A 57,453-nucleotide genomic window follows, 5' to 3' on the forward strand; every position below is an offset into this window, starting at 1 on the left:
AGGCACAGCCGTCACCCCGAAGGCAGACCACCCGTGGAAGAAACCCTACAAAGGAGACTCCCGACCCCAACGGCAGTAGGACATTTCTACTTTGCACAAAACCGGACATTTCTACTTTGCGTTGACAGTTCCGCCCCCTGATCTTGCCTTCGGACCGCTTTGCATCTATACTCCGGTACACGATTCTTCTCCGGAGCATTGGTGACGTCGGCCGTGGGACCACTGACCACCCCTTGCAACCAACGCATCAGGTGACGCCCGGGCATCCGAAAGGACCCGGGCATCGGTGCGTGCCTCGTTGAGACCAGAATCCATATGCCAAAGAGGCGATGAAAATGGCCGAAAAGTGCGTGCTTGCCTATTCCGGTGGACTGGACACATCCGTCGCGATTCGCTGGATCGCCGAGAAGTATAACGTTGACGTGATCGCCGTTGCCGTGGACGTGGGCGAGGAGAAGGACTATGAGGGCATCCGGGCAAAGGGCGAGCAGGTCGGCGCCGTCAAGTCGGTGGTCTGCGACCGGAAAGAAGCCTTCTTCAACGACTACATCACCCGCGCCATCGCCGCGAATCTCATGTACGAGCACAAGTACCCTGCATTCACCGCGCTGGCGCGGCCGTTGCTTGCCCAGACCCAGGTGGAAGTCGCCAAGGCTGAGGGCGCCACGCTGCTGGCCCACGGCTGCACCGGCAAGGGCAATGACCAGGTGCGCTTCGAAGTCACCTATCAGGCGCTCGCGCCGGAGATGCGCGTGATCGCCCCGGCTCGCGAGTGGGGCATGACCCGGGAGGAAGAGATCGACTACGCCGCCAAGTTCGGTATCCCGGTCCCGGTGGGCAAAGGCAGCCCGTATTCCACCGACACCAATATGTGGGGCCGCTCCATCGAGTGCGGGCTCATCGAGGACCCGTCCAAAGAAGCCCCCGAAGATGCCTGGCAGTGGACCGTCAGCCCCATGGATGCCCCCGACCAGCCCACGTACGTGACCATCACCTTCGAATCCGGAGTGCCCGTTGCCCTGGATGGCGTGAAGATGGGCGGCGTCGAACTGGTCGCGAAGCTCAACAAACTCGGCGGGGCCAATGGCGTGGGTCGCGTGAACATGCTGGAGAACCGCCTGGTGGGGATCAAGTCCCGCGAGCTTTACGAGACGCCGGCGGCCACGATCCTCCTGGCCGCTCACCGCGACCTTGAGAGCATGACACTGGACCGCGAGACCGCGCATTTCAAGCCCTATCTCGAACTGCGTTACGCGGAACTCGTGTATTACGGCCTGTGGTTCACCCCGCTGCGCCAGTCCATCGACGCCTTCATGGCCGAAACCCAGAAGCGCGTGAACGGGAACGTCACGGTGAAACTTTACAAAGGAACCTGCGAGGCGGTTGCGCGGGAATCAGAGAACTCCCTGTACGACTACTCACTCGCGACCTACGACGCGGCGGACAAGTTCGACCACACAGCGTCGGTGGGGTTCATCAAGGTCTTCGGCATGGGTGCGAAAGTCAGCGCCGCCGTGGACCGGAAGAATGGGTTGTAGAGCGCGAAGGCAAGACATCGCATGATCGGTCTGGTGGCGTCCCGGATGGAGCAGGTACGAGCCCTCTGCCGCGAGTTCCACGTGCGGCGGCTGGAGCTCTTCGGCTCGGCGGTTGGCGACCAGTTCGATCCGGAGACGAGCGACCTCGACTTCCTGGTGGAGTTCCTGCCGCTCAGAGAGGGCCACAGGGCGGACGCGTACTTCGGGCTGCTCGAAGGCCTTCAGGCCCTCTTCGGACGCCCCGTGGATCTGGTGATGGTGCGGGCGGTGCAGAACCGGTACTTCCTTGAAGCCATCGAGGAGCAGCGCGAGGTGCTCTATGCGGCGTGAGGCCAGAAAGCTCCTGGAGGACATCCGCCAGGCTGCGGGGTTCATCCGCGGCTTCGTGTCGGGCCGGACCTTCGAGGACTATGATGATGACATTCTGCTCAGGTCGGCAGTGGAACGGCAACTGGAGATCATTGGCGAAGCCCTCAACCAGCTCACTCGAACCGACCCGGCTGCAGCCGGCAGCATCACCGCGTCGCCGCGCATCATTGCCTTCCGGAACATTCTGATACACGGCTATAGCATCGTGGAGAACGAGGTGGTCTGGGACGTGGTGCAGACGCACCTGCCCGCGCTCAACCAGCAAGTGGCCGCACTGATCGCCGAGGAGACGTCTGACCCGCCGCACGGAGAGTGAGACCGCCCACCATGCCCACAGAGCCCATCCACCGCCCTTGGCGCGGGGTTATCGAAGAGTACCGACAGTTCCTCCCGGTCAGCGACAAGACCCCCGTGGTCACGCTGCTCGAGGGTGGCACGCCGCTCATCGAGAGCCTGCATATCGCGGAGCGTCTGCCCGGGAAGATCCGCCTGTTCTTCAAGTATGAGGGCGTCAACCCTACCGGGTCCTTCAAAGATCGCGGGATGACCATGGCCGTGACCAAAGCCCTCGAGGAGGGCATGAAGGTCACCATGTGCGCCTCCACGGGTAATACATCCGCTTCCGCAGCGGCGTATTCGGCCCGGGCCGGGATGAAGTGCGTGGTGCTCATCCCCGACGGGAAGATCGCCATGGGCAAGCTGGCCCAGGCCCTGGCATACGGCGCGCGGACCATCCAGCTTGCGGGCAATTTCGACGAGGCCCTGGAACTGGTGCGCGAAGTCACCAGCCAGTACCCGATCCAGCTGCTAAACTCCCTGAACCCGTACCGCATGGAGGGCCAGAAGACCGGGGCCTTCGAGATCTGCGACGCTCTCGGGGGGCCGCCGGATTTCCACGCACTGCCGGTGGGCAACGCGGGCAATATCTCGGCCTACTGGTGGGGTTACGAAGAGTACTACAAGGCGGGCATCGTGGACCGCAAGCCGGTGATGCTGGGCTTCCAGGCGGCTGGGGCTTGCCCTCTCGTGACCGGCGAGCCCTGCGCGAAGCCCGAGACCCTCGCCACCGCGATCCGTATCGGCAACCCGGCACGCTGGACCGACGCCGAAAACGCCGTGAACAACTCCGGCGGCCTGTTCCGTGCGGTCACCGACGAGGAGATCATCGCGGCCTACCGGGACCTTGCGGCGGAAGAGGGCATTTTCGTGGAGCCCGCCTCGGCGGCATCGCTGGCAGGGGTCTACAAGCTGGTTGGCGAAGGGTATTTCGGGAATAATCCGGCGACGGTGGTCTGCACCCTGACCGGGCACGGTCTGAAGGACCCCGACAGCGCGGTGGAGTACACCAGCAAGCCGGAGAAGTGCCCGAAGGACATGAAGGCCCTGGTGGCAATGCTGGGGTTGTGAGGGGAATGGGCTGACACAACTGGCCCGGTGACAGATGAAGAGACTCCTGCTGGTCACTCTCGCCTTCGCTCTAGTCCTCCCCGCCCTGGCGGAGGATGAGTACGTCGCCCTGCTCAAGAGCAAGGTGCCCGGGTGGGAGCGGTTCACCAACGGCCGGTTCGCGCCGATGTACGAGCCCCTTGCGCAGCAGATGGTCCAAGATTACGGGCTCAAGGATGGCGTCGCAGTCGAGATCGGCAGCAGTTGCAGCCCCTTTCTGCTCCATCTCGCCCGCAGGACGAAGATGATCTGCTACGCCCTGGATGTCGACCCCTGGGCCATGCGTCTGCTCGGGGTCTTCGCGGACCAGGCCGGGCTCACAGAGCGTGTCGTCCCTGTCTGGGGGGACGTGCAGAGCATGCCTTTCCGGGACAACTTCGCGGACTTCATCTTCAGCCGCGGGTCCATCCCCTTCTGGCCCGACCAGGTGAAGGGCCTGCGCGAGTGCTACCGGGTGCTCAAGCCCGGCGGCGTGGGATACATCGGCCACGGCGGCTTCGGGCGACTGCTCAGCCCGGAGGACCGCCAGAAGTTGGTGGAATGGCGCCTGGGCTGGGGCCCCGAGGAAGAGAATCGGCCTCAGGGCTGGCGCGGCCCCAAAGACCGGATGCTCACCATGGCCGCGGAGATTGGCATGCGAGAAGCGAGACTGGTTACTGAGCCGGATGTGGGCTGGTGGCTGGAGTTTCGGAAGTAGCTACGTGTGAACCTTGCAATACAGGCCGCTGACCCTATCTCGTGAGGTTAACCTGCCAATGTCATCAGCCGAAATGACCGTCCTCAAGACCGACCTGCCCGGCGCTGTCGCGTCCCGTTCCGGCAAGGTGCGCGACGTGTATGACTACGGCGACGGCATGCTCATCGTCGCCAGCGACCGCATCTCGGCCTTCGACGTCATCATGGCCAACGGGATCCCCGAAAAGGGGAAGATCCTCACCCAGCTTTCGCTGATGTGGTTCGACCTGCTCAAACCCGTCACACCGAACCACCTGATCAGCGCCAGTGTGAGCGACTTTCCCGAAGCAGCGCAGCCTTTCGCGGATATCCTCGAGGGCCGCACCATGTGGTGCAAGAAGGCCCAGGTGATCCCGGTGGAGGCCATCGTCCGCGGGTACCTCGCGGGCAGCGGCTGGAAGTCTTACCAGAAGACCGGCGAGGTCTGCGGGCACAAGCTGCCACCCGGACTCGTGCAGTCCCAGAAGCTGCCGGAGCCCATCTTCACCCCCACTGCCAAGGCGGAAAGCGGGCACGACTGGGACATGACCCGAGACGAAGTCGCTGACCAACTGGGGGCCGAGCTTGCCGCGAAACTGGAGACCAAGGCCATTGAGATTTACCTGACGGCTTCGGAGTATGCCGCCGAGCATGGATTCATCATTGCCGACACCAAGTTCGAGTTCGGCCTGGTGGATGGCGAGATGATCCTGATCGACGAAGTGCTGACACCGGACTCATCGCGTTATTGGGACATCAACAAGTATGAGCCGGGCAAGGCGCAGGAATCCTATGACAAGCAGTATGTGCGGGATTACCTGGAGACACTGGACTGGAACAAGGAGCCCCCAGGGCCCGAACTGCCGGCGGACGTGGTAACCCGGACGCGAGATATCTACCGGGAGACCCTCCGTCGCCTGACAAGCTGAGGCGCGACGTGACTGGAGCGCGGGGTATCCTCGAGACCAAGCTGATCGCGGCCGTCGAGCGACACGGAATGCTGTCGCCCGGTGACCGCGTTTTGCTTGCGCTTTCCGGAGGGCAGGACTCGCTGGCGCTACTGCACTGCCTGCATCGTCTTGGCCCGGAACTGAGTATCGACCTCGAGGCCGCGCATCTGAACCACGGAATCCGCGGCGAAGAGGCCGATGAGGACCAGCGGTTCGTCGAGGCACTCTGCGAAAAGTGGGGCGTGCCGCTGGCCGTGGCCCGCGTCGATGTGCCTGCGGTAGCGAAGCGCGACGGGATTTCCCTGGAGCAGGCGGGCCGTGCTGAACGATATGCCTTCCTGCGTCGGGTAGCCGCCGAGCGAGACTGCAGACGGATTGCCTTGGCCCACACGGCCACCGACCGCGCAGAGACCGTGCTGATGAACATTCTGCGCGGCGCGGGACTGGGAGGGTTGCGGGGCATCGCCGCGGTGAACGGCGAGGTCATCCGCCCTCTCATCGAGGTAACCCGCGAGGAGACGGCGGAGTACTGCGCCGAACATGGGCTTCAGCCGCGGCATGACCGGACCAATGAGGATACAGGGGCCCACTTGCGCAACCGGGTCCGGCTAGAATTGATGCCCCTCCTGGCGCGGAATTATGCGCCGGGAATCGAGGACTGCCTGCTGCGCCTGGCGAAGGTAGTTGAGGGTGAACTGGAATGGACGCGCGAGGCCGAGAATGCAGCTTACTCCGACCTGGCTCACTGGGAGGAGCGCGGCCTGGGCCTGCTTCTTGCGCCGCTCCAGGAGATGCCCCAAGGGCTTGCGCGACGGATGGTCCGGCGGGCGATTGGGGACGTTGTCGGATCATTGGAGGGCTTCACGCTGCAGCACGTGGATGCGGTGCTCGGTCTGGCAGCTCAAGGCCGCACCGGCGCCCGTGTCCAGCTTCCCGGCGGCTACCGGGCCGAGCGCGGCTACGAACGGCTCCTAATGTCCACCGGGTGTGCGATGGATGAGGAACCCGGCCCATGGGAAGTCACGTTACAGATACCGGGAGCGGTTGCATTGCCTCCCGGCGGCAAGGTCTGCGCCAGGACCGTCCCGGTGCCTGGTGATCCACGAGCCTGCGGAGCTTGCGAGGCGTATCTGGATTTCGCAGCGATCGGCTCCACTGTGTGCGTGCGCAGCCGCCGGCCGGGGGACCGCATGCAGCTTGTGGGCATGTCCGGATCGCGCAAACTGCAGGACTTGATGGTGGACCGGAAGATCCCTCGGCAGGAACGGGACCGAGTGCCGGTTGTTCTAAACAGCAGGGGAGAGATCGTGTGGGTCGGTGGATGTGGGGTGTCCCGGACCGGAGCGATCCATGAACGTTCCGCGGCGGCAGTGCACATCCGTTGGCTCGGCTGTTGAGCGCGACGCCTCTTCCCTGTAGATTGTGAGGAGGCCGGGACAACCCGGCATGACGAATGAACAAACAGAATCCTGTGGTACTCATACTGGTAGCCGTGGCCTGCGCTTACGCCATCTGGATGGTGCCCAAGCTGTCAGGCCAGGTCCAGGTCAAGAAGTTCGACAATCTCGCCGAGTTCTACGACGGGCTCAAAGCCGGGCATTTCTCGGAGCTGACCATCGTCGGCGAGCGACAGGTCCGCGGCAAGTTTGCGACACAGGCCAAAGGCCGGTACGACGCCAGCTACGATGAGTTTATTGTTGACGTCGTCCTCGACGCCGAGACAATTCGTGAGATCACCGAGATTGCGCCGTCGACCACCAAGGTCTCCATCAGCCACGGCTTGTGGGCGGACCGCCTGCTCCAACTGGCAGGCAATGTCATCATACCTCTGGCGATACTGATTTTTCTGTGGGTCTTTTTCACCAGGCAGATGCGCATGGGCGGTGGGCAGGCTCTGTCTTTCGGCCGCAGCCAGGCCAAGCTCCTGGGTGATAATTTCGAGAAGGTTACCTTCGACGACGTGGCGGGCATGAGGGAGGTCAAAGAGGAACTACAGGAGGTCGTGGAGTTTCTCAAGTACCCTGAGAAGTTCCGCGCCCTGGGAGCGAAGATCCCCCGCGGCGTTCTGCTTGTTGGCCCGCCCGGTTGTGGAAAGACCCTTCTGGCCCGTGCCGTGGCCGGTGAGGCGAACTGCGCGTTCTTCTATATCAGCGGCTCGGACTTCGTGGAGATGTTCGTGGGTGTCGGAGCCTCCCGGGTCCGCGACCTGTTCGACCAGGCCAAGCAACACTTGCCGGCGATCATATTCATCGATGAGCTTGACGCGGTGGGGCGTCTGCGGGGCGCGGGTCTCGGAGGCGGGCACGATGAGCGCGAGCAGACACTCAACGCCCTCCTGGTTGAGATGGACGGGTTCGACCCCAACGCCGATATCATCATCCTGGCTGCCACAAACCGGCCGGACATCCTCGATCCGGCCCTGCTTCGCCCGGGACGCTTCGACCGACGTGTGGTTGTGGACAACCCGGATGTGGGAGAGCGCGAGGCGATCCTGAACATCTATGCGAAGGACAAGCCGATCGGCGAGGATGTGGAAATTCGCACCCTCGCCCGCCGCACCCCGGGCTTTTCTGGCGCGGACATTGAAAACCTCGTCAATGAGGCGGCGCTGCTTGCGGCACGGCGAGACAAGAAGACTATCAACATGCCGGAGTTCGATGAGGCTATCGAGCGCGTGATCGCCGGCCCTGAACGACGAAGTCGGGTGATTCGCGAGAACGAACGCCGGATTCTGGCCTACCATGAAGCCGGTCACGCGCTTGTAGGATGCATGCTGCCGGACTTCGACCGCACCTACAAAGTGACAATCCTGCCCCGCGGCATGGCGCTGGGATATACTATTAGCCTGCCTGAAGATGACCGGTATCTGGTCACGCGGCGCGAACTCATCTCCCGGGCGACCCAGGCTCTCGGCGGCCGTGCTGCGGAGTCTCTGGTGTTCGATGACATCACCACCGGCGCGGCCAACGACATCGAGAAGGTCACCGAAATGGCTCGGCAGATGGTGACCGAGTTCGGAATGAGCGAGGCTCTGGGCCCCCTTGCTTACGGCAAGCGCCACGGCCCTATCTTCCTGGCGCGCGATCTCGCGGAAGAGCGCAATTACAGCGAAAACATCGCGCAACAGATTGACCTCGAGATCCGCCGCATTGTGGATCAGGCCTATGATGCTGCGAAAGCGATCCTCGTGGAGAACCGCGACAAGCTGGATGCGCTGGTAGAGGTTCTGCTTGAGAAGGAATCGCTGGACCAGGAGGAAGTTCAGGCCATCGTCAAGACAGGCCGCCTTCCGGAGCCTGAACCGTCGGAGCAGCCGGTGCGCAGGGCTCAGTCTCCGACCGAGCCCGCGGCGCCTCCCGTCACACCACCGGGCAGGCCCGCGGGAGCGCCTAAGCCGATATCACCCGAGTGACCACGCTTCCAAAGGACGCAGTCCTCCCGACCGTGCGTTTCGCGCCACCGGGGGCCTGCGCGTGCGTCAGGAGTCTTCCGATACGAGACCCGTCTGCGCCCCCAGAATCTTGCGGCGGCGCCAGACTGGACAGGAACCGCTTCACCGCCATGCAACGTCGAGACCCAACAACCGGAATGGGAACGTTGAGATCTTTCAGGCACCTTGCTGACGCCGTGGAAGCGCAGATCGCGGGAGGTCATTACGACCGCGCTGCCAGACTGTGCGAGCGGGAATTGGAGGCCAGCCCCACGGCGGTCTCGGTGCTGGAACTGCTGACCAGCGTCTGGGAGCGCGGCGGCCGAATGGAGCGCGCTCGTGAAGCCGCCGTCCGCTGGGCTACCGTAGCGCCCCTCGATCCCCGGGCCCACTATCGCCTGGCCCTCATCGAGCAGCGATTGCAGAGCTACGACTGGGCCGTCTATCGATTCAAACTCGCCATGGTCCACGCCGGCGCTGACCACGCCCTCCGGGTGGCCGCTCAGGATGCCCTTCATTCGCTGGACGCTTTCCAGTCCCGGCAGGTCCTAGCCATGCGCGACGTTGATCCCACCTTCCGGGCCAGGCTCCTTGTCGACCCTGAGCGCGCGTTGACCGAACGCGGCTTCGCGCTGTCCGAGGAGGCGCACCGGGCATTGCTCTCCGGCCTGCGCCGGCTTCCTCGAGGACCCCGGCCACCAAGGCTTTCCTGACCCATGCCTCCGTCCCTCGCGCCGGAACTTGTCTACCTCGGCCTCGGCGGAAACCTCGGGCGCCGCGCCCGCAATCTCTCCCGTGCTCTCCTGCGACTGTCTCTCACTCCCGGCATCCATCTGTCGGCCCTGTCGCGGGTCTACGAGACAGCTGCCTGGGGCGTGGAGGACCAGCCGCATTTCCTCAACATGGCGGCCGCGGCGAGGGTCGAGCTCGCACCTGAAGCCCTCCTGTCATCGCTCAAGGCGATTGAGCGGGAACTGGGGCGCGTCCCCGGTGAGCGCTGGGGACCTCGCCCGGTGGACATAGACATCCTGCTGTTCGGCGACCGCTCTGTGCGAACTCCCGAGCTGACCCTTCCGCACCCGTATCTTGCAGAGCGCCAGTTTGTGCTGGTCCCTCTGTATGACGTGGCGCCGGGACTTACGCTGCCCGATGGTCGAAGCGTGGCTACTTTGGCGAAGCCGTCCGACCAGTCACTGCGCCTCGTTGGCAGCCTGTCGGAAGCCCTGCATGTCGAAGCCGATCAGGCCAAGTGATTCCTCGCCTGTGTTTTCTCCTCCAGATTGTCCGCTGATTTCTTGACAATAGCCTTGACAAGCCCGGTTTATTCAGTAATATAAGCATATTATTATTGTCTGAAACGGAGTGATTCACCTATGCGCACCCGCCTCCTGCTCGCTCTGCCACTGCTCCTTACTTTCGCTCTGCCGTCTCAAGCGATGGACTCGCTCAACATGCCCACCGGCAATGCCATGAAACCCGGTACTTCCGAACTCAACTTCATCTATGTCACCCAACCGCTGAAGGTCAACAGGGCCGGCCAGGTGAAGGTCGATGACATGCGCTATGTGAAGCTCTTCACCGGCGTCACCGACCGTCTGCAGGTTGACGTGGATTACCTGGACATTGCCCATGCCGACAGCTACGGCATCCTGAACGCCTACTACACTGTGTTCAAGGAGACTCCGGAGCATCCGTCGCTGGTCGTGGGCGGCACGAACCTCACAGGCTCCGACTGGCTTGGGGGAACCGACTTCGGCGGCAATCCGGACTATGACGACCCGTCCTTCTTTGCCCTCGGGGCCTACAATCTGGCCAAGCCCGCAAAGCCGAGTTGGAAGACCCCGCTGGTGCGCCTGCATCTCGGTTGGGGCAACAACTTCCACGACGAAGAGCTTTTCGGGATGCTCCAGCTCAAGTTCGACCCGCGTTTCACTGCGGTCGTGCAGAACTACAAGTCGATGCCCACGTACATCGGCACCTACCAGGTGACCGACGACATGCAGGTGAGCATCGGGACCATGGACAGCAATTTCTTCTGGCGCGTCGGCGGGGTGCTCAAGTGGTAGGCTGCAGACAGTCTGATGCCCGCTAACACGCGAGCCGGCCCACACGGGGCCGGCTCGCTTATTCGTCTCGGGCGAGGCGATCTTCAGTCAACGCCAAGGCGCTTGCGCACCAGGTTTTTCAGCCCACCGGCCTCAACCAGCGTCTGCGCCATACCCACCAGCGGCGGGAAGGTGGTCTCGGTGCCCCGAGTCAGATTGCGCACGACACCTCCGGACAGGTCCACCTCAATCTCGTCGCCGCTCTCGATGCCGAGACGGGCCACATCACATTCCACGATGGGCAGGCCGATATTCAACGCATTCCGGTAGAAGATGCGCGCGAAGGTCTCGGCGATGACACAGCTTACCCCGGCGCCCTTGATGGCGATAGGCGCGTGTTCGCGGGAGCTGCCGCAGCCGAAGTTCTTCCCAGCAACGATGATATCGCCAGGCTTCACCCGCTTGATGAAGTCCTTGTCGATGTCTTCCATGCAATGGGCGGCCAGTTCCTCGGCCGTGTTCATGTTCAGGTAACGCGCCGGGATGATGACGTCCGTATCCACGTGGTCGCCGTACTTGTGGGCATTTCCCTTGATGATCATGGGCGGGTCTCCAGTATTCAGGTGAACGCGGGTCAGATCTCTTCGGGCCCGCTGATCTTGCCGGTAATTGCGCTGGCCGCGGCGACGTACGGGCTGGCCAGGTAGACTTCGCTTTCGGTGTGCCCCATGCGGCCCACGAAATTGCGGTTGGTGGTGGCGACGGCGCGCTCACCTGCCGCGAGGATCCCCATATGGCCGCCGAGACACGGTCCGCAAGTAGGCGTGCTCACGAGACAGCCCGCCTCCAGGAAGAGCTCCACCAGGCCCTTGCGAGTCGCCTCCAGGTGGATCTCATGGCTGCCCGGGATGATCAGGCAGCGAATGCCCTCGGCGACCTTATGCCCGCGCAAGATTTCCGCAGCAGCTTCCAAGTCTTCCATGCGGCCGTTGGTGCAGGCGCCGATGACCACCTGGTCAATGGCGATGTCCCCGACTTCAGAGATCCCGCGAGTATTCTCCGGCAGATGCGGGAAGCTCACCTGCGGCTCGATATCCGCCGCATCCCAGTCGAAAACCTCGGCGTAGTCTGCGTCGGCGTCGCTGGTGAAGAGCGAGAACTCCCGCTTCGCCCGGGGGGTCACCCAGTCGACTGTGGTCTGGTCGGGGGCGATCAGACCCGCCTTGCCACCGGCCTCGATGGCCATGTTGCAGATGGTGAAGCGGTCGGCCATGGGCAGGGCTTCGATGACCGGGCCCGCGAACTCCATCGCCCGGTAGCGCGCGCCGTCCACTCCGATCTTGCCGATGGTGAACAGGATCAGGTCCTTCCCCGTGACCCACTTGCGGCGCTGGCCGGAGAAGATGAACTTCATGCTTTCGGGCACCCGGAACCAGCTCTCACCCAGGGCCATGCCCGCGCCGGCATCGGTGGAGCCGACACCTGTCGCGAAGGCGCCCAGCGCACCGTAAGTGCAGGTGTGCGAGTCCGCGCCGATCACCACGTCACCCGGCAGTACAATGCCCTTATCCGGCAGGATGATATGCTCGATCCCGCCGCCGCAGGCCTCGTAGAAATGCCGGATGCCCTGCTCACGCGCGAAGTCTCGCATGAGCTTGGTGTTCATCGCGGACTTGATGTCCTTGTTCGGCGTGGAGTGGTCGGCCACGAGAGCGATGCGCTCGGGGTCGAACACCTTCGTCGCGCCCATTTCCGCGAAGGCCTCCAGGGCCAGCGGAGCGGTAATGTCATTGGCGAGCACGCAGCTCAGCTTGCAGTTCACGAACTGCCCGGGCTTGACGTTGTCCTCGCCGGCGGCATTTGCCAGCAACTTTTCAGCTATGTTCATGGGGGTTTCCTCACTGCACCCGGATCCCCGGTGCAAGGGGTCGCAAAACGCCCCGCGACACATGCGCGGGGCGCGTCACATCGTGGTAAGTGTAGAATTGGGTTGGGTTTCTGTCAAGGAAGGGCACACAGCGCCCGCAACACAAGACCCCGCGGATATGATACAGTAGACGAGCCGGCCAATGCCGGCATACATCGCTTCTGCCATGGAGGGTCCCCCATGCTGCGCGAGCTTGAGTACAAGGCGGATGTCCGTGAGGCCGCTGAACGCATGGCCGCGTTCTGGGAGAAGCGCGATCTCGACCGCCCGGCCATCTGGATCACTGCCAATCGCGAAGAACCCTTGCCCGGACCAGAGCCGCCTGCGCCTCCTTCGGATCCCGTTGCCATCTGGGCCGACCAGGATTACCGACTCGCAGCCGGCGAAAGCGCCATGCGGCGCGTCTGGTTTCTCGCCGAGGCCTTCCCGGTGATGCAGACCCAGCTCGGGCCCGGCTCCCTGGCCATACATCTCGGATCTGAGCCTGTATTCCAGCCAGGCACCGTCTGGTACGAGCCCTGCTTCGACGGCCTGCGCGGCTCGCCCGACCTGTCGCTCAACCCGGATGAGCCGTGGTGGCGCTGGACTTTGGAGTTCACGCGCCGGGCCTGCGCCGAGGGTGCCGGCAAGTGGGTCGTTGCCTTCCCCGACCTCATCGAGAACCTGGACATTCTCGCAAGCCTGCGTGGGTCCCTGGAACTTCTCACGGACCTTATCGACTGCCCGGATGAGGTACACCGCTACCAGCGCCAGATTCTAGACCTGTACATGGCGGCCTACGACGAACTGGCGACACTGCAAAACATCCCGGCGCAGGGCTCGGTTTTCGTGAGTTTCCCCGGCTGGGGTCCCGGCCGCGTCTGCAAGCTGCAGTGCGACATGTCCTGCATGATCTCTCCCGAGGCCTTCCGTGAGTTCGTCCAGCCGTACCTGCGGTCACAGTGCCGGCGCATTGACCACTGCTTCTACCATCTCGACGGACCGGGAGCGGTCTGCCATCTGCCCGCGCTCCTGGAGATCGAAGAACTGCACGGAATCCAGTGGACGCCCGGCGCGGGTGTCGAGGGTGTGGATGATGAGCGCTGGTGGCCGTTGTATGATGAAATCCAGGCAGCCGGCAAGAGCACCTTCATCCTGGGTGTTGCGCCCGGGAATGTGAAGCGCCTGCTGGACCGTTTCGATCCGCAACTGACCTTCGTGAGCACTCACTGCGCGAGCCGTGAGGAAGCCGAGAGCATCCTGTTGTCCATCTCCTGATCTGCCGCGACCCGGAGCACCGAATATGAAACCGTTCCTCCAGCCTGTGAACATCCCAACTGCACAATACGAGACCCTCGCGCGCCTTGCCGCCGAGACACTGGACGGTTGCCGGACCGTGGCTGATGACGGCACACCCATCTACCGACCCGATGCTTCGGGACACTACAACGCTCTGTGGACCCGTGACTTCTGCTACATGCTCGAGGGCGCCGGCAACCTGATGGACCCAACAGAGGCCCTCGCGGGGATTGACTTCATCCTCGCCCGGCAGCGCGAAGACGGCACGATCCCGGACCGCGTTACGGCCTCGGGAGAGCCGATCTACCTGGCCGGGCCCGTAGACCGACCCCTTGGGCGCTCTGCTCCCACCGACAACGGGCCTTTCATGGTCAAACTGGTGGCGGCCTATGTAAGACTCACCGGCGATCTGGATGCATTCCTTGCCCGGCGGGATAGCTTGTACCGAGCGGTGGAAGCCGTGCCTCTTTCCGCGGATCTTCTGGTGTTCGTGGACCCGAACCGCCCCCACCCCGACTATGGGTTCACCGACTGCATTGCCAAGACAGGCAATGTGTGGTTCGGGACCATCCTGTACTGGGAGGCCTGCCAGACCCTTGCAAAGCTCTGTGCGCGGTGCGAATACCACGACGAGGCCCACAGCTGGTACGAGCGGGCGGAGCACACATCCCGGCGCATGGGTGATTTCTGGGACGACCGCATCGGTTTGTACCGGGCGGCCAGCGAGGACTGCAATCAGCTTGATCTGTGGGGCAGCGTCTATGCCTGCGTGATCCGTGCGGCATCGAAATCCCACACGGCGCGCATTGCCGAGTACATCGCGGCACACTGGGACCGCTGCGTTCTGCACGGGCAATTGCGCCACCTGCCCGGCAACGAGCACTGGCGGCGGCTTATCATCGACGTTCCCAGGGGCGCCTACCAGAACGGGGGCTTCTGGGCCACGCCCACCGGATGGCTCGCCAAGACCATGCGCAGCCTCGACGAGGCCTGGGCGCGGCGAGTCATCGATGAGGTGGCTGCCGACTTCGAAGCCAATGGTGTGTATGAGTGGATTGGCCCACAGGAGCGCTGCCTGCCGGGATACGGGGCGAGCATCGCCAACGTGCTCGGGGCTGTCCAGCCCAGCAAGAAGCTGGACCCTCCGGATGAAAGACAAAACGCTGACACGCAGTCGTCCGGCCCCGAGGACGAGGAGACCGACGCCTGAGGTCTACCCTAGTCGGGCGAGTGCTCGCTGCAAGGAGGCAATGCGGTCCTTCAACTGCAGGGCTTCGCGCAGAGCGGCATCATTTGCCACAAGTCGCCAGTCATCCTGCACCGACACCGGCTCCATGACATAGCGCAGTCCGGCGGGTTCCGGGGGCCGAGTGGCGACCCATTCCTTGACCCGGATGTCGCGGCAGGAGATGTCCGAGTCGTCGAACTGCACACGCGCCGCATGTTCGGCACTCTGCACCTGGGTGAGTGTCGAGTACCGCCGCGACATGCGGTCTCCAGCGATCTGACGCATCCGTTGCCAGTGTCGGATCGCCGCCTCTACATCGTGCTCGCGGTTGCGCAGCATGTAGCCGAGACCGATGTTCGCATGCAGCGTGGGGTTCTGCTCGTTCTTCAGGAGCGCCTGCCGGAAGTACTGCACAGCGGCGTCCATGTACTGATTGCCCCGCCGGGTGAGAGCTTCTTTGCGGCCCTCGGACATCAGGGAGGTCGTGCGCACCGCGTTGAGGCATTCCCGCGCTTCCTTCCCTGCAACCAGCGCTGCCAGGTGGTTCATCTCCTCGCTGTCTTCCAGCCGCAGACCTTTGCGGAGATACTCCAGGGACTTCTCGTAATCTCCGGTGGCGTACAACACTCGCCCAAGATTGTAAAACGCATCCGCGGGAGCGTCGCGGCTCTCGCAAAGAATAGTGAGATGCGGGATCGCTTTCTTGGCGAGTGCGACGCCCTCGGGCTCGAGGATTCGTGTGCCGTCGATCAGGGTCGTGCGCAGCCGGTCGGACGCCCGCCCGTAGGCTGTTCCCGCAAGGTATCGTAGTTCCAGGTTATGCGGTGCGCTCTCAATGGCGCGCTCAAACCGTTCAGCGGCCTGCACGTAGTCCTCTCTCAGATACAGATACAGGCCGAGGTTGACTTGGGCTTCGATGGGGTGGGTGGCGCGGGTCGGATCGGATGTCGCGGCCTCCAGACCTGCATAGCTGCGGTGCAGTTCCGAGAAGAAATCCCGGCGCTCATTGGGATTCATGTCCGGCCGGTACTGCTCTGCTGCCAGGGCGAGAATCGCAGTAGCCAGGTCCAGCGCCAGATCCGCGTCGCTGCGCCACTGTTCCCTGCCCTCCTCAAGCACGGTGGCGGCGTCATGGATCCGGCCTTCGAGGAGCAGGACGCGCCCCAGGTTGCTGTAGGCTCTCGGGCCGGCTCCCGGCGCCTGCCGCGCCGACTGGAAGTGGGAGAGCGCCTCTGCGGTGCGGCCAAGGCTCCAGAGCGCCACGGCGAGGTTGGTCAGTGCGTCCGCGCTGCGATCCCCGGCTTCAATGCCCTCCGCCGCCGCTTTCGCGGCTTCGTCATATTCGCCACTGGCTAGCTGCAGAACGCCGAGATTGTAGAGCGCGTCGGCGCGGTGATATGGCGCGTTGGCCAGGCTCCGCAGTCCACGAATGGCGAGCTCCGTGTGTCCCTCCACCGCATGAACATTGAGGGTGTTCAATCTGATCCCGATGTTCGCCGGTTCGAGGGTCTGCGCCGCGGCCAGCATCTGGTGCGCCCATCTGGTCTTGCCGACGGTGGCGAAGACCACCGCCAGGTTGTTGACAATCCGCGGGTCTTCGGGGCTGAAGCGTGCGGCGCGGATCATGTGCCCGGCCGCCTCGCGCACACGGTCACGTTGGAAGGATATCAAGCCGAGATTGGCCCAAGCGTGCCCGTGCCTGGGGTTCTGCCGGGTTGCTCTGAGGAACCACTCCCGCGCCTGATCCAGGTCGCCCAGCTTCATGAGCAGACAGCCCATGTTGTTCATCGCCAGGGCCTGGTCGGGGACGCCAATGGATAGATCCACAACACGCAGTGGGGTGGGGTCCTGGACAAGCGGCGCGACCAGTGCGATGTTCAGGCTGGTCTCAGGCATTGGATTGCGCAGCTGTGCCCGGGCAAGCAGACGCGCCGCTTCATCACAGCGCCCTTCCGCCGCCATTACCGCTCCCAGATTGTTGAGCAGTGCGGGATCTTCGGGGGCCGCTTCGAGAGCCTCCGCAAGGTCTCGCCGGGCCGCATCTTCCGCACCGAGAAGGTGAGCGGTGACGGCGAGATCATTGAGCAGTTCAGGGCTGGACTGCCCTTTCTCGCACTGGGCCCGCAGTCGATGACCTATCGCCTCCAGCCGCCGCCGCAGGCGCCCGCGAGCGATGGCCACGCGCAGGCCAAGAGCAGTCTTGCGCAGCAGGCGGAGTGTCTGCACCGGGATAACGAAGATGAGGAAGGCAGCACTAGCGCCACCGGCGGCAGTGATGACAACCAGCGCATAGGTCACGGGCTGAAACAGGCGCGTTGCAGCATAGCCCGCGCCAACCGCGGCGAAGAACATGAGCCCGGAAAGGAGGATCGGGCTGCGATCTACCGGCAGGTCCACCTTCTGAGCCGGCTTCGCGGCGTGCCCAAGAGGCGGCGCTACCGTACTGCGTATGAGCCTCACGCTGCGTCCTCCAGCCGGTCGGGCAGATTGGGCGCCAGAATCGGCGTCTGTCTTCTGGTCCCCCCCGGAGTACGGGACGGCGGCTGATCCATCCGGCGAGGCAGCTCGCGAGATCAGCGACGCGATGCTCTGGACATTCGTGCCCGAAGCGTCCGGTCGTACAGCGCCTGAACAGTTTCGGCCACGCGGTGTGTATCGAAAGATCGCTTGGCTCGCTCGAGTCCGGCCTGCCCCATGCGCGCGGCCATCTGTGTGTCGCCAAGCAACTGGCAGATCGCCTGAGCGAGTTGAGTCTTCGACCGGGGTTCGACCAGCAACCCCGTCTCGCCATCAACCACGATTTCGGGCACGCCGCCTGAGCGTGTTGCCACCACCGGCTTGCCTGCGGCCATCGCCTCAATGATCGCCCGGCCGAAAGGTTCGTTCTCCGAAGGCAGGGCGAACACGTCCGTCAGCGCGAGGATTTCTGCAACGTCGTCGCGGAACCCCAGCCAACGCACGGCCTGAGCTACGCCCAATTCCTGCGCATAGCCCTGAAGTTCGCCGAGATAGTCGGTCTCCCAGAAGGCCACCTCACCCACCACAATCAGCACCGCGTCCGGGTATTCAGGCAGGATCAGATTCAGCGCTTCGAGCAGGACCCGATGTCCCTTCCAGGGCGTCAACCGCCCGACTACGGTGATGACGCGTGCTCCGGAAGTTATGCCAAACTCGTCGCGCAGGGCCTCGTCCGCCGGTCCTGGTGCAAACCGGTCCAGCGGGATCCCGTTGTAAATCACTTCAACGTCGATATTGCAGCCTTCAAACTGGTCGCGCACGGCGTTTGAGATCGCGATGACCCTGGGTTTGGACCACCGTCCCGCCCGAATGAGCCAGGTGAGGGCACCGCCCGGTTCCAGGATGTCGCGCACGTGCCACACCAAGGGCAGGCCCAACAGCTTCGCGGCCGCCGAACCAAGCATGTGTGCCTTCAGGGTGTTCGTGTGAACCAGGTCCGGCCGCACCTGGCGCAGGGCGCTGATGAGATTGCTCACCGGCCCCAGAGCCCTTGAGACCACCCCGACAGACTGGATCCAGGAGTTTGCCAGCCGATCCCGGCGCCACCCCAGCACTTCGGATGACTCAAACACCCGCACCTTCTCCACGCCATTCAGGTCGGCACGCTCCAGCCAGTCCGCTTTCTTCGCGCAGAGCAGCACAGGCTCGTAACGCGCCCGATCCAGGTTCCCCAACAGCTCGATCAGGCTCTTCTGTGCGCCCCCGAGTTGCTCGGCGTGGTCAACGAAAGCAATGCGTTTGGCTGGCATGCAGTGCAGTCATCCTGTTCGGGCCCGCGACGGTTCAGTCCGGCGGAGGCACGAGTTTGCGTGCCACAGCCATCGCCGCGGCATGTGCCTTGTCCTTGGCGCCGAGCTTGGTCAGGATGCTGCCCGCCAACTGCTTTACCTGACTCACGCTTACCAGCAGTTCCCCGGCGATCTCGCTGTACGTCATGCCCTGCACCACGCGCCTGAGCACATCCATTTCGCGCGGCGTGAGGCTGTATGTCTCGGGCGTCACAGCGGGTTGTTCGTCCGGCCCATCGAGAGGCACTCGCGCGATTTCCATCATCGCGCGACCCATCATCTGCGGGGACAGGTAACCCTTGCCCTCGGCCGCGAGTCGGATTGCAGTCACCAGGTCCTCGACCTCGGCGTCCTTGAGAACGTAGCCCTTGGCGCCGGCGCGCGCTACCCGGATCAGCACCTCCCTTTCGTCGTGCATGGTGAGCATGAGAACAGGAATGTGAGGGTAACGCTCCAGAACCCAGCGCGTGGCCGATACGCCATTGGGTTCATCGTCGCCGAGGTGGTAATCCATCAGGATCACCTGAAGATCACCGGCGATGTGGGGCAGCAACTGCCGCATGTCCTCGTGACTCGCGACCTCGCCCAATACATGCACCCGTGCGTCCTGTTCAAGCAGGGAGCACAGGCTCTTGCGGAACAGCGTGTGATCATCCACTACAAGTACATTGATTGGATCCATCGATCTCCCCCGTTCATAGCCTTCGCCTGCCGGTGGCTTACAGGCTACCCCCACAGCCTTGCTGCTGAGCCCGTCATCCTGTACTCACGGAACAATGTATCCGCCGAAACTCGTCGGACACGAGCAGACGATCATCGAAGACTCTCCAGGGTGTTCTTTTGGACAGTATACCTTGCTTATCCTGCTGCTACACCCATCTTTTTTTTGAAAACAGGGATAAATGGGCGACCAACCCCCCGGGAACCCATTGACCGGGTAGCGATCCTGGCTGCTCTTGCGGGCACTTGCTGGAGATCGGAGGGGGTACGCTCGCAAAGCGGCGCCGCCTAATCTGGCCGCGGAGCCGATGCAGCACGGAGTTCACTGCGCAACGCCCAAAGTTCCTTGAACATCCGCAGGATCACGGACAGCCGCGCGCCGGACTGTTCGCCCGCCAGTCTGGGATAGTGGTGGACGCCTGTCTCGGCTACCTTGAAACCCGCGTGGCGCGCCTTGATGAGCAATTCCGCACTAATGAGCGCTCCGTCGCTATGCAGTTCAACGCTTTCCAGGACCCTGCGTGGCAGCAACTTGAACGCGCAGTCGATGTCGCGGACCTTCAGCCCGAACAACAGGCGGATCATTGTGCAGTAAGCTTTCGCGTTGACCAGTCGGATGAACGGGTCAGCGCGCTTGATGCGCCAGCCCACTCCAATGTCCGCCCGTTCGAGCAGGGCGATGAGGAGCGTGATCTCACCCAGATCAAACTGACCATCACCGTCGGTGAAAAAGATGAACTCGTATCTCGATGCTGCGAAACCCGACTTCAGCGCCCCGCCATAGCCTCGGTTGACGTCGTGGTGGACCGCCCGCACTGCCGCATGTTCGGATGCCAGGCGGTCCGCCAGCTCCCGGGTCCCGTCACGGCTGCCATCATTGACGATGATGATTTCGAACTCATCCGCGACCTGAGGCAGCACTTCAAGAGCCCGCAGAACCAGTCGCTCGATATTGTCCACTTCGTTATGGCAGGGGAAGAAGACCGAGAGGGATGGGAGCCTTTCAACGACGGGACGGGTCTCGCAGGACATTGAGCGCCTCGGGAACACCCGGGGTGGCCCCAGGTGTGATGCGGTCACGGCGCGAACGCGCGAAAGCATACAAGACTGGGCCGGACACGGCAACCGCGGTTTCGCACGCGGAGAGCGCTCTACCCATGCACGACGCGCCACACGGCCCTCGCTACATCGGCCGGGTCCGCATCGCCTGGATACAGGACATTCCGCCCGACCAGCGCCCCGCGCACATTGGCGGCAGCTTCCAGACAACGCTGAAAGTCGGCAATCAGGGCGGAAGGATCCCCGGTGGACGGCCCCCCAAGCAATAGAATCGGGCAAGATGTGGCGGCTGCGACCTGTGAGAAATCCACAGAAACAGGCAGTTTCATCCAGGTTTTCCACGAACTTTTCCCCAGCCCGCTGGCAACCCCACAGATTTTCACCATCGCTTCCACAGAGTTATCCACAACATACTTGCCGTCATGATAGGCAACCATGAGCGGCTCCAGAAACACCGGCAGTCCCGCGTCTACACAGTTGTTGATCGCCATGGCGCAGGCCGTGATGGTCCGTCCGCTGGCGGATTCCAGAGGCTCTAAACGCAGCATCATCTTCGCGGCGTCCACTCGAGTGCGCACCATCTGGTCCACCGTATAGGCGGTGAAAGTGTCCTCCATTTCAAAGACGGTGCCCGCAAGACCGCCGCGGTTCATGCAGCCCACCAGGAGCCTGCCCGCCAGCAGGCTCGGAAGGCCCTGGTCCACCCGCAGGGAATCCAGGATCATCATCTCTTCGAGGATATCCGGGGTGCCCATGAGTCCGTCCACAGCCCCACTCTCCAGCACCCGAATGATTCGGCCGAGGTATTCCGCCCGTCTGCCCATGCGATAGGGTTCATCGCCGACGGCGGTGATCATACGCGCGGGATGGTCGGCAGCAAGGATCACCAGGCGGCCGTCTTCGGTCAGTGTATCGCGTCGAGGACGCCACTGGATATACTGTTCGAGACGGTCCGGCCCGGCAACGCGCTGGTCGGTGATTGCCTCCATGGTCTCGGCGCTGAGTTCGTACATGGAATTGCCTGTCCGGCCTATCCGGCCAGGTCTGCCTCCTGGAGAAGCTCCACGAATCGGCCCGCATTCTGGACCGCCTGGGCATTGTAGTGGTTGTTGAAAAAGACAAAGGTGTGCTCGGCCTGTGCGGCGATTTTCGCGGTTTTGTCCAGCCACTCGCGCATTTCGTCATCAGAATACAGGTAATCGTACCGCTCCCAGGCGTGCTCGTGCTCAAACCACTTCGCCGTGTTACGCCCGTGAAATCGGACATAGCCCACCGGCGATGTGGCACCCGCAACCGGCGGCATGAGTCCTTTCAGCCGGGGCTCATCAACGCAGCAGAAGCCCAGACCGAGGGTGCGCAGGTCGTTGATCGTCCCGGGGCTAACCCATTCGGTATTGCGGAACTCCACCACCACCGGCACGTCCGAGAGATGTTCGCGGAACCAGACCAGGTATTTGCGCGTCTTCTCAGAGGGCCGGAATGAGAAGGGAAACTGGGCCAGAATGCAGCCGAGCTTGCCATCATCCACCAGGGGCTGCACGGCGGCGCGGAACTGGGCGAAGAGCGCCGGGTCATCGGTGCGCTGGTGGGTGAGGTCCCCCGGGGCCTTTACGGTGAAGCGGAAGTCCGGGCCGGTCTTGCGCGACATCGCGGCGAGAGTCTGCGCTGTGGGCATCCGGTAGTAGGTGTAGTTCACTTCCACCGCACGGAACTTGCGCGCGTAATACTCCAGGAATCGGCTCTTGTCCAGCCCTTCTGGGTAGAATGGCCCGACCCAGTCGTCATAGGAGTACCCTGAGGTGCCCACGTAGATCATGGCCCACCCTCATTTACACTCTCCGGCGGCCTGCAGGTACGGATTGTAAGCGGATGACCTGCCGGGTGCAAGGACGTGGGCTCAGCCGGTAGCGTCGGGAAGGCCGGAGGCACCTCGGCGGGGAATGACGCAGCGCGGAATGGGCAAATCAGGGCACGTCCCGAAGCATGTGTGCTGATCGGTTCCTGCAGGGCCGAATGCAGGTACGGGGTCAGCGGGGATTTCGATAGACTCAAGACCACTGCCCGCGCGTACTTCCTGCACGAGGCGGATGGGGCGGCCCAGGAGGTCAACCATGTCGAGTGATATCACTCCGGAAACACCCGGCCAGACGATCTCGAACGAACTCTGCACCCGCTGCGGATTGTGCGTGACCGTTTGCCCTGCGTGGGTCTACCGCCGCACCGACGGGTTGGTGGAAGTCGATCGGCAGATGAGCGGCCGATGCGTCCAGTGCGGTCACTGCATGGCAATCTGCCCGACGGGAGCGGTGACGGTGAGTGGCCTGGATCCCGCGCAGTTCGGCGAACTGGGCGGGAAGCCTGCCGAAGTCGAGGCTCTCGAAACCCTCTTTCGCGGACGCAGGTCGGTACGCAAGTACCGGAACCAGCCGGTGCCCCGCGAACTGCTACAGCGGATCATCGACGCGGCCGCCATGGCGCCCATGGGGTTCCCGCCCAGCGAAGTTGAGATCACCGTCCTCCCCACGCGCGATGTTGTGGAGAAACTGGTGGCCCCCACCATTTCGCAATGCGAGCAACTCAGGAAGATGCTATCCAATCCCGTCGGTCGTTTCATCTTCCACCGCATGGCGTCGACAAAGGCGGCGGTCGTTGTCGAGCAGAAACTGGCGCCTCTGCTAGAGCCGTGGCTGAAGCTGTACCACGAACAGGGGATCGACTTTGTGACCTGGGGCGCTCCCGCCATGCTGCTGTTCCATGTCGCGAAGTCTGCTGCCGCGGGCGAGACGGACTGCGTGATCGCGTCGACGTACGCCATGCTGGAGGCGGAGGCAATGGGTCTGGGCTCTATCATGCTGGGCCTGGCGAACAGCACACTGGCGCGCGATGCGGCATTACGCACGGAGCTTTCGATACCTGCCGACAACCAGGTGCTTAGCGTACTCGCCCTGGGCTACCCGACCCACAGCTTCCGCAGGAGCATCCCGCGGCGTTTCCGGTCGGTGCACTGGGCCGACCAGGCGACGAGCGAGCACTCCTGACTGCCGGGTCGCCGGATTGCCGCTAAAGAGGGGCGTGTTGCCGTTTGGGATGCTCGGAGACGCTTGTAGGTATGATCCTCGGCAACGAGCAACTCCGCAGGGAGGTAGCGGATGCTCTTGCCACGAACGGCTTGAAGCCATACCACATCGGTGCCCCGGGGCAGCGGTTGCACGCCCTCGTGGTCATCGCTGACGCTCCAGATCGGCTCGACAACCTGCCGATTCCCGGGGGCGACTGCAGCCCGTCGCCGAGTCCTTCGGTGATGCTGCTGGCATCCCGGACGCCCTGCTACAGCCGGGCACAGGCCATCGACGCCGGCGCGGAAGACCTGTTCGTGTGGCCCGACGACTCCGCTGAGCTTATTGCCAGAGCGCGGGCGGTCATCCGGCGACGATCGGCGGACCTTGACCTGCACCCGCTCACCGGCCTGCCTGGGGGCGCCGCGCTGCAGCGGCGACTGGAAGAGGGCCTGAAGCATCGGGGCAAGCTGGCAGTCCTCGGGCTGGACCTGTGCCACTTCAAGGCCTTCAACGATTGCTACGGCTTTCAGCGCGGCGACCAGGTGCTCCTGGAAACCGCAGAAATGCTCCAGATGGTAGCAGGGGAAGACGGAATCGTTTATCATATTGGTGGCGACGATTACTTCATCATCACCAGCCCGGGCAAGGCGGATGACGTGGCGACCCGGGCCGTGGAAGCTTTCGCGGATCGCAGCCGGAGCTTCTACGATGCGGATGATGCGTCGCGGGGATTCTTGACCGCGCTCGACCGGGCAACCGGTGAGCCCGTTCGTTTTCCGCTCATGACACTCACGGTGGCGTGCGCCACCAATGAAGCGGAAGATGTCGCCCACGTGGGCCAGCTGTCGCGCATCCTTGCTGAACTGAAGGAATACGCACGTGCCGCAGGGCGGCAGTACGCGCGGGATCGCAGAGCCGTCCATGACGTGGGTCGTGCGCTGCGGATCAAGCACGTGAGAGAGCACGAGGCTGATACAGGAGGCTAGAAGGCGATTGCCAGGGCGCCGTGGGGGGAAGGCCATGGTGCGTGCGAGCCCCTCACCCACCGGGACGATCTCGCCGCATGGCCAGTCAGAGCGCGGCGTCCGCAGCGCCCGGCAATACCATGCCGGCGTACATACTGGTGGTAGAAGACGACGAGGGCATGCGCCACGCGCTCCGAACGTACCTTGACTCCCTCGGGTATGAGGTGCGCACGGCTGTGAATGGCACCGAAGCTCTGCGGCTCATCGCGCGCCGCAAGCCGGACCTGATGATCCTCGATTTGCTCATGGAGGAAATGTCCGGCTGGGAAGTGCTGGAGACCCTGCGCAGTAGCGACGCGACCTGGGACATCCGCGTACTCGTGCTCACGGGCCTGTCATCCGATTCCCACGAGGCCAAGGGGTGGTTCCTGGGTTGCGACTGGTACGAGATCAAGAAAAAGCCTCTCCAATTTGACGACATCGGGCTTGTGGTGGAGCGGCTGCTTGCAATCGACCCGCACGAGGAGCGCCGCATCATGCCGCAGACGTGACGTGCTCTTGCGCTGCACTCGGGGCGCCAAGCACAAGACTGGGGGACAGCGAGCCATGACGACCGGGGACCAGACGCGCGCGACCATACTGCTGGTGGATGATTTCCGCGACATGGTAATGGCGACCCGGATATTCCTCGAGGGCGAAGGGTACCGGGTACTGGAGGCGTACGACGGGGTCCAATGTCTGGAGATCCTCGAGAGGGTCACGCCGGACCTTATCATCCTCGACGTGATGATGCCCCGGCTGGACGGTTGGGCCACTCTCACGCGGATCCAGGCGGATGAGCGCTGGAAGTGCGTACCGGTGCTCATGCTGACGGCGCTGAACGATCCGGTGAACGTCAAGATCGGCGGCGAACTGGGTTGCACGTGGTACTACACGAAGCCGGTCACAGACTACTGTGACTTCGCCCGGGTGATCGAACGCATCCTTAGTGGAAGCGACGTCCCCGAAGCGCGCTTCAGCAGTTGCTGAAACCCCGCCAGGCGTGATGGTCTGTGTCCTGCACTGCTTCGGAGAGCAGTGGCATTTTCCTGCGCCGGAAAGCCGTGGCGCCGGCCCCCCGTTCCCCCATCCGCGAGACTCTCCCCACAAAAGAAAAACCGCCAGATATCCTCGGGTGGTCTTCCCTTCCGCCCGGGTCCCTGACGGGTGCCCCCTCCCTGGCTCAGGCTTGCTAAGAGCGCCGAGGGCGGAGCAACGGGTTCACTCTGATTGAGTGACTGCAGTATAAACGGCACTGATGAAGGTACGGTTACGTGTCCGGCAAGAAATGGGAAAGAAAACGCCGGGGCGATCCACGGGTCTAAGGCCGGCTCCGGTCTCCGATGCAGCCCACAAGGTGGTCGGCTACTCGGGGCATTCCCCTCGCAGGGAGCTCCACCGCGACGAGATCGATCCGCCACGGGAGCGCCATCATTCCGTGTTCCCGGCGGAACAGTTCCGCGCAGCCTGCCAGACGCTGTTGCTTGGCCACAGTGAGAGTGTCGCGGGCCGATACAGGGCTATTGGTGCGCCGTGACCGGACCTCGACCAGCACAAGGGTGCGTCCCTTACGGGCCACGATGTCCAGTTCGCCCAGAGCGTTCGCCCGGCGCCGGCACAGGATCCGGTAACCGCGCAGCACGAGATAGATGGCGGCCAGGTCTTCAGCGGTCGTACCGTCGCGCGACCGGGATTCAGCGGAGGGCTCCCGGCGCCGTTCACCGGGGACCAGGGGCAGTTCGGGCGAGCTCACCGCAGTGGCCAGCAGTCTGAGGGCAGATCGGTACACGAGACGCTCCCCCCGCGGCGGATCACTTCCGCGCCGAGACATACCCTTCCACCAGGATGTCCGGTCCGATCCGCTCGACGTTGAACACATCCACGACGCGCGCGTCCGCCACCGCCGTTACACCCACACCGCCCAGCATCCCGGGCGCGGAGGCTCCGCCAATGAGGCGCGGCGCGTAGAAGAAGGCGATCTTGTCCACGAGGCCGGCCTGAACCGCTGCACCGGCCAGTTCGTTCCCGCCCTCAAGCAGCACGCTCATGATGTTCAGTGATCCCAGTTGGGCCATGAGCGCCTGGAGGTTGACGCGGCCATCCGTGCCCAGAGGCAGGCGTAGCACATCGGCCCCGGCCTGAGCGAGCGCGCTCACTCGCGACTCGTCGGCGCCCTGCCCCACCGCGATGATGCACTTTGTTTCCGGGGCCCTCTGCGTGATGACTCTCGCGTCCGCAGGTGTCCGCGCCTGAGTGTCAACCACCACCCGCACGGCATCGCGGGAATCCGGTGTGATCAGGCGGGTCGAGAGTTGGGGATTGTCGGCCAGAATCGTGCCCACGCCGACCATGACCGCGTCCGTGGTGTTACGCCACTGATGCACGCGCTGGCGGGATTCTGGACTGGTGATCCAGCGCGAGTTCCCGGTATGGGTTGCGGTGCGACCGTCCAGCGAGGCCGCGAGTTTGAGGGTGACGAAGGGCAGACCGGTGCACTTGTGTTTGTTGTACGACTCTAACAGGCGCAGGGCCTCCCCGGCCAGGACGCCAGGGGTGACCTCGATGCCCATCTCCTGGAGGCGCGGGGCTGCCTTGCCCGAACAGCGCGGGTCGCAGTCGTAGGCGGCGAAGACCACGCGGCTGATGCCGGCTTCGATGATAGCCTCAGTACAGGGGGGTGTCCGGCCCCAGTGGCTGCAAGGCTCCAGGGTCACGTAGAGGGTCGCCCCGCGCGCACGTTCGCCTGCATTCACGAGGGCGATGGGCTCGGCGTGAGGTTCACCGGCCCTCACGTGCCAGCCTTCACCCACGATCTCACCACTCGCCACCACAACGGCGCCGACTGCGGGGTTGGGGCTGGTTCGTCCGAGTCCTCTGGAGGCAAGCTCGAGGGCACGTCTCATGAAGCGTGCATCGTCGTTGTCGCTTGCGCGCATCTAGTCCCGGTCTCCCCCCCGGGATTTCGCTTCCGCATCCTTTGCCCGCTGGATGCTGCGGTATAGCTCAGCCTGTCGGATGTGTTTCTGGCGCTCAACCTGGCGCAGATCGGCCATGGCGATGAAGATCACGAGAACGGCCAGCACCGTGAGGACGGTCCAGAATATCAGAGCCTCAAGGGGCCCGGGCCAGGGGTACACCGCGCCGACGAAAATGAGGATGATGATCGCCAGCAAGAGCGCCGCCGTAAGCATGCGCGTCAGAAGCTGGCGACGGGAGATGATGTGCTGACCCCGCCGGTACTGCAGCAGTTGCAGCACCGCACCGGTGATGATTGCCACAGCAGCGATCAGTAAGAAAACGCCGGCTGCGTAGGACATGCGCTCATCCCCATTTTGTGGCATAATAGCATAGCCAACGTGGTTTCACAAGCCGGAGCACCGCGCTGCAGGGGGGGCCTGAAGCCGACCATGAGACGACTCGGAATAAGCGGACCCGGCCGCCCTGGGCCGGTCATGATCCATATCGCCCCGCCGCACCTGTCAATGGGCGGGTCGAGTTCGCTTGTGCGGGCGCTGGTCCCCTTGTGCCCCGGGGTCGATTACGACGCGTTCATGGGCCTCACGGGCATGGCGTTCCGGCTCCACGTTTTAGACCGCCTTGACCCGCGCGCAACTGAAGACCGTCTTGTCGACGAACTGCCGTCGCTGATTGAGCCCCTTGGCATGCGCGTGGAGGTGCTGCGACCCGAGAGCGCCGGGGAACTCGCCGAGATCGTGCGCCAGGCCGTGGCCGCCGGGACACCTTTACCGGTCCGAGGCTGGCCGGAAGGCGGCCTCGACTGGGCTTTGGTGGCGGGGTACGATGACGCCCGAGGCGTCCTTTGCGGCTGGCCCGCCACCTGGACAGAGGCGGCGTGTGCGGGCGCACCACCGGCAGGAGATTTGGCTATAAGGGTGGTCCAACCATGCCCGCCCATCAAGCCTGAGGAACATTGGCGAGAAGTCATTGAGTGTGCGGCCGGTGATGAGCACGCCCTGAAAGCGGCGTACGCACAGTGGTCTGAGCAATTGTCGAGCCTTGCCTCGGATGCCGGCGGCGAGAGCTGGTCGCTGGCGCAGAACAACGCCGCTTTGGCGAACACGCTGGCGGATGCGCGTACCTCCGCCGCGGCTTTCCTGTCTCGATGCGCAGATGTCAGCGAGCCAACAGCTGCTGAATGGCTTGAGCAGGCCTGGTACACCTATGAGGAACTTGCGGACCTGGTGGACGCCGCGCCCGGTCTGGACAGAGAAGCAGCTGACCGGAGCATCGGCGTTGCCTACCGCGACCGGTGGCTCGAAACGCTCACCCAGGCGCAGCGCCTGGACTGCAGGGCGAGCGGGTTTCTACGCCGGGCGCTGACCAGTGCGCTATCTCCGTCGGAGATCGCGGAAGAACCCGAGAATCCGGCAAACTGGACTTAGGGCCCGCTATGCGGTTATTCTTCAGGGCATGACATAGCTCACTGTCTGGCGCGTGATGCGCTGGGCCCGGGATGCCGAATACCAGAAGGGGGTCATCACCGTGCAGCATCAGATCCTGTACCGGCCATCGTACTCGCTCCTGCAGCTGCTCATGTCCCAGGGAGAGTCGATCCAGGCGGAAGCCGGCGCGATGGTGTCGATGACGCCGAACATCCAGATGCAGACGCAGGCGCGCGGCGGAATACTCGGCGGGATCAAGCGCCTGGTTGGCGGGGAGAGCTTCTTCATCAACCACTTCACGTGCGGCTCGGGCGACGGGGAGATGACCCTCGCGCCGCCACTGCCCGGGGATATCATGGACATCCCCCTGGGAGGGGTCATGTTCGTGCAGTCGGGCTCTTACATCGCGAACACCGACGGTATATCAATTGACACCAAATGGAGCGGCGCGCGAGGGTTCTTCTCGGGTGAAGGTTTCTTCCTGCTCAAGGCTGAAGGCACCGGGCAGCTTTTCGTCAGCTCTTACGGAGCGATACACGTCCTGGAGCTTGCCGAAGGGCAGCGCTATGTGGCGGATACCGGACACATGGTGGCCTTCGATGGCAGCGTGACCTACAGCGTACGCGGGTCCGGTGGCCTGAAAGAGACCTTCCTGTCCGGTGAGGGCCTGGTCTGCGAGTTCACCGGTCCCGGCAGGCTCTACCTCCAGACCCGGAGCATGGATGCATTCCTGAAATTCTTGATCCCGAAGTTGCCCAAGAATCAATAGCGCAGGCTTGCCACAGACAAAGGACCCGGGAAGGATGACTGCGGTGAACTGTCCGGGCAGTCTCTGCCGCACGATGGGCGTTCTTGTGGCCTTGGGGGTCAGCGTTCCATCAACAGCGCAGTTCTTCCCCGGACAGCCGCCGGGGCAAGCCGGGCAAGCGCCTCAGCTCAATCTGCCGGTCCCGAACCTCACGCTGCCGGAGGTCACGGATCCTTTCCTGATCCTGTTCCCGCAGCTGAAGGACCTTCCCGCGCCTGACTGGGTGCGCGAAGGTCTGCGGATCACCTATTACTGCACGGTGGCGACGGTCCGCGGCAATTTCGTCTTCGACCCGCTGGACGGAGCGGCGCGGACCACTCCCGACGACCCGCCGGGAGGATCGGGAGACGGCTTCTGGCAGCAGGATCTGGTGGCGGTCGACGGCCGCACCTACGCCCAGCATCACGTCATGTATTCACTTCTTGCCAACCGGCAGGCGCCATCTCCGGCGCTGACCCTGATGTCCATGGGGATACCCGGCTACGGAGCAAGCTGGGCGAATCCCAAGGCCTTTGAGAATGCCGAGCAGCTTCAGGCCGAGGGCCTGCGGATTGCAAAGATGCCGTACGAAGTGCAGGGCCGCAAGTATGACTCGGTGCGGATCGAGACGACGACCAGCCAGGGCGTCGGCATAGAGCGCAGGCCCGACGGCCGGTTCGTGTCAGTGTTCGACCTGCGCACCGGGCTTCTGCTGTTTTCCAGTACAGCTACCTACTCGCCGGCCTCGGATTCGACGCTCCTTTTCCACCTGGAATACCGAGGTCAGCGAATGCTCAACCTGCCGTGGCAGGCCGGTGTGACGCCGAATTGGGTGAAACAGGGCGGCAGGATGACCCTCGAGGGCTATACCACGATGGTCATGGCCGGCAGCCCGCCTGTCCCTCTCAAGACCCGGGCAGTCATTGAGACCCGGGAACGTGGTGGCAGGTGGTCCACCCACGCGACATCGCTGTCCGTGGGCGCTGCACCCGGCGGCCCGACAACAAGCGTCACCGGCGCGTCTCAGGTCTTCGGGGGCGTCTGGCTCCCGGCCACGGCGCTCAATGCCCTGCGCCAGGGGCTGGTGCTGGATCAGGACCCGATCACGGGAAGCCGCATTGTGGTGAATGGCGTCGGGACCGACGTGAGGGACACACCGGCGATCCAGATCACCGAGACGTGCGGCCAGTGGTCTCTCACTCTCGGCTACGACCGGCGGGACGGGTCCCTGGTGTCAAGCTACAAGCAGACGCCGATGCCGTTTTCGACCCTCGTGGAAGATCTTTACCGGACCGGCCCTCCCAGCTGAGGGCAGATGACCGTCGTGCCTTCTCGGGCGCAACATGTAGGAGATCGATCGCATGTTACTTGGGCTGATGGGCGGGGGCGGAGGCAGGGGATGGGGCCGCCGCGGCGGTTCCGATGACGCTCTCAAGAAGACAAAACCACTGAAGATCACCGACCGGCGCATGCTGGGCTGGTTCTACACGAGCATCGCGCGCGAGCATTGGCCAAAGATCGCCCTCGGCGTGTTCTGCATGATCACCAGTGCCTCGCTGGGACTGTACGTGCCGATGGTGATGAAGTCGATCTTTGACGACGTCATCCAGGACGGCAGGCGCGATCTCCTCGCGGGTCTCGTGTACCAACTTCTCATGTACCAGGCCGGCAGCCAGGTTCTGGGCGCGGCGCGGACCACCATCATGCATCTGCTAGGCCAGCGCCTGGTGCATGTCCTGCGCATGCAGTGCTTCAGCCATCTGGTCACCCTTGGCATGAGCTACTTCGAGCGCGAGCGCACCGGCGACATCATGTCCCGGGTCAGCAATGACGTGCAGGCAGTCGAGAACCTGGTGGTCCACGCCACCGATGACATGATCAGCAACATCATCCGCGTGGTCGGCACTGTGGGCTTCATGTTCTATCTGAGCTGGAAACTTGCCATGGTGGCACTGGCGCCGCTGCCCATTTTCGTGGGCTGCCTGCTCATCTTCTCGCACTACATCCGCCCGGTGTTCCGGAAGATCCGCGACGAATTGGGCGACATCAACGTGAAGCTGCAGGAGCGCATCTCGGGCATGCTCATCATCAAGAGCTTCGCTCGGGAGGAGGACGAAGTCAGGAGCTTCGAGCAGAGCAGCGGAGAGTACTGGCGCGCGAACTCCAAGAGCATCTGGATGTGGAGCACCTTCTTCCCCTTTGTCAGCCTGATCACGTCTGTCGGCATGGTGATCATGATCTGGTATGGCGCGGAGCTCACCACAACCGACAGCCGCTTCAGCTCGCCGGGCACCATCGTCGCGTTCCTGGCGTACCTGCAGCAGTTCTACGGCCCGGTGGGCTCGCTCATGCGGGTCTACAACACGGTCCTCAATGCATTGGCGTCTATGGCCCGCATTTTTGAACTGCTGGATGAGGTCCCGGATGTCGCGGACAAACCGGATGCAGTGGAGCTCGGGCGCGTTGAAGGAGCGGTCAACATCGAGAACGTGAGCTTCCGCTACGCAACCGGCGAAAACGTGCTGCAGGGCGTCAGCGTCTCTGCGGAACCCGGCGAGATGGTGGCGATCGTCGGCCGCAGCGGAGCGGGGAAGACCACCCTCGTGAACCTGATACCGCGCTTCTACGACCCATATGAGGGGCGCGTGCTCATCGACGGCCACGATGTCCGGGATGTGACCCAGAAGTCGCTGCGCAGGAACATCGGCATTGTGCTCCAGGACACCTTCCTCTTCAATGACACCGTGCGCAACAATATCCGCTACGCCTGCCCGGATGCGGATGATGAGCGGATCATCGAGGCGGCCAAGGCGGCCCATGCCCACGATTTCATCAGCGAACTCGACGAGGGCTACGACACCGTTGTCGGCGAGCGCGGTGTGAAGCTGTCGGGCGGCCAGAAGCAGCGCATTTCCATCGCCCGGGCGCTCCTGGCCGACCCGCGGATCCTGATCCTGGATGAGGCCACCTCCTCGGTGGATACGGAGGCTGAGCAGATCATCCAGAGGGCATTGATGAACCTGCAGGTCGGGCGCACCACTTTCGTCATCGCCCATCGCCTGTCCACGATCCGGCGCGCCGACAAGATCGTGGTCATCGACGAGGGAGAGATCGTGGAGCAGGCCGACCATGAGTCCCTCATGGCGCGCAATGGCCTGTACAAGGAGATGTACACGCGGCAGTTCCAAATCGAAGAGGACTGGAACTCGGCCTCCACCGGGCTCGGCGGCGGCATCTCCGGCCCACCCGCCGGGAACGGTCCGCCCATGTAATCAGCGCTGATCCGCGCATTCGAGGAACCATCGGAGGGCATGGATGATCGACAGTTGCATGGTATGCGGCGGTACCAGTATGCGTTACTGGGACACCCACAAGGGTATCGATGTGTTCATCTGCGAGAGCTGTGGCCACGGGGTGTCCGACATGCCCCCGGGCCTTTCGGATGAAGCCGGGGAGATCTACGACGGCGAGTATTACACCGCGATGAGCTACGATCGGAAGTGGCGATTTCGAGTGGGTCGCGCTGCTCGCTGGATTCGTTACATGATGGAACTGCGGCGCCCACCGGGGCATTCTCTGGACATCGGCTGCTCCCTGGGTTACTACATGGCGGCAGCTCGGCGGCTTGGCTGGACCCCCCACGGCACCGATATATCCCAACACGCGCTCCAGGTGAGCCGGGAGCGTGGCATGGACGTCTTCTTCTCCACGCACCCGGACGAATTCCCGGAAGATCTGCCGCCGCTGGATATTGTCACCGCGGCGCAGGTGGTCGAACACTTCCCCGACCCCATCGACTACCTGAAAGCGCTCAAGGGCAGGATGGCGCCCGGGGGTCTGATCTACATTCAGATACCCAACTTCATGAAGCTCATCCGGCAGGGGCCTCAGACACCGTACGTGGGCCCACCCGAACACGTTCACTTCTTCACTCTCGACACGGCCCACGCAGTCCTGGAGAAGTCCGGTTGGGAGCTGGTCCGCCCGCCAGTCGTTCGCCCGTCCACTATCCGCTGGCGACTTTGGATGTGGATTCCGGAACTACTTTACGAGATGCCCCGAGAGATCTTCCGCGAGCCGTACACCCGCAACGGGAAGTTGTCCAACATGCACCTGTTCGCACGGGCCGTTTGAGGCCCGTGCCCAGGAGAGAGCCATGAACCAGGCCGAAACTGCGCTCATTGAAGCTGTGGCGGAAGATCGCGACCGCATCGTCGATCTATGCCGCAACCTTTGCCGAATCAACACCGTGAATCCCTACGCGGGCGATGCCAATGCATGCGGGGAGAAGCCCGGACAGGAGTTCCTCGCGCCAATCCTGGAAGGCCTGGGCGCCCGCGTCACCCTCTTCGACTGCCCCGATGATATCTACCCGCGCATGGGCGTCCTCGGTCCAGCGGAACGCAATTTCCGAGACAGGCCGAACCTCGTGGCCGAGTTCGACTTCGGTGGGCCCGGGCCAACCGTGATTATCAACGGACACATGGATACGGTTGGCGTCGATTCCATGTCCATCGATCCGCTGGCTGCGGAGGTGCGCGAGGGACGCATCTGGGGACGCGGCACCAGCGACTGCAAAGGTGGTATTACCACAGCCGTGAGCGCCCTGCGCTGCCTGGCAGAGTCCGGGGTGAATCTGCGGGGACGAGTGATCTTCGAGAGCGTGGTGGATGAAGAGTGTAATGGCAGCGGCGCGGGGACCCTTGCCTGCCTGGATGCCGGGTACGTCGGGGATGTGGCGGTGTTCGTGGACGGCAACGATGACGCGCTCACCCTCGGGTGCAGCGGGTGCCTTACGGCGGACCTGCATGTGGAGGGCCTCGAAGGCCACGCGGCATACGGCACCGGCGTCTCGGCCATCGAGAAAGCGCTCACGGTGAAAGCCGCGATCGACGAGTTCAAGCGCGACCGGGAGACTGCGCGGCCCGATGCCCGGGTGAATCTCGGCATCTTTCGCGCCGGCGTGCATCCCGCGGTTGTCCCGGGATCGGCGTATCTGTCACTAAACTGCGTCTATGAAGTCGATGAGGCTGCGCAGGCGCTGGAGCGCACGGGTGTCTGGGGCGCGGAGCCGATCCGCAAGAGTTTCGAAGCGCTTGTCCGAGCGGCCGAATCTGCTGACCCGTGGCTGGCCGAGCACCCCTCCCGCATCACCTGGGTCAAGGACCTGATCCCCTTCAGCGGCCCCGAGGACATGCCTCTGGCCGCCCGCGTTGAGACGGCTTACTCCGCCGTCACCGGCAGGCTCCCCGCGCGCCGGCACATGCTGGGCTGGAGCGACGCATCATACTATTCCGCGCTTGGCCGCATACCCACGGTCCTGTATGGCCCCGGCGTCACCGGCAAACCCCATTCACCAGACGAGTACGTGGAGATCGACAACCTGGTGCGCTGCACCCAGGTGCTGGCCCTGTTCCTGCTGAGAGAGCTTGACTGACAAAGGGGAACGCCCGGACAGGCGGGCGTCTGTCCGGGCGTTGGGGGAGGGTACGGCTTGCTGCGAACTGCCGGGGGCTATCCCGTGTACCACTCGCGGGGGTAACTGGAGGACCGGGTGAGTGGCTTCACGTGGCCGTCAGCCCACAGCACGTTGCACGTATCGTTGTGCCGCCACCATTCCTTGCGCTGCGCTTCGTTCGGGTACTGGGTGAGGTTGGTGGTCTGACCGGCAGCCGGGCAGAGGGTATCACCATTGTCGTCGAGCCTCGTCTCGCCTGCGTCATGGGCCAGGACAAACTCGGCGGGCTTCTCCACACTCCACATCCGCAGCCGATTGCCCTCAGCGTAGGAGTTCAGACCGTATCCGTAGTTTGCCTGAATAGTCTTGGAGCTCGGGCAGCGCCAGATCTGCTGGTTTTTCGCGTACGGCTCATAGTAGTGTCCCCAGTACCATCCACAGCCGGCCGCACCGGTCGTCCACGAGTTCCCGTTGGCGCGCGCCTGTGGGTGCGAGGCGCTGCATGGGTGGTTGTAGCCGTCGTAGTCATTCTGGTACATGGACATCGCAAGGCCGATCTGCTTCAGATTGCTCTGGCACGAGGCCTGCTGCGCCTTCTCGCGAGCCTGCGCGAAGACCGGAAAGAGAATTGCGGCGAGTATCGCGATGATCGCGATGACAACCAGCAGTTCGATCAGGGTGAAGCCGTCTCTGCGCATTCGAGTGTCTCCCTTACTGCACTTGACGTTGTGCTGCACGACCAGGAAGTTACACGCGAAGTGTTAAGCGGGGCTTATGCCGGGGATAAGGGCGCGTGAGGGGGCAGCTAAGAGACGATGAACGCCGGTCAGTCCGCCCCTTCGGGTTCGGCGAGGAAGACCTCGCGTGGCTCCGCCATTTTCAGGGCGACCCCAAGAGCGACCAGCGAGACGACGGTCGCGAAGCCGAACAGGGGCAGGTAACCTGTCTGCGGCGCCAGCCAGCCCACCCCGAGAGGCAGCAAGCTCAGGGGCAGGAGGAAGGCGTTGCCAAAACCGATATACGACGGGCGCTTCGCGGCGGGGGCGATATCCAGCAGGTAGTTGAACTCCCCGGTCTCTCGGCCGGAGGTGATCAGCCCGAAACCGCAGAACACGGCGCCGAGAAGGAAGATCTCCGCCCGGCTCGCGGGGATGCCGGGTCTTGCCGCGTAATCCAGCCACGCACACGCCGAGGCCAGCGCGAAAGTGGCGAAGTTGACAACCGTGGTCGTCACGATCACCGCTCGGTTGCCCAACCGGTCGCTGATCCTCCCGAAAACCACCGAGGAGAGCATCTCGCTCACCAGTTTCACGCTGAGGAACAGGGCTGCCCACTGATCCGCGAGGTCCAGCGCCACCTTCCCGAAGGCGATGAAGAACGCCGGGAAGGCCTGTGTGATGCCCATAGTCAGGCGCAGCCACTGAAGCCGCTGGTAGAGCGGATCGCGCTGGAAGACCCGGATTCCCCTGGCGAAATGGTGGCGCAGCGTGAGCGTCCGGCGCGCCGCGTGAGCCTTCGGCTCTTGGGTGAGGGAAAACGTTCCCCAGGCGATGGCGAAGAAGACAATGCTGGTCAGATACAGCGCGCCGTAGTTCGCCGGGAACTGAAGCGGGGACCTTGGCCCGAGATAGTGATTGACCAGCGGCGTGGCGATGAGAAGCGCCAGGATCATCCCCAGGAACTTGCGCCCGGTCATGAGGCTCCCGCGCCGGCTGCTGGGTACCGAACGCGCTGTGACGTCCATCCACGCCAGTTCCGCAACCCCGTTGAGCAGCATCCACAGGAATAGCCCGGACAGGAAGGCCAGCAGCACGAGTTGCGGGTCTCGATCGACGCCGAGGAAAAGCGCGGCTGCGCACAACCCCATGGCCAGAACCCGACCGATCGAGCCGGACATGTAAAGCGGCATCTTGTGCGGAACGGCATCCATCATCCGCGACATCAGCAATTGGGTGGACACGCGTCCCAGGTCCTGAACCGCCTGCACCAGCCCGACCGCCCATTCGGCCCCCGCAAGTCTGAGCACGAGCAGGGGCAGAACCGTGCCCGCGTCCGATGTGCGCATGGCCACGGCCGAAAAGGCGCCATTGATGACGTTCAGGATGAAATTGCGCCGCTGCAGGGGAACGGCGATGTCGGTGCGATGTTTCGACTCGGCCAAAATAATCTCACAGTCTCGTGTGATTCGCGGTCTTTGCTCCGTGGTCGGGCTGCCCTCACCGGCTCAGGCGTTGAATGAGCTGAGCGTCGGATTTGTCAGCGGCAGTGGCCTTCCCCACCTCGGTGAGAGGAGTGGTCGCCGGCTTGCCGGCAATCTCCCCCACCACGACGCCGCCTGTGCCTTCGGATATGAGTTGCACGGCATATGCCCCCAGACGGGACGCCAGGATCCGGTCGCGGGCAGTCGGCGCACCCCCGCGCTGGATATGCCCGAGAATGCAGGTGCGGAACTTCAGGTCACTTAGCTCCTGCAGGCGCTGTTTGAGCCCCTCCGCGCCGCCGAGCTCGTCGCCCTCGGCGCAAACGATGATGCTGCTCGCACGGCCCGCCGATTTACCCGCATTGAGTCGCTCGGCCAGTGCGCGATAATCGGTGGGCGTCTCGGGAATGCACACTTCCTCAGCCCCGCCGGCCAGGGCAGCCGCCAGGGCAATTGCCCCTGACCCGCGCCCCATGACCTCCACGATGAAAGTGCGCTCGTACGACTCAGCGGTGTCTCGGATGCGGTCGATGGCCTCCAGGGCGGTGTTCACGGCGGTGTCGAAGCCGATGGCGTAGTCGGAGCCGGTGGCGTCATTATCCACCGTGCCCGGGATGCCAATGCACAGTCCATCCCACAGGGCGCTCAGTTCACGCAAGCCCCGGAAGGTCCCGTCGCCGCCGATTGCCACGAGCCCGGCGACCCCGAAGCTGCGCAGTGTCTCGGCAGCTCTTGTGAGACCCTCAGCCGTCTCGAACAGGTCGCAACGACCGGCGCCGAGAACCGTGCCCCCGCGCTGGATCGTGTTGGAGACCAAGTTGTGGCTGAGCGGGATGAGTTCGCCGGACACCAGGCCATTGTAGCCGTAGCGAGAGCCCAATGCCTCCCAGCCGCGGTTCAGGGTGCAGCGTACAACGGCCCGGATGCAGGCGTTCATGCCCGGAGCATCGCCGCCGCTTGTGAGGACCGCGATTTTCATCCGCCTTCTCCTCCATATCCGCGCGGGCCGGTTCTGCCCGTCTTCAGACAGCGGGTGGATTGTACCACGCCCACCGATGGGCGCAAGGCCTGGAAGTGTGCAGGCAGACTCGCGCAACGCCTGCCTCACCCCTCGCTGCCCCGCTCCTTCTCGGCATCCGCGGGCGATGGCATTGCTCAGGATGAAGGGGAGGAACGGCTGTCGGGCGAGACGCCCGATTCATGCGACAGGGACTTTGTGAAGAAATGCACTTGCTTTTTTCCCCGTCGATATATAGACTCATTAGTGTCCGGCGGGCGAGCGTCACAAGCGCTTTCCGCGCTGGACATCACAACTCACGGAGTCCCGCCCGCAGCCAGGGGAAACCCGCAGCCAGGGAGAGACGCCACCGCTGCTCACGCAACGACCAGCGCTGACCCACCGGCGCTGTGTGGCCGTCTCCCCCTCTCGGGAGGCGGCTTTCGCGTTCTGAGGGAGCGCATGAGCAAGCGAGTCGGCGTCATTGTCTGCATTATTGAGGATCCGGAGCAGCACTCCGACCTGTTCAACGCTGCCCTCCACGGCTTCACTCACCTCATCCGAGGGCGCATGGGCTGCCCCTTCCACGAGCACGGCATCGGCGTGGTTTCTCTCACAGTGGTTGCCACAGTAGACGAGATCAATGAGCTTACCGGGCGGCTTGGCAATGTGCCGGGCGTGCAGGCCAAGACCGCCATCAGCAGGCGTGAGATCGACGATTGACGGGTCGGCCGCAAGGCCGGGAAAGGGATGCATTGAGCATGGCGACCGCGGAACTTCCTCCCAGGCTGCAACAGTGGGTGGACGGAGTCATCAAGCCGGAACAGATCGAACGCTACCTTGACAACGGCAAGTGCTTCATCGACGAGGCCGCCATCTGGCGGACCCTCGAAGAGAACCGTAATCCAGATGAGAAACGCATTCGCGACATCATGGACAAGTCGCTGGCGATCCAGCGGCTGGACCCGGATGAACTCGCCGCGCTCCTGCACTGCAACGATGAGGACCTCTGGCAGGAGATCTACGCCACCGGCCTGGAGATCAAGCGCAAGGTGTACGGCCGGCGCATCGTTTTCTTCGCGCCGCTCTACGTGGCCAATCTCTGCGTCAACAATTGCGCCTACTGCGGCCTGAGGCGGGAGAACAGCGCCATCGTCCGCCAGCGCCTGAACATGGACCAACTGCGGGCCGAAGTGCGGGCTTTGGTGAGCAAGGGCCATAAGCGGCTTATCATGGTCTACGGCGAACATCCCAGCACCGATGCGGACTACATCGCCGAGACCATCAGGGTTGCTTACGAAACCAAGGTCGGCAATGGCGAGATCCGGCGGGTCAATGTGAACGCCGCGCCATTGAGCATCGAGGATTTTCGCAAGCTGCACGAGGTGGGAATCGGCACCTACCAGGTGTTCCAGGAGACCTACCACCGGCCCACGTACGAGAAGCTGCACCCCGCCGGGACGCTCAAAGGCCACTACCTGTGGCGCCTGTATGCCTTGCACCGCGCCCAGGAGGCAGGCATCGACGACGTGGCCATCGGCGCTCTGTTCGGCCTGTATGACCATCGCTTCGAGGCCATGGGCCTGCTTGCGCACACGATTGATCTCGAAAAGCACTTCAACGGCGTGGGTCCGCATACCATCAGCTTCCCGCGCATTGAGCCCGCGGTCAACACGCCGTATCTCGAGAACCCCGAGTACAAGGTGCCTGACGACCAGTTCAAGAAGATCGTCGCTGCGCTGCGCCTCGCAGTGCCATATACCGGGATGATCCTTACCTGCCGTGAGACTCCGGAAATGCGGCGCGATGTCATCAACGTGGGCATTACCCAGATCGACGCCGGGTCGAATATCACCATTGGCGGGTACCAGGAGGAACAAGCGCGCGGGGAAAAACAGCAATTCATGCTCTCCGACAGCCGCTCACTGGATGAGGTAGTGCGAGAACTGGCCGAGCAGGGCATGATCACCTCCTTCTGCACCGCAGGCTATCGCTGCGGACGCACCGGCGAGTACTTCATGAAGATCGCCAAGGCCGGCAAGGCTCACTGCCAGTGCATGCCCAATGCGATCCTGACCTTCAAGGAGTACCTGCTGGATTACGCCTCGCCCGAGACTCGCGCGGTGGGCGAGCCGCTGATCGAGAAAGAGATCGAGCAGTTGCCTATCGAGGAGCTGCGCCGGTTCGTCCGCGACGCCATCGCCCGTATTGAGGCCGGAGAACGCGATGTCTACGTCTGATGACCTGAGGTCCGCGCTGGAGACCGAGGTCGAGCGGTTCCGGACCATGTACCCGAACAGCACCGTGCGCTTCGCGGAAGTCCTGGGCAAGCGGGTCTCCCACGTGGCCGGACCCACCGATGATCTCCTGGTGGGTGAGTTGCGGTATCCCGTGAACGACCGGCTGGTGATGTTCGTCACAAACGGAGACGGGCTGACGGAAGACGACCTGAGACGCTTCGCGGTGCAGGTGGCGTGGGTGGTCAGCTGACGGCAGTACGGCTGTGATGATACCCAAGGGGCAGTCACCGGGCCAAGCAGGTGGCTGCCCCTGTTGATCTGCGGACCGAGTTCAGCCCTTGACGATCTCCCACTTCACCTCAATCTTCGCCACCGCGCGCAGCATCGCCTGGGCCGAGCAATAGGTCTCGCTGGACAGATCAATCGCCCGCTTCAGCTTGCTCTCCTCAATGTCCCCGGAGACCACGTGGGTGATGGTGATGTCGGTGTACACCTTGGGGTCCTCGTCGCGGCGGATGCCCTCCACCTTCACCTGGTACCCGGTGACGTTCTGGCGCATCTTGCGCAGGAATGAGATGACATCCATCCCTGTGCAGCCTGCCAGGGCGATGAGCATGACGTGCATCGGCCTTGGTCCGAGATTCTGCCCGCCATGGTCTTCGCTAGCATCGAGGACAATGGTGTGCCCGGTGGGCAGTGCGGCATCAAAGGCCATGCCTGCGAGGTCCTTCAGGTTGAGCTCAACTGCCACGGATTCGGGCATGTGATGGCCTCCCTGGTGAGGTTGGTCTGCGGTAGAAGGCGGTGGTCGCCGCGCGCCCAATGCGCTGATCGAATGTAGGAGCGGGCTTGCCCGCGAATGCCTTCCTTCGGAACGCCAACGACGTTGCAGGCAAACCCGCTCCCGCAATGTAACGCGACGCGGGATGGAGTCCTCTCCCCTACTTCAGCCTCTCGATCGCCTCCGCGACTGCTTCCCGAATGTCATACAGCTTCTGCGGTTCAGGCAGGATCTTTGTCGAATATCGGCCGCCGGCGTTGGGGATTTCCACCAGCGTTGACGCAAGCTCCAGCGCCGCCTCACCCGCACTCACGTCTTTCCCCGCTGCCTTGCCCTTCGCCACCAGGTCCCGCAGCAGGTACAGGTACTCGTAATCCTCGACGCCCTCGCGGGCCTGGGCAAGACGCACCGAACTCACGGGTCCCGGATGGCCGATCAAGCTGCCCGGGTACGCCAGGAAGCCGTCGCCGTTGGGGTACCGCACCCAGGTGTATTCGCCCGGCTCGCCGCTCTGGTGGATGTACCGGTGCCAGCCGTATTGGTACGGGTTGTAAGTGAGCCAGTCGATGCCCCAGAACTCGTAGGCATCGGCGCCATACTTGAAGCAGTAGTGGGGCAGGAGGCGCTCCACGGCGCAGTACGGGGTGTCGGTGCACATCTGCCCGTCGGTGGTCCACCAGATGGTGTCCCCGGCCTCCTTACGCTCCTTGATCACATCCACCGGCACGCACCCATAGTGCCCAATTCCCCACACGTCCAGGTACCCGTTCCAGGCCGGGATGTGCCGCCAAGTGCTGCAGTAGATGGGGATCGCCGGATCGACCTCGTGGATCATGTCGCACAGGGCCTGCATTTGTTTGATGATGTGCTCGTGATGGTCAAAAGGCTCGTCCGAGATGTAAAGGGTGAACTTGTCGTCCCAGCCCTTTTCCTTGATGTGGGTCCAGAAGGCGCCCAGGCAGGCCTGGTAGGCGGTCTTGAACTCCGGACGCAGGACGGCGCGGTCCACATCTTGATACGGGTACTCGCCAGGATAGGGGGCCTCGCCGAATTTCTCGCCGGGGGGGTGGCCCCAGCCGAAGCAGTAGAAGTACCACGGGGTGTAGCTGTGTTTCATACCAAGCTCGTTGAAGAAGACCTCGGCTGCTCGGTCGAAGTCTTCGAAATCCGCGATCACCTGGCCGTTTTCGTACCGGATGCTGGGCGCGGGGTAGACCTGATGCGGGTTGGTCCGGTGGTCCGCCATGAACCGCCAGAATTGCTCCAGGGTCTCCTGCCGCGTTTGACCCGGGACCTGCCACCAGCCCTCGTTCTGGCGCACGTCGTAGATAGCCTTGACGTGGTTTTCACGGGGAAGCGTGAAGTCCCACACGTGCACGGTGAAAGGCACCCGGGCATCCAGACCCTCGGCCCGGAAGCGCACGGAACCGGAATAGTCGCCGGGCGCGGCGTTTTCAGGAACCGAAACCGTCACCCACACCGGCTGCGTGGTGTTTTCCGGCAGGTCGAAGGTATTAGTGGGCAAGAGCGGGTCGGGCCACATGCCAGGCCAGCCGTCGCAGGCGCCGGGTGATTTGGGGTACTTCCGATGCCAGGAAGGGCTGTCGGTGGAGTAGTAATTGGTCTTGTGGTCGATGGGCACGAACCCGACCACGTTGATCTCCACGTCATCCAGCCGGGCACCGGCGGCGTTTACCGGCGCGACAACGCTTGCCTTCACGCCGGTCAGGTCTCGCGGGCTGCGCAGGGCAAGCTGGAGGGGTTCCTTCTCATTGCGGGCACAGGAAATCACCGTTGCGGGCGCCTCGCGCGGAGGGATGTCGTCCGGGAAGACCTTGACCACCGCGTTCACCGGCCAGACGGCGAGCTCGGCCAGAGCCTCCGTCTGTGCGCCTTCTATGGGACCCACCGTGCCCTCCACGGCTTCCGCCAGCACGATGCCGTCGTGCCAGACGGTGCCCGATGCGTTCATGGTGAGATGAACCTGGAAGGTGGCGATGTCCTCGGGCATCTCAAACAGCCCGGCCATGAGCGTCCAGTCCTTGGTTCCGGACAGCGCTGGGCCGATGCTGGTGAACTTCCGACTCTCGCAAAGCTCGCCGTCAGCATTGCGGTAATGAGCATGGATCTGGGCGCTGGGGCTGACGTCTTCAGTCTTCAGCCAGCCGGAGAGGAAGTAGCTCTTGAAGGGCTGCACAGGCACATTCTGCCGCCAGCCGGTCCAGGAACGGGTGGATCCTTCCGGGATGCTCATTCGCACGGCCCGGGAGCCGAACAGGCCACCCTCCACCACAGCCATCTCGGTGCCGTCTGATTGCACTCCCTCCGCGCCGCCGGGCCAGCCGTCAGGAAGCTGCCCAGGCTCCTCGAAACTCGGGTTCCGCACCAGGTTGCGGTCGCTGGCGAGCAGTCCCGCATAGTCAGATGTCTCAGCGGCTTTGATCGCCGGGTCGCTGGAGAAGTAAACATAGAAGGTCTTGATCGTCTTCGCCGGGATAGAGCCTTCAAACAGCAGACGATCGGAGACTTCATAGTGCGGCACCAGTTTGCCCGCGTCGGTGACGCGCACCGAGGCGAAGTTCATCATGCCGCGCATGCGGGCGGCGATGATCGAGGTGTCCACGAACACGAGGGGCTGTTCCAGCGCCTGATCCGCCGGGTTGAAGACGCGAACCGGCACCCGGCAGTCCCAGCGCAGATTGTCGCCGGGGTTGTCGTCGAACCACGGGGCATCCTGGCCAATCTCGGTTACATCGAGCGCTTCCCGTCTGCACTCGGTCACGCGGACGCGCACCTCGGCCACGGTCTCCAGGGTCACGTCATCGAACCACGCGGTTCCGGTCCCCCGCAGGACGGTGCCAAGGTCGGCGCGGTTGGCATTCTCTGGCGCGACGAACTCCGCGGTGACCTGCTTCCAGTCATAGGTGCCCTCGCCGCCGTAGAGCATGGGCGAGATGATCATATAGTTCTGCTCATTGCCCACGTGGATGTACCAGCCCGCATTTCCTTTGACGTTCTCGGCCTTCACCCAGGCGGTCATGCGGTACCGAGCCCCGCCGACGATGTGGATGCCGCCCTGCCGGGTGGCGATCCAGGTGGGTTCGGCACCCTCGGCAACTACGGTCTTCAGGCACTTCTTGCCGGATCGCGGGTTCTCGGATACCCACATGGCCTCGTGCTTCTCATCCCCTGCGTCGTGGTTCCAGCCGTCCGGTGCCACACCCGTGCCTTCCTCCATGCCGCCGTTGCGCACACCGAGGGATGCCTGGAGGAAGTCGGGCACACCCCAGGCAGCGGGGTTGTCGAAGTAGACATAGTACAGGGCTTCCGCACCCGCCGCGCATTCGGCGGGAATCACCAGTGTACTGCCCTCGGGGATTGGGCCGGTCAGTACCGGTGCGCCCGTGGGGGAAATGACGTCGAACAGCATCTCCTGCCCCTGCTGGTTGCAGACCCGCAATGCCTCGGCACGCCGGCCCGCGATATCCGCCTGGGTTGCGCCGGAGCCGACCGCCACGTTCACCGGTTCGCCCGCGGCTTCGTGGTCCATGTCATTGCGGATAGTGATGACGATGCGCTGTTTCCAGTACCCGCCATTGCCAAGGTAGAGCGGGTGATGCCAGTCCGCGCAGAACGCGGGCAGCGCAAGCGCCGGCAGTAGTGTGCACAACCAGATGGATCTCATCGTGGAACGCCTCCAGAATCGCCGGTCTTTCCGGCTAGACATGCCATACATAGAGCTCGCGGTTCTCCAGCGGCAGATCAACCCATGCCCCGCCTTGGCGGTGACTTTCGGCAGTTGCGAAGCAGATCTCCGTGGAGTGGTGAGCGACCTCAATGTTGTTCAGCGTTTCACGCCCCGTCTCATACGCGTCCACCAGGTCCTCCAGGCACGCCACCGTCGCGCTGACCTGCACAGGAATCTCCATCACTTCAGGCAGGTAGCGGGGCCACTTGAGCGGCGGATTCTCGGGTCTACGGATCACGAAGTCCATGCCGTTATTGAGACATTCGATGATCCCCGCGCTGCCGATTATCTCCACATCATAGTTCCCGAAGGGCACTTGCCAGGCCTGCGCGCCGCCCTCGAATTCAACCCGGTACACCGCGCCGGGGTCGTGATCAAGACGGTTGCCCACGAACTCGGTGCCCCGGGGAAGCTCCCCCCAGACCCTGAGCGCCTTCGGGTCACCCAGCATGAACATGGCGAAATCCACCGCGTGGATATTGCTGTGCAGCAGGCTACCGCCGGATTTCTGAATGACCGCCCGGGGTTCGCCGATGATGCCATCAGCGATCATGGCCCGCACCTTCTGGTAGTGGTCGCCGAAGCGGCGCAACACTCCGGTGTTGAAGACCGTGCCATTGCGGAGGATGGCATCGCGCACCGCATCCGCTTCCAACATGGAGCAGGCCATCGCCTTCTCCAGATACATCATGGGCACGCCGGCATCAGCGCAGGCCACTGCAAGCTCAGCGTGGTTTTCGCCGCGGGTGCAAATGGCCACCATGTCCGGGCGCTCCTGCTCGATCATCCGCAGGAAGTCCTCGTACAGGGCCGAGCAGCCCCAGCGCTGTCTGCAGGCCTCGCGCTTCGTGGGGTCCAGGTCGGCGCCGCAGGCGAACTCCAGCCGCGGACTCTCTGCGCAGGCTCCTGCAATGCTGTACGGGAGCCGGAATGCCTCGTACCCGACCACTTCGTCACATATGGTGCAGCCCATCCGCCCTAACCCGATGATCCCGACGCGGTATGTTCGCACAGCGCCCTCCGAGGGAACTCTTAGAGACTGTTTGGAGGATTTCGCCGGCGAACCGGGAAAGACCTCGCAGCATTGGCGCCAACCGGCACATTCCTCGGCATACCGAGAGAGTAGCTGATGCGCGCACCCGAGGTGCCCGTGGAGACGCGGCACGGACCTTCAACGGTGCTCTGACCGCAGTGTCATCGGTGCGCGAAAGTCGGGTGCTGCAGGTGACGAGCCCGGCATGACTGGTGCTAATATGCTGAATCTCGGTCTTTGGGTTGATTCCTTGCGCGGATTTGCAGTAAACTGCACGGTGAGTTGGCGATGCATCCCCTTCGGCGTTCAGAAGGGGCTGTTGTAGTGGGTCCAATACGAGCTAATCGTCGCAGCACATGAACACAGCAACCATCGATGTCCGGCATTCATCGGGAGGGAACTGTATGCGTTCTCCTTCGCGGCCTGCCCCTGTGCGGCCAGTCATTACAGCCGTTGTGTGTTGCCTGGTGCTGTTCGTGATGGCGTATCCGGGAGCGGCGGAAAGCTCGGTGAATCTGCCGGGCAAGAACCTGGGCTGGCCTTTCGGACAGCCTTCGTACACAGTGCCGGATAGCTACCATTCCCACTTCGCGCTGGGGCAGGAGCTTATGCAGTCCGGTGACCTGGACGGGGCGGCGCGCGAATTCCTCGAATGCATCCGCTTGTTCGAGCCGTATGTTGCTCAGCGAGAGCGACAGGGAGACTACCAGGATACGCTCATGATGGAGGTGTATTTCCGGCCGCTGGCCACCGCCTGCCTCAACCTGGGGCACGCGCTGCGCAGCATGGACCGGCTGGACACCGCCATCGAGCTTTTCACTGGCGCGGCCGATCTCGCCCCGGGATTTGTGCCGGCCCAGGAAGCCCTGGGCCGAGCGCTCATCGAGAAGGGCCAGATCATGCGGGCGAAGGCCGCGGGCGAGACCAAGCTCCTCCACCTGCCAAAGCCCACGGAGAAGGAGCTCAACCTGTATCGCTCGGCAATCGCCCACCTCTACGTTGCCATGCAGCTGGAACCGGACAACGCCGGTGTTCGCGTGGCCCTGAGCGAAGGCCTGCGGCACTGGGGAGTGCTGGACGGCGCTCTGACCCACGCGCGCCGCGCGGTGGCGATCGCTCCGACCGATGCGAATGCCCAGTACGCGCTCGGTCTGGCATACGCGGCTCTTGGGCAGTCCCAGGCGGCCGCCGACGCTTACCGCCAGGCACTCAAGGTCTCGCTCTCACAGCCCGCTGCGTTTCAGGCCAAGGTCCAGAACAGCCTTGCACAGGCGCTGTCGGCCTCGGGCAACTTCGACGATGCAGTTGCGGCTTACAAGAAGGCCGTCAGCCTTGACCCCCAGAGCGCGGTCTATCAGAACAACCTCGGCGCCGCTCTCCGCGTTGTCGGCAAGTCGCAGGAGTCCACGACCCCGCTGGCTGAAGCCACAGTGCTCGACCCCGGTGGCGGCGTGTACCACGCGAACCTCGCTGCGGCCGCCATGGATATCGGGCAGATCAACGAGGCGATCCAGTCATATCGCAAGGTGCTTCGCCTCGACGCCTCCGATCCGAAGATCCATCACCAGATCGGCAATGCCCTGCGGCAGCGTGGCCAGCTGACCAACGCCATCAACACCTGTGCGGCCCTCAGGAACATGGAGATCACCGACGACACGGTGGAAGGCGCACTTGCGCTCATCGCCGTGCATTACCTGTCCGGGCATCGCCTGTCGCTGGTTGACGCCATGGACCCGCGCGCCTATGACGTCATCCCGCGGCTTGTCTTCTCCCCGGATCGCTGGGCGGCCATGAAAGCGGAACTGCGCAGGCAGTGGATGAACCTGGAAGAGCGGCCGCTGTACGGCACGACGCGTCTGGCACTTCAGCGCATGATTCTTGACTTCGACGCGGTCGAGCCCGTTCTTGTCCCGCTTCTCATGCGGTTCACCCAGGTCATCGAGATCAACGCGGCAGGTCTGAACGCCTCCGTACCTCTTGAACTGCCCGAGAAACTGGCAAGCATGGCGGCCAAGGACAGCGCGCTGGCCGCCTCGATCCACTCCCTGAGCCCCGAGAGTCGCTGCGCGATTGTCGGCGTTTCCCAGGTGCTGCGTCAGCTCGGAGACAGCCGCGAGGCGATCGCCGAACTCAGCTGGGCAAGCCGGCTGGATCCCAAGAATGCCTACGTGCTGGTGGACTGGGGCCTCGCCCTCATGGACGCCGGGGACAATGTCCAGGCTCTGGCCAAGTTCCGGCAGGCTGCCCGGTTGGCCCCGGACATGCCACAGGCGCACTTCAACGGCGGCGTGGCTCTCGGCCGCATGGGCCAGGTAGCTCAGGCGGTTGATGCCTGGCAGCGCGCCATGGATATGGGGATGAATGACCCGCAGATCTACAACTTCATGGGCATCGCGCGGCTCCAGGAAACCGAACTGGACTACGCCTTCTCCATGTTCCGCCGTGCGGCTCAGCTTGATCCCGGCTATGCGCCTTCTCAGTACTACTTGGGCATCGCCTCGGCGCTTCAGCTCTCCGCTTCACCCATCACCAGCGCGGTTCTCGACGAAGCACGTCTGGCCACCCGCATCGGGAAAGGGCACTATCGCGTCCGCGGCGAGTTCATCAAGAGCGATGCTTTCGCTAATGCGATGCAGTTGATTACCCGCGCCGACAGCATCGATCCTGATCGCAAGGTGGACTACTACGCCACCGGCGTGGTGCTCGCGCTGCATGACCCAGCCCTGTCCGACAACCAAGGCGTAGACATCGTCCACCTTCCGACGCGTGTGCGTGGGCTGGAGCTCGGATGGACAGAGGTCACCAACAACGTGGCGGTCTGCAGCGCTCTGAACGGCGACCTTGACAAGGCGGAAGCTCTGCTGCGCATTGCCGTGGAGGACGAACCAGACTGCGCGGTCGCTCACTGGAACCTGGGCCGTGTGCTGATGGCGAAGAAGCTCGAGGGCGAGGGGCTGCAGGAATTGGACACGGCGGCTCGCCTCGCACGCACCCAGGGCCTGCCCTACGAGTTCCAGATCGCTCCGGTCATGCCCGCGCCGGCGCCGACGCCCGCGGCTCCAGCCGGCGGCATCACCACCCCCGAGGGCGCTGAGGCCGCTGCCGCCACCGGCTCGAAAGCATGTGGCGGCTGGACGCCCATGGACGGCCTGCTCGAAGCCTTCCGGGCCAAAGCCTACTTCTAGACCCGGTTAGTCCCCTTGAACTGGTAACGCCCTCCCCGACGCAGGGGAGGGCGCTTTGTTTTCTGAACCGTCACCAGAATAGGCTACTGCTGGAGTGCCAGGCGCCTGCATTTCGCGTATCCGTCTTCCACAACCACCGTCACCTGCACCTTACACGGCTCAGCGCCAAGTAGCTCGAGCGTCATCTCACAGGCATTCTCCGCGAGTCCCGCCGACAGAACCCTGCCCAGCTTACGGGGCTCGGATGTGAGCCACTGAATCGCTTCCGTGGGGTTCTTGAACCCCTGCGCATCCCAGTCATCATCGACGAAGCAGTCGCGGATACTCTCGGGCGCAGACTCGTCGGTGTCCAGGCTGTCTCCATGGTCCGGGTCGCCATCAGCCGGTTCAGTCTCGGAAGTCTCAATGGCGGATGGGACGAAATTGCCGAGATCGCGCAGCCATTCCTTCCCCAACTCCTCTGCCTGGCGCAAGGTCATCTTCGGTTTCCCGCAACCCCAGCAGATTGTGAGCAGGCACGCCCAGAGGCACGACCAAGCGCAAAGACCGCGCAGGTCGAAGCGGGAGGCCCGACGTGTGGAGGGGCAGGGTTGAGTGGCGTGATCCACGAGGAGATCAACGGCACAGCAGGGCAGGGCCTTGAGGGGTGACCTGGCCGGCGCCGGCCCGGCGCCCGGATGGGACACGGGGCCCTGCACACGAGGCTTCCGGGGTTAGCTCGAGCCTACCCGAACTTCCAGACTACCCCGAAGCCGCCGCGGGGGTACTCCCAGGAAATGTTGTCGTACGGGCAGACGATCTTGCAGACTCCGCACTCGACGCAGTTTTCATAGGCGACCAAGATCTCGCCGCCCTCCCACTCGTAAACCTCCGCCGGGCAGCGCGGGATACAGGGCTTGTCCTGGCAGCGCGCACAGACCGCCTGATCCTTGATCTTCAGGTGTGAAATCTCATCTGTCTTGTACTTGATCTTGTAGAGTGCTTCGGGCAGGCCAACGTTTCTCTGCTGACTCATATGAAGGACCTCGCGGCGTCCAGCGCATCCCACGCCAGGCCGAAGATGTTGCGTCGCTGGAAAAGCGATTGGATGATTTTCCACTGCTTGGTGCGCTTTGGCACCCCGTCAACCGTGAGCATCTCCCGGGCCGCCTGTGATGCAAACTCCGGGTACACGCTGAAGATCGGGTGGGTCTCCATGTACTTCGACGCGTTGCGGTACTTACGAAGGTCGGATAGGATGAAACTATGCTCCAGGCGCTCGCGATAGTGGTGGAGCGTGCGGGCGCTGAAGTCTCCTTTCTCGTGGGCCTCAATAGCCGTGTCTGCGGCCAGGCGCCCCGAGGTAATCGCCAGGTTAGACCCCTCGCGATGCAGCGAGTTGACCAGCATCGCCGCGTCTCCCGCGATCATGATCCCGTTGCCGAAAAGCTGGGGCATGGAGTTGTAGCCGCCTTCGGGGATCATGTGCGACAGGTACTCCAGCGTCTGGCCGCCCTCAAGCAGCGGCGCTACCATGGGGTGATTTTTCATCCGCTGGAGCAGGTCGAATGGAGTGAAGCCCCCGTGGATCGCGTCCTCTAGAAGCGCCCCGACACCCACCGAGAGAGTCGTCTTGTTGGTGTAGATGAAGCCCATGCCCAGCATCCCCGCCGCGGCATCGGCCATGAGCTCAATCGCCACGCCCTTGGAACCATCGGGCAGGTTGAACCGGTCGTTGATGACCTGCTCGGGCAGGCTGATGATCTCCTTGGTGATGCTTGCGGCCTGGTCGGGGCGCAGGGGCTTTTGCATCCCGAGACTCACTGCAAGCTGCGGGTTGACACCTTCGCACAGGATAACAACCGGCGCGTACAGGTCACCCTCCTCGCGCCCGCAGAGCACGCCTTTGACCTTGTCGCCATCGGTGAGGATCCGGTCGACACGGGTCTGAGGGATGATGAGGGCGCCCGCGTCCTCAGCCTGCTTCGCGAACCATGCGTCGAGCTTGACCCGCAGGATACTGTATGCGTTGGGCCCGTCCTGTACGAACTTGTCGCTGCGATAGCCGAACTTGAGCGCGGAGTCGGGGGTGAGCATCCAGTACTGCTGCTCGAAAATTGAGCGTTCCATCGGCGCCTCGGCCACGAGATTGGGCCAGACTTCGGACGTCGGGCGGACGTAGAGAATGCCGCCCATGACGTTCTTCGTGCCGGGCTTGTCGCCGCGCTCGATGACGATGGTGTTCAGCCCCGCACGGGCGCAGGTGGTCGCCGCTGCGAGCCCTGATGGCCCGGCGCCGACGATGATCACATCAAAGTGCTTGTTACTCGCGCCGTTTTCTGGCGTCATTCGCTGCTGCTCTCCTCGCGGAAGTGGCTACAGCTTCTCCTCGCCCAGGAGGATGCGCTTGAGGTCGCGCTCCCGGGCCACCTTGATCAATTCGGGGACGACCTTGTACAAGTCGCCCACGATTCCGAAGGTGGCCACGTTGAAAATCTTGGCGTTTGGATCGCTGTTGATGGCGACGATCACGTCTGAACCTTCCATGCCGACCAGGTGCTGGATTGCACCGCTGATGCCGCATGCCACGTACAGCCGAGGCCGCACGGTGGTGCCGGTCTGGCCGACCTGGTGATCGTGGCTAATCCAGCCTGCGTCCACCGTGGCGCGACTTGCGCCCACATCGGCGCCAAGAGCATCGGCCAGTTCGCGGATGAGATCGAACCCCGAAGGACCACCCAGGCCGCGGCCGCCCGAGACAATGATCTCGCTGAAAGTCAGGTTTGGCTTCTCCCCACCCTCGCGCGGCCGGAACTCCACCACTTTGGTGGGTATCTGATCCTCGACGAGGTCCAGAGCCTCGGCGATCACGTCAACTCCCCGCCCGGGCTGAGGGGTGGCGGCGTGCATAACCCTTGGGCGCACGGTTGCCATTTGCGGCCGGTGCTTGCGGGTCACGATGGTGGCCATGATATTTCCGCCGAAAGCCGGGCGGGTCTGGAGCAGGTTGCGCGTCGCGGGGTCTATTGCCAGGCCCGTACAGTCGGCGGTCAGACCGGTGTGCAGATCCGTCGCGATGGCCCCCGCGAGGTCGCGGCCCATGGTGGTTGCGCCCATAAGGACGATCTCGGGTTTGTGCTTCTCGATGAGCTGGATGGCGCCAGCCGCATATGGATCGGTGCGGTAGTCGGCGAGCACCGGGGAGTCCATCACGAAGGCCTGATCGGCGCCGAACTCTCCGGTCTGGCGAACCACATTATCTACGCCGTGCCCCAGCACGATGGCACCGAGCTTGCTGCCCAGGGCATCCGCGAGCTTGCGCGCCTCGCCCAGGAGTTCCCAGCTCACCGGGTGAACCTGTCCGCGGGATTGCTCCACGAAGACCCAGACGCCCGAGTACTCGGCGAGCTTCGCCGCAAGTGCGCGCTCTTCGGCCTCCTCATCGGATACCGGCTCGGGCTCTGTCGGGCCGGTGTCACCACCCTCAACGATGATCTCAAAGCAGTTCGCCGGGCAGACCTTACCGCACTTGCCGCAAGCGATGCATTTTTCCATGTCCACCCGCGCGATGCCGTCCACCATCTCGATGGCATCCACAGGGCACTCGCCGACGCAGTAGGTGCAGCCAGTGCATTTCTCCTGCTCGTAGATGAGCGTGCGCTTCTTCTTGGCCATGAACCGGACTCCACAGGTGGGTTACAGTCTCGATCGTTCCGCGGTGCGGGGCGGGGTCAGGCCTGCACCAGACTTGCGAGCTTCTCGGCGAGTGCTTCCGCGGCCGCGGCGGGATTCTCATCGCCGCCGGGGATTATCTCGCCGGGCTCACGAGCAGGCGGCGGGAAAATGCGGTTGACCATGGTGGGCGAACCCTTGAGCCCCAGAAGGTTTTCGTCGGCGTTGATATCAGCCTTGCCCCAGACCTCGGGCTTGTACCGCGCTGCCCGGATCATATTGGGCAGGGAGGCATAGCGGACTTCGTTCATCTCTTCCACGCAGGTGAGCAGGCAGGGGATCGGCGCCTCAATGACCTCGGTGCCCTTCTCAACCTGGCGCAGTATCCGGGCCTTTTTCGCATCCATGTCCACGGATTCAATGCCCACCGCGTATGTGATCTGCGGAATATTCAGGCGCCGTGCAAGACCCGGGCCAACCTGGGCCGTGTCGCCGTCGATGGCCTGCTTGCCGCACAGGACCATGTCCAGACCCTCTTCGTCACGGATGCGCATGAGCGCCAGGCCGATGGTGTAACTGGTGGCCCAGGTGTCCGCGCCTGCGAAGGCACGGTCGCTAATGAGGATCCCGCGATCAGCGCCGAAGGAGATGCACTCGCGGATGACCTCCACTGCCTGCGGGGGGCCCATGCAGACCACGGTCACCTTCCCGCCGTACCGCTCTTTGAGCTGAACCGCAGCCTCGGCGGCGTGGGCATCGTAGGGGTTGAGGATCGACGGCACGCCCTCGCGAACCAGCGTATTGGTTTCGGGGTCGATGCGCACTTCGGTCGTGTCAGGCACCTGTTTGACGCAGACGGCGATTTGCATGTGCAGCCCTCTTGGCATGAAGGGGTTCAGGAACTGCTGCTCTCGTCCTTGTGATGATGCTCGTGTTCCCGGTCACCGTGGTTGTCGTGGCCATGCACATCAGTGTGCTCGTGATCATGCCCGTGTGCGTGGACAGACTCCAGCCCGTGCCGAAAATGTCGCAGGACGCCCTCTTCGTGGGTCGGAGGCTCGCACTCGATCTGCAGCGTGGTCGCCTGGAACCCGAAGCGCTCCTGCAGAAGCTTCTCGAGCTCTTTCCGGATCCGGCTGCGCTCAGCCTCGGAATCCTCGCACACGTTCACATGGGCGCTGAGCGCAGCAAGGTTCGAGCATACGCTCCATGCGTGGAGGTGATGGACACCGAGCACACCTTCCACAGCGCTCATTTCCTGCACTACAGTGTTCAGGTCAATCCCGGGGGGCACGCCCTCGAGCAGCACGTGTACGGATTCGAAGGTGACGCGAACCGCCCCGACCAGGATGATCACGCCGATGCCGACGCTGATCGCCGGGTCGATGACGTGCCATCCGGTAATCGCAATGACACCCGCGCCGACCACTACACCGACGGACGCAAGGAGATCACCAACCACGTGCAGATACGCGCTGCGCAGGTTGATGTCCCCGTGGGAGTGGCCCTGCAGCCGAAAAGCCACGACCCCGTTCGCCGCCATGCCCAGCGCGGCGATGATCAGCATCTCGACGGACCGCACCTCGGGCGGTTCTTGGAAACGGACGTACGCCTCGCGCCCGATGAGGACGCAGATACCCAGCAGTGACAGGCCATTGACCAGCGCTGCAAGTATCTCGGCGCGGTGGAGCCCATAGCTGTGCCGGTCTGTGGGCGGAAGCGAGGCAAGGCGCAGGGCAAGCAGGCTCAGGGCAAGAGAGAAGACGTCGGAGAAGACGTGTCCCGCATCGCTCAAGAGCGCCAGACTGCGCGTCCACAGGCCCCCCGCGATCTCAGCCGCAAGCACGCAGGCCGTCAGCCCCACGGCGAACCGCAGCTGACGCGCCTTCTGCTGGTCATACTCCAATTCGCACTGCTCCATAGCGGCCAGACGCTATTGTATCCACAAATGCCGCTGGGCGCAATTGCGAGGGTAAGGCAAAACGCAGGGGTATGAGAGTCAGGGCCCTCACGGGTGCCGGCCAGTCCATGCACACCGGACCGAACGTGGCCCGACGGCAATCAGTGGGGCGTGGGGGCGACGGTCGGCTCACTCGCGAGGTCATCTGCCAGCACGGTCACGCCCTGGCCAGTGACCTCGAGGACTCCGCCGGAGACTACGAAAGCAACCTGCTGGCGATCGGGCAGCGTGATGGTCAGGTCGCCCTTGCCCAATGCGGCGATGAGCGGCGCGTGACCGGGTCGCACACCAAAGTAGCCCTCGACTCCCGGAGCGCGGAGGGAGTACACCGGGCGATCAAACTGCACGCCCTCCTGGGTGATTATCTGCAGGCGATACGAGGTTGCCATAGGGTTACGCGGTCGCCGCCCTGGTATTCTTCGTCACGTCGTCGATGCTGGCCGCCATGCGGAAGGCCTCTTCAGGAAGCTTGTCGTGTTCGCCCTGCAGGATCTCCTCGAACCCCCGCAGGGTCTCCTCCACCGGCACAAAGGCGCCGGGGATTCCCGTGAAGACCTCGGCCACGAACATGGGCTGCGTGAGGAACTGCTGGATGCGACGGGCACGGGCAACGGTGAGCTTGTCGTCGTCGGAGAGCTCGTCAATGCCCAAGATCGCGATGATGTCCCGCAGATCCTTGTAGCGCTGGAGGATCTGCTGCACACCGCGCGCCACCCTGTAATGGTGCTCCCCGACCACCCGCGGGTCCAGAAGGCGGGAGGTGGAGTCCAACGGGTCCACGGCGGGGTAGATTGCCTGGGCGAACAGCTCGCGGGACAGCGAGACATTGGCATCGAGATGGCTGAAGGTCGTAGCCGGAGCCGGATCGGTGTAGTCGTCCGCCGGCACATAAATGGCTTGCACGGAAGTAATCGAGCCGCGGTGCGTGGAGGTGATCCGCTCCTGCAAGGCACCCATCTCGGTGGACAGCGTGGGCTGGTAACCCACGGCCGAGGGCATGCGTCCCAGGAGCGCGGAGACCTCGGAACCGGCCTGCGTGAAGCGGAAGATGTTGTCGACGAACAGGAGCACGTCCTGGCCGAGTTCATCGCGGAAGTATTCGCACATGGTCAGTGCCGACAGGGCGATGCGCAGGCGGGCCCCCGGCGGCTCGTTCATCTGGCCGAACACCAGGGTGGTCTGCCCGAGAACCCCGGCCTCCTCCATTTCAAGCCAGGTGCTGTTCCCCTCACGGGTCCGCTCTCCGACGCCCGCGAAGACCGACACACCCTCGTGGTTCGTCGCCACGTTGTGGATCAGTTCCATGATGAGAACGGTCTTGCCTACACCTGCGCCGCCGAAGAGACCGATCTTGCCCCCTCGCGGGAAGGGGCACAGCAGGTCGATGACCTTGACACCGGTCTCGAACTGCTCTTCGGCAACGCTCTGTTCCTCGAAAGACGGCGGATCACGGTGGATGGGCAGGCGCTCGCCGGCGTCCACTGGTCCGCGACCGTCGATGGGCCGGCCGAGAACGTCGAACATGCGCCCCAGGGTTTCCTTCCCCACGGGAACGGTGATCGGGCCGCCGGTGTCTTCCACAGGCATCCCGCGAACGAGACCGTCGGTGTTGTCCATGGCGATGCAGCGCACCATGTCGTCACCCAAATGCTGCGCGACCTCGACAATCAGGTCGATCTCCCGGGCGTCGTCCTTGATGCGCAGCGCCTGCAGTAGCGCGGGAAGCGCATCCGCCGGAAACCGGACGTCGACGACCGGCCCTCGTACCTGAACAACCTTGCCCTGAGCCATATTCTCATCCCAACCGTTGATGGTCTGCAGTCTCGTCTGCCCGGCGCAGCCTGGGCGGCGCTGTCTATCCCGAGGTCAGCGCTTCCGCGCCACTGATGACCTCGAGGATCTCTGTGGTGATCTGCGTCTGCCGGGCCCTGTTCAAAGCGCGTGACAGGTCAGTAATCAGTTCTCGCGCATTGTCGGTAGCCGCGGTCATGGCCGTCATGCGCGATGCTTCTTCGGATGCCGCCGACTCCAGCATCATCCGGTACAGCGCCGCGTCGATGCTTCGCGGCAAGAGTGTGGCCAGCAGTTCCTCCGCGGGTGGCTCGTAGATATAGCGAGCAACGTCACCGTTCCCGTGATCGGCCGCCGGCGGCTCGATGGGAAGCAGTAGGCGCACCGCAGGGACCTGACTGATCGCCGACAGAAACTGGGTGTAAATCACATACACCGAATTGAGCTGGCCCGCGAGGAAGGCGTCCTGCAACGAACGCGAGAGGTCCACCGCCATCCCGAAGCGCTGGGCGTCGTCGGGCGAATCGCACACAGTGTGGGGCCGGCAGGCGATGCGGGTCAGGAACTGCCCGGCTTTCGGGCCCACAGCCCACAGCTTCATCGGCTCATCGAGCTCGCTGATGAACTCCTGCACCCGGCGGTGGAG

General features: G+C 63.5%; 53 protein-coding genes (1 of these 53 only partly in view). 27 read left to right on the forward strand and 26 right to left on the reverse strand.

Going from position 1 to position 57,453, the window contains the following annotated elements:
• The first annotated feature begins 335 nt into the window (after positions 1-335).
• The 11 genes from HPY44_05655 (at position 336) to HPY44_05705 (ending at position 10,513) form a co-directional block, all read left to right on the forward strand.
• Entirely contained in the window at positions 336-1,538 is a 1,203-nt protein-coding gene (locus tag HPY44_05655; GenBank protein NSW55477.1) for an argininosuccinate synthase, read from the forward strand.
• A gap of 21 nt (positions 1,539-1,559) precedes the next feature.
• Positions 1,560-1,868 (forward strand): nucleotidyltransferase domain-containing protein, encoded by a 309-nt coding sequence (locus tag HPY44_05660; GenBank protein NSW55478.1) that lies wholly within the window; start codon positions 1,560-1,562, stop codon positions 1,866-1,868.
• Positions 1,858-2,223, forward strand: a complete 366-nt coding sequence (locus HPY44_05665; protein ID NSW55479.1) for a DUF86 domain-containing protein — start codon at positions 1,858-1,860, stop codon at positions 2,221-2,223. The genes HPY44_05660 and HPY44_05665 overlap by 11 nt, the downstream gene beginning before the upstream one ends.
• A gap of 11 nt (positions 2,224-2,234) precedes the next feature.
• A complete protein-coding gene (locus tag HPY44_05670) occupies positions 2,235-3,314 on the forward strand; it encodes a threonine synthase (protein NSW55480.1) in 1,080 nt (359 codons plus the stop codon).
• 34 nt (positions 3,315-3,348) lie between these two features.
• Complete coding sequence (locus HPY44_05675) at positions 3,349-4,050, forward strand: class I SAM-dependent methyltransferase (protein NSW55481.1); 702 nt, start codon at positions 3,349-3,351, stop codon at positions 4,048-4,050.
• A 58-nt stretch (positions 4,051-4,108) separates the two neighbouring features.
• On the forward strand, positions 4,109-4,996 hold the full coding sequence (locus HPY44_05680) for a phosphoribosylaminoimidazolesuccinocarboxamide synthase (protein NSW55482.1): 888 nt from the start codon (positions 4,109-4,111) through the stop codon (positions 4,994-4,996).
• Positions 4,997-5,004: 8 nt separating this feature from the next.
• Complete coding sequence (gene tilS / locus HPY44_05685; protein ID NSW55483.1) at positions 5,005-6,414, forward strand: tRNA lysidine(34) synthetase TilS; 1,410 nt, start codon at positions 5,005-5,007, stop codon at positions 6,412-6,414.
• Between the two features lie 119 nt (positions 6,415-6,533).
• Positions 6,534-8,429 carry an ATP-dependent zinc metalloprotease FtsH gene (locus tag HPY44_05690; GenBank protein ID NSW55484.1) on the forward strand — a complete coding sequence of 632 codons (1,896 nt, stop codon included), beginning with the start codon at positions 6,534-6,536 and terminating at the stop codon, positions 8,427-8,429.
• A gap of 185 nt (positions 8,430-8,614) precedes the next feature.
• Positions 8,615-9,160 (forward strand): hypothetical protein, encoded by a 546-nt coding sequence (locus HPY44_05695; GenBank protein NSW55485.1) that lies wholly within the window; start codon positions 8,615-8,617, stop codon positions 9,158-9,160.
• Positions 9,161-9,163: 3 nt separating this feature from the next.
• Positions 9,164-9,700, forward strand: coding sequence for a 2-amino-4-hydroxy-6-hydroxymethyldihydropteridine diphosphokinase (folK, locus tag HPY44_05700; GenBank protein ID NSW55486.1), 537 nt, complete (start codon positions 9,164-9,166; stop codon positions 9,698-9,700).
• Positions 9,701-9,820: 120 nt separating this feature from the next.
• Positions 9,821-10,513 (forward strand): hypothetical protein, encoded by a 693-nt coding sequence (locus tag HPY44_05705; GenBank protein NSW55487.1) that lies wholly within the window; start codon positions 9,821-9,823, stop codon positions 10,511-10,513.
• Positions 10,514-10,596: 83 nt separating this feature from the next.
• Here the strand turns inward: HPY44_05705 and HPY44_05710 are convergent, their stop codons facing one another.
• Entirely contained in the window at positions 10,597-11,094 is a 498-nt protein-coding gene (locus HPY44_05710; protein ID NSW55488.1) for a 3-isopropylmalate dehydratase small subunit, read from the reverse strand.
• Positions 11,095-11,126: 32 nt separating this feature from the next.
• Positions 11,127-12,380, reverse strand: coding sequence for a 3-isopropylmalate dehydratase large subunit (leuC, locus tag HPY44_05715; protein NSW55489.1), 1,254 nt, complete (start codon positions 12,378-12,380; stop codon positions 11,127-11,129).
• Between the two features lie 219 nt (positions 12,381-12,599).
• Between leuC and HPY44_05720 the strand changes: the two genes are divergently transcribed.
• Both HPY44_05720 and HPY44_05725 read left to right on the forward strand, forming a co-directional pair.
• A complete protein-coding gene (locus HPY44_05720; protein NSW55490.1) occupies positions 12,600-13,676 on the forward strand; it encodes a hypothetical protein in 1,077 nt (358 codons plus the stop codon).
• A 25-nt stretch (positions 13,677-13,701) separates the two neighbouring features.
• Positions 13,702-14,907, forward strand: a complete 1,206-nt coding sequence (locus HPY44_05725) for a hypothetical protein (GenBank protein NSW55491.1) — start codon at positions 13,702-13,704, stop codon at positions 14,905-14,907.
• A gap of 3 nt (positions 14,908-14,910) precedes the next feature.
• Here HPY44_05725 and HPY44_05730 read toward each other — a convergent pair whose 3' ends face one another.
• The 6 genes from HPY44_05730 to HPY44_05755 form a co-directional block, all read right to left on the reverse strand.
• Positions 14,911-17,385 carry a tetratricopeptide repeat protein gene (locus tag HPY44_05730; GenBank protein NSW55492.1) on the reverse strand — a complete coding sequence of 825 codons (2,475 nt, stop codon included), beginning with the start codon at positions 17,383-17,385 and terminating at the stop codon, positions 14,911-14,913.
• 113 nt (positions 17,386-17,498) lie between these two features.
• Positions 17,499-18,692, reverse strand: a complete 1,194-nt coding sequence (locus HPY44_05735; GenBank protein NSW55493.1) for a glycosyltransferase family 4 protein — start codon at positions 18,690-18,692, stop codon at positions 17,499-17,501.
• A gap of 34 nt (positions 18,693-18,726) precedes the next feature.
• Complete coding sequence (locus HPY44_05740) at positions 18,727-19,413, reverse strand: response regulator transcription factor (GenBank protein NSW55494.1); 687 nt, start codon at positions 19,411-19,413, stop codon at positions 18,727-18,729.
• A gap of 326 nt (positions 19,414-19,739) precedes the next feature.
• Positions 19,740-20,483 carry a glycosyltransferase family 2 protein gene (locus HPY44_05745; protein ID NSW55495.1) on the reverse strand — a complete coding sequence of 248 codons (744 nt, stop codon included), beginning with the start codon at positions 20,481-20,483 and terminating at the stop codon, positions 19,740-19,742.
• A 119-nt stretch (positions 20,484-20,602) separates the two neighbouring features.
• Positions 20,603-21,523: a deoxyribose-phosphate aldolase gene (locus HPY44_05750; protein NSW55496.1), complete on the reverse strand. Its 921-nt coding sequence runs from the start codon at positions 21,521-21,523 to the stop codon at positions 20,603-20,605.
• Between the two features lie 17 nt (positions 21,524-21,540).
• Positions 21,541-22,326 carry a DUF72 domain-containing protein gene (locus tag HPY44_05755; GenBank protein NSW55497.1) on the reverse strand — a complete coding sequence of 262 codons (786 nt, stop codon included), beginning with the start codon at positions 22,324-22,326 and terminating at the stop codon, positions 21,541-21,543.
• Positions 22,327-22,621: 295 nt separating this feature from the next.
• Here HPY44_05755 and HPY44_05760 point away from each other — a divergent pair, with 295 nt between their 5' ends.
• From HPY44_05760 to HPY44_05775, 4 genes are all read left to right on the forward strand, one after another.
• On the forward strand, positions 22,622-23,548 hold the full coding sequence (locus HPY44_05760) for a nitroreductase family protein (GenBank protein ID NSW55498.1): 927 nt from the start codon (positions 22,622-22,624) through the stop codon (positions 23,546-23,548).
• A gap of 71 nt (positions 23,549-23,619) precedes the next feature.
• Positions 23,620-24,555 carry a GGDEF domain-containing protein gene (locus HPY44_05765; protein NSW55499.1) on the forward strand — a complete coding sequence of 312 codons (936 nt, stop codon included), beginning with the start codon at positions 23,620-23,622 and terminating at the stop codon, positions 24,553-24,555.
• A 77-nt stretch (positions 24,556-24,632) separates the two neighbouring features.
• Positions 24,633-25,085 carry a response regulator gene (locus HPY44_05770; GenBank protein ID NSW55500.1) on the forward strand — a complete coding sequence of 151 codons (453 nt, stop codon included), beginning with the start codon at positions 24,633-24,635 and terminating at the stop codon, positions 25,083-25,085.
• 55 nt (positions 25,086-25,140) lie between these two features.
• A complete protein-coding gene (locus HPY44_05775; GenBank protein ID NSW55501.1) occupies positions 25,141-25,563 on the forward strand; it encodes a response regulator in 423 nt (140 codons plus the stop codon).
• A gap of 331 nt (positions 25,564-25,894) precedes the next feature.
• On the opposite strand, the gene HPY44_05780 is transcribed toward HPY44_05775, so the two are convergent.
• From HPY44_05780 to HPY44_05790, 3 genes are read right to left on the reverse strand one after another with little or no spacing between them, the layout of a single operon-like run.
• The gene (locus HPY44_05780; GenBank protein ID NSW55502.1) at positions 25,895-26,362 is read right to left on the reverse strand and encodes a YraN family protein; all 468 of its coding nucleotides are present in this window, start codon (positions 26,360-26,362) and stop codon (positions 25,895-25,897) included.
• Positions 26,363-26,384: 22 nt separating this feature from the next.
• Positions 26,385-27,509, reverse strand: coding sequence for a bifunctional diaminohydroxyphosphoribosylaminopyrimidine deaminase/5-amino-6-(5-phosphoribosylamino)uracil reductase RibD (gene ribD, locus HPY44_05785; GenBank protein NSW55503.1), 1,125 nt, complete (start codon positions 27,507-27,509; stop codon positions 26,385-26,387).
• Complete coding sequence (locus HPY44_05790; GenBank protein ID NSW55504.1) at positions 27,510-27,890, reverse strand: hypothetical protein; 381 nt, start codon at positions 27,888-27,890, stop codon at positions 27,510-27,512.
• 90 nt (positions 27,891-27,980) lie between these two features.
• Here HPY44_05790 and HPY44_05795 point away from each other — a divergent pair, with 90 nt between their 5' ends.
• The 6 genes from HPY44_05795 (at position 27,981) to HPY44_05820 (ending at position 35,200) form a co-directional block, all read left to right on the forward strand.
• On the forward strand, positions 27,981-28,976 hold the full coding sequence (locus tag HPY44_05795; GenBank protein NSW55505.1) for a hypothetical protein: 996 nt from the start codon (positions 27,981-27,983) through the stop codon (positions 28,974-28,976).
• Between the two features lie 100 nt (positions 28,977-29,076).
• Positions 29,077-29,745 (forward strand): TIGR00266 family protein, encoded by a 669-nt coding sequence (locus HPY44_05800; protein NSW55506.1) that lies wholly within the window; start codon positions 29,077-29,079, stop codon positions 29,743-29,745.
• Positions 29,746-29,779: 34 nt separating this feature from the next.
• Positions 29,780-31,072 carry a hypothetical protein gene (locus tag HPY44_05805; GenBank protein ID NSW55507.1) on the forward strand — a complete coding sequence of 431 codons (1,293 nt, stop codon included), beginning with the start codon at positions 29,780-29,782 and terminating at the stop codon, positions 31,070-31,072.
• Between the two features lie 52 nt (positions 31,073-31,124).
• Positions 31,125-33,035 (forward strand): ABC transporter ATP-binding protein, encoded by a 1,911-nt coding sequence (locus HPY44_05810; protein NSW55508.1) that lies wholly within the window; start codon positions 31,125-31,127, stop codon positions 33,033-33,035.
• A 43-nt stretch (positions 33,036-33,078) separates the two neighbouring features.
• A complete protein-coding gene (locus HPY44_05815; GenBank protein ID NSW55509.1) occupies positions 33,079-33,897 on the forward strand; it encodes a class I SAM-dependent methyltransferase in 819 nt (272 codons plus the stop codon).
• A gap of 22 nt (positions 33,898-33,919) precedes the next feature.
• Positions 33,920-35,200: a M20/M25/M40 family metallo-hydrolase gene (locus HPY44_05820; protein NSW55510.1), complete on the forward strand. Its 1,281-nt coding sequence runs from the start codon at positions 33,920-33,922 to the stop codon at positions 35,198-35,200.
• Between the two features lie 77 nt (positions 35,201-35,277).
• Here the strand turns inward: HPY44_05820 and HPY44_05825 are convergent, their stop codons facing one another.
• The 3 genes from HPY44_05825 to HPY44_05835 form a co-directional block, all read right to left on the reverse strand.
• Entirely contained in the window at positions 35,278-35,919 is a 642-nt protein-coding gene (locus HPY44_05825) for a DUF1559 domain-containing protein (GenBank protein NSW55511.1), read from the reverse strand.
• Between the two features lie 128 nt (positions 35,920-36,047).
• The gene (locus HPY44_05830; protein ID NSW55512.1) at positions 36,048-37,382 is read right to left on the reverse strand and encodes a hypothetical protein; all 1,335 of its coding nucleotides are present in this window, start codon (positions 37,380-37,382) and stop codon (positions 36,048-36,050) included.
• Between the two features lie 55 nt (positions 37,383-37,437).
• A complete protein-coding gene (locus HPY44_05835; protein ID NSW55513.1) occupies positions 37,438-38,400 on the reverse strand; it encodes an ATP-dependent 6-phosphofructokinase in 963 nt (320 codons plus the stop codon).
• 480 nt (positions 38,401-38,880) lie between these two features.
• On the opposite strand from HPY44_05835, the gene HPY44_05840 reads away from it, so the two are divergent.
• From HPY44_05840 to HPY44_05850, 3 genes are read left to right on the forward strand one after another with little or no spacing between them, the layout of a single operon-like run.
• Complete coding sequence (locus HPY44_05840; GenBank protein NSW55514.1) at positions 38,881-39,141, forward strand: iron-only hydrogenase system regulator; 261 nt, start codon at positions 38,881-38,883, stop codon at positions 39,139-39,141.
• 38 nt (positions 39,142-39,179) lie between these two features.
• The gene (hydG, locus tag HPY44_05845) at positions 39,180-40,658 is read left to right on the forward strand and encodes a [FeFe] hydrogenase H-cluster radical SAM maturase HydG (GenBank protein ID NSW55515.1); all 1,479 of its coding nucleotides are present in this window, start codon (positions 39,180-39,182) and stop codon (positions 40,656-40,658) included.
• A complete protein-coding gene (locus HPY44_05850; GenBank protein ID NSW55516.1) occupies positions 40,645-40,908 on the forward strand; it encodes a hypothetical protein in 264 nt (87 codons plus the stop codon). The genes hydG and HPY44_05850 overlap by 14 nt, the downstream gene beginning before the upstream one ends.
• Positions 40,909-40,989: 81 nt before the next feature.
• Here the strand turns inward: HPY44_05850 and HPY44_05855 are convergent, their stop codons facing one another.
• The 3 genes from HPY44_05855 to HPY44_05865 all read right to left on the reverse strand — a co-directional run bounded on the left by HPY44_05855 (position 40,990) and on the right by HPY44_05865 (position 46,199).
• Positions 40,990-41,373, reverse strand: a complete 384-nt coding sequence (locus HPY44_05855) for an OsmC family protein (protein NSW55517.1) — start codon at positions 41,371-41,373, stop codon at positions 40,990-40,992.
• A 226-nt stretch (positions 41,374-41,599) separates the two neighbouring features.
• Positions 41,600-45,124, reverse strand: a complete 3,525-nt coding sequence (locus tag HPY44_05860; protein ID NSW55518.1) for a DUF4091 domain-containing protein — start codon at positions 45,122-45,124, stop codon at positions 41,600-41,602.
• 34 nt (positions 45,125-45,158) lie between these two features.
• Positions 45,159-46,199, reverse strand: a complete 1,041-nt coding sequence (locus HPY44_05865) for a Gfo/Idh/MocA family oxidoreductase (protein ID NSW55519.1) — start codon at positions 46,197-46,199, stop codon at positions 45,159-45,161.
• Between the two features lie 425 nt (positions 46,200-46,624).
• Between HPY44_05865 and HPY44_05870 the strand changes: the two genes are divergently transcribed.
• Positions 46,625-49,405: a tetratricopeptide repeat protein gene (locus tag HPY44_05870; GenBank protein NSW55520.1), complete on the forward strand. Its 2,781-nt coding sequence runs from the start codon at positions 46,625-46,627 to the stop codon at positions 49,403-49,405.
• 83 nt (positions 49,406-49,488) lie between these two features.
• Here the strand turns inward: HPY44_05870 and HPY44_05875 are convergent, their stop codons facing one another.
• The 9 genes from HPY44_05875 to atpG form a co-directional block, all read right to left on the reverse strand.
• A complete protein-coding gene (locus HPY44_05875) occupies positions 49,489-49,884 on the reverse strand; it encodes a hypothetical protein (protein NSW55521.1) in 396 nt (131 codons plus the stop codon).
• Between the two features lie 245 nt (positions 49,885-50,129).
• Entirely contained in the window at positions 50,130-50,420 is a 291-nt protein-coding gene (locus tag HPY44_05880; GenBank protein NSW55522.1) for a 4Fe-4S dicluster domain-containing protein, read from the reverse strand.
• Positions 50,417-51,733 carry an FAD-dependent monooxygenase gene (locus HPY44_05885; protein ID NSW55523.1) on the reverse strand — a complete coding sequence of 439 codons (1,317 nt, stop codon included), beginning with the start codon at positions 51,731-51,733 and terminating at the stop codon, positions 50,417-50,419. The genes HPY44_05880 and HPY44_05885 overlap by 4 nt, the downstream gene beginning before the upstream one ends.
• Positions 51,734-51,760: 27 nt before the next feature.
• Complete coding sequence (locus HPY44_05890) at positions 51,761-53,059, reverse strand: electron transfer flavoprotein subunit alpha (GenBank protein ID NSW55524.1); 1,299 nt, start codon at positions 53,057-53,059, stop codon at positions 51,761-51,763.
• 56 nt (positions 53,060-53,115) lie between these two features.
• Positions 53,116-53,925 carry an electron transfer flavoprotein subunit beta/FixA family protein gene (locus HPY44_05895; GenBank protein NSW55525.1) on the reverse strand — a complete coding sequence of 270 codons (810 nt, stop codon included), beginning with the start codon at positions 53,923-53,925 and terminating at the stop codon, positions 53,116-53,118.
• Positions 53,926-53,951: 26 nt separating this feature from the next.
• Positions 53,952-54,962 (reverse strand): cation diffusion facilitator family transporter, encoded by a 1,011-nt coding sequence (locus HPY44_05900; protein NSW55526.1) that lies wholly within the window; start codon positions 54,960-54,962, stop codon positions 53,952-53,954.
• A 155-nt stretch (positions 54,963-55,117) separates the two neighbouring features.
• Positions 55,118-55,405 (reverse strand): ATP synthase F1 subunit epsilon, encoded by a 288-nt coding sequence (atpC, locus tag HPY44_05905; GenBank protein ID NSW55527.1) that lies wholly within the window; start codon positions 55,403-55,405, stop codon positions 55,118-55,120.
• 4 nt (positions 55,406-55,409) lie between these two features.
• Positions 55,410-56,807 carry a F0F1 ATP synthase subunit beta gene (atpD, locus tag HPY44_05910; protein ID NSW55528.1) on the reverse strand — a complete coding sequence of 466 codons (1,398 nt, stop codon included), beginning with the start codon at positions 56,805-56,807 and terminating at the stop codon, positions 55,410-55,412.
• A 64-nt stretch (positions 56,808-56,871) separates the two neighbouring features.
• On the reverse strand, positions 56,872-57,453 hold the 3' portion of the coding sequence (gene atpG / locus HPY44_05915) for an ATP synthase F1 subunit gamma (GenBank protein NSW55529.1). It continues 285 nt past the right edge of the window; only the last 582 of its 867 coding nucleotides appear in the window; its start codon lies beyond the right edge, outside the window; the stop codon is at positions 56,872-56,874.

This window comes from Armatimonadota bacterium (assembly GCA_013314775.1).
Lineage (GTDB): Bacteria > Armatimonadota > Zipacnadia > Zipacnadales > JABUFB01 > JABUFB01.

What these genes read in the sequence shown, in the direction of transcription:
- HPY44_05655 (NSW55477.1), top strand. Translation starts at nt 336, where the DNA reads ATGGCCGAAAAGTGCGTGCTTGCCTATTCCGGTGGACTGGACACATCC.
- folK (NSW55486.1), top strand. Translation starts at nt 9,164, where the DNA reads ATGCCTCCGTCCCTCGCGCCGGAACTTGTCTACCTCGGCCTCGGCGGA.
- HPY44_05855 (NSW55517.1), bottom strand. Translation starts at nt 41,373, where the DNA reads ATGGCCTTTGATGCCGCACTGCCCACCGGGCACACCATTGTCCTCGAT.
- hydG (NSW55515.1), top strand. Translation starts at nt 39,180, where the DNA reads ATGGCGACCGCGGAACTTCCTCCCAGGCTGCAACAGTGGGTGGACGGA.
- HPY44_05665 (NSW55479.1), top strand. Translation starts at nt 1,858, where the DNA reads ATGCGGCGTGAGGCCAGAAAGCTCCTGGAGGACATCCGCCAGGCTGCG.
- HPY44_05820 (NSW55510.1), top strand. Translation starts at nt 33,920, where the DNA reads ATGAACCAGGCCGAAACTGCGCTCATTGAAGCTGTGGCGGAAGATCGC.
- HPY44_05775 (NSW55501.1), top strand. Translation starts at nt 25,141, where the DNA reads ATGACGACCGGGGACCAGACGCGCGCGACCATACTGCTGGTGGATGAT.
- HPY44_05860 (NSW55518.1), bottom strand. Translation starts at nt 45,124, where the DNA reads ATGAGATCCATCTGGTTGTGCACACTACTGCCGGCGCTTGCGCTGCCC.
- HPY44_05835 (NSW55513.1), bottom strand. Translation starts at nt 38,400, where the DNA reads ATGAAAATCGCGGTCCTCACAAGCGGCGGCGATGCTCCGGGCATGAAC.
- HPY44_05805 (NSW55507.1), top strand. Translation starts at nt 29,780, where the DNA reads ATGACTGCGGTGAACTGTCCGGGCAGTCTCTGCCGCACGATGGGCGTT.
- HPY44_05660 (NSW55478.1), top strand. Translation starts at nt 1,560, where the DNA reads ATGATCGGTCTGGTGGCGTCCCGGATGGAGCAGGTACGAGCCCTCTGC.
- HPY44_05740 (NSW55494.1), bottom strand. Translation starts at nt 19,413, where the DNA reads ATGGATCCAATCAATGTACTTGTAGTGGATGATCACACGCTGTTCCGC.
- atpC (NSW55527.1), bottom strand. Translation starts at nt 55,405, where the DNA reads ATGGCAACCTCGTATCGCCTGCAGATAATCACCCAGGAGGGCGTGCAG.
- HPY44_05870 (NSW55520.1), top strand. Translation starts at nt 46,625, where the DNA reads ATGCGTTCTCCTTCGCGGCCTGCCCCTGTGCGGCCAGTCATTACAGCC.
- ribD (NSW55503.1), bottom strand. Translation starts at nt 27,509, where the DNA reads ATGCGCGCAAGCGACAACGACGATGCACGCTTCATGAGACGTGCCCTC.
- HPY44_05885 (NSW55523.1), bottom strand. Translation starts at nt 51,733, where the DNA reads ATGACGCCAGAAAACGGCGCGAGTAACAAGCACTTTGATGTGATCATC.
- HPY44_05720 (NSW55490.1), top strand. Translation starts at nt 12,600, where the DNA reads ATGCTGCGCGAGCTTGAGTACAAGGCGGATGTCCGTGAGGCCGCTGAA.
- HPY44_05690 (NSW55484.1), top strand. Translation starts at nt 6,534, where the DNA reads ATGGTGCCCAAGCTGTCAGGCCAGGTCCAGGTCAAGAAGTTCGACAAT.
- HPY44_05670 (NSW55480.1), top strand. Translation starts at nt 2,235, where the DNA reads ATGCCCACAGAGCCCATCCACCGCCCTTGGCGCGGGGTTATCGAAGAG.
- HPY44_05755 (NSW55497.1), bottom strand. Translation starts at nt 22,326, where the DNA reads ATGATCTACGTGGGCACCTCAGGGTACTCCTATGACGACTGGGTCGGG.
- HPY44_05710 (NSW55488.1), bottom strand. Translation starts at nt 11,094, where the DNA reads ATGATCATCAAGGGAAATGCCCACAAGTACGGCGACCACGTGGATACG.
- HPY44_05880 (NSW55522.1), bottom strand. Translation starts at nt 50,420, where the DNA reads ATGAGTCAGCAGAGAAACGTTGGCCTGCCCGAAGCACTCTACAAGATC.
- HPY44_05725 (NSW55491.1), top strand. Translation starts at nt 13,702, where the DNA reads ATGAAACCGTTCCTCCAGCCTGTGAACATCCCAACTGCACAATACGAG.
- HPY44_05825 (NSW55511.1), bottom strand. Translation starts at nt 35,919, where the DNA reads ATGCGCAGAGACGGCTTCACCCTGATCGAACTGCTGGTTGTCATCGCG.
- leuC (NSW55489.1), bottom strand. Translation starts at nt 12,380, where the DNA reads ATGAACATAGCTGAAAAGTTGCTGGCAAATGCCGCCGGCGAGGACAAC.
- HPY44_05810 (NSW55508.1), top strand. Translation starts at nt 31,125, where the DNA reads ATGTTACTTGGGCTGATGGGCGGGGGCGGAGGCAGGGGATGGGGCCGC.
- HPY44_05765 (NSW55499.1), top strand. Translation starts at nt 23,620, where the DNA reads ATGATCCTCGGCAACGAGCAACTCCGCAGGGAGGTAGCGGATGCTCTT.
- atpD (NSW55528.1), bottom strand. Translation starts at nt 56,807, where the DNA reads ATGGCTCAGGGCAAGGTTGTTCAGGTACGAGGGCCGGTCGTCGACGTC.
- HPY44_05895 (NSW55525.1), bottom strand. Translation starts at nt 53,925, where the DNA reads ATGCAAATCGCCGTCTGCGTCAAACAGGTGCCTGACACGACCGAAGTG.
- HPY44_05745 (NSW55495.1), bottom strand. Translation starts at nt 20,483, where the DNA reads ATGTCCTGCGAGACCCGTCCCGTCGTTGAAAGGCTCCCATCCCTCTCG.
- HPY44_05675 (NSW55481.1), top strand. Translation starts at nt 3,349, where the DNA reads ATGAAGAGACTCCTGCTGGTCACTCTCGCCTTCGCTCTAGTCCTCCCC.
- HPY44_05680 (NSW55482.1), top strand. Translation starts at nt 4,109, where the DNA reads ATGTCATCAGCCGAAATGACCGTCCTCAAGACCGACCTGCCCGGCGCT.
- HPY44_05890 (NSW55524.1), bottom strand. Translation starts at nt 53,059, where the DNA reads ATGGCCAAGAAGAAGCGCACGCTCATCTACGAGCAGGAGAAATGCACT.
- HPY44_05875 (NSW55521.1), bottom strand. Translation starts at nt 49,884, where the DNA reads ATGACCTTGCGCCAGGCAGAGGAGTTGGGGAAGGAATGGCTGCGCGAT.
- HPY44_05705 (NSW55487.1), top strand. Translation starts at nt 9,821, where the DNA reads ATGCGCACCCGCCTCCTGCTCGCTCTGCCACTGCTCCTTACTTTCGCT.
- HPY44_05760 (NSW55498.1), top strand. Translation starts at nt 22,622, where the DNA reads ATGTCGAGTGATATCACTCCGGAAACACCCGGCCAGACGATCTCGAAC.
- HPY44_05815 (NSW55509.1), top strand. Translation starts at nt 33,079, where the DNA reads ATGATCGACAGTTGCATGGTATGCGGCGGTACCAGTATGCGTTACTGG.
- HPY44_05795 (NSW55505.1), top strand. Translation starts at nt 27,981, where the DNA reads ATGAGACGACTCGGAATAAGCGGACCCGGCCGCCCTGGGCCGGTCATG.
- HPY44_05840 (NSW55514.1), top strand. Translation starts at nt 38,881, where the DNA reads ATGAGCAAGCGAGTCGGCGTCATTGTCTGCATTATTGAGGATCCGGAG.
- HPY44_05750 (NSW55496.1), bottom strand. Translation starts at nt 21,523, where the DNA reads ATGTACGAACTCAGCGCCGAGACCATGGAGGCAATCACCGACCAGCGC.
- HPY44_05770 (NSW55500.1), top strand. Translation starts at nt 24,633, where the DNA reads ATGGCCAGTCAGAGCGCGGCGTCCGCAGCGCCCGGCAATACCATGCCG.
- HPY44_05735 (NSW55493.1), bottom strand. Translation starts at nt 18,692, where the DNA reads ATGCCAGCCAAACGCATTGCTTTCGTTGACCACGCCGAGCAACTCGGG.
- HPY44_05790 (NSW55504.1), bottom strand. Translation starts at nt 27,890, where the DNA reads ATGTCCTACGCAGCCGGCGTTTTCTTACTGATCGCTGCTGTGGCAATC.
- HPY44_05850 (NSW55516.1), top strand. Translation starts at nt 40,645, where the DNA reads ATGTCTACGTCTGATGACCTGAGGTCCGCGCTGGAGACCGAGGTCGAG.